Here is a 57,671-nt window from a genome sequence, read left to right as displayed (position 1 = left end):
CGAGACCACCGTCAGGAAGGAATTGCCCATCGCGATGCGGGCGCCGGTGACCATGAAGGGTACGGTCGAGGGCAGGATCACGGTGGTCAGGATCTTCCATTGTCCGGCACCCAGCGAGGCCGCGGCACGCAGGCGCAGCGGGTTCACCGCCTGCACGCCGGCGATGGTGTTGAGCGTGACGATGAAGACCGTGGTGTAGAAGATCAGCGCGATCTTCGACAGTTCGCCGGGGCCAAGCCAGATCACGGCCAGGGTGACGAAGGCGATCGGCGGGATGAAGCGGAAGAACTCGATGTAGGGATCGAGCAATTGCCGCACCAGGTCAAAGCGGCCCATGAAGATGCCCAGCGGCACGCCGATGGCTACGCCCGCACCCCAGCCGGCCAGGATGCGTCCCGAGGAGGCCAGCACCGACTGCTGCAGGGTGCCGTCACTGATCAGTTCCAGTGCGGCGGCCCAGGTCATCGAGACCGAGGGCAGGAACAGCGGCGAGGTGGTCATCGAGACCAGTTGCCACAACACCAGGCCGCCGACGATGGCGACCACCGAGATCAGGAACGGACGGGCTGCTTTCATGCGACGACCCAGGCTGGATGGCATGGCCGACTCTTGTGCCGTCGGGGAGGCTGTCTGTGTGAGCTGGGTCATTGTACGGATTCCTCTTCAATCAAACCTTGTGCGCGCAGCACGCGCGTGACTTCTGCACCGATGTCGTCGCGGATGCGGGCATACAGTGCCATGCAGGCCGGGTCGGCCGGATCGCGCGGATGCGGCAGGTCGACTTCTTCGATGGTCTTGATGTGGGCACGCGGACCTGCCGTCATGGTGACCACGCGGTCGGCCAGGAGGATGGCTTCCCAGATGTCGTGGGTGACGAAGACGATGGTACAGCCGGTGCTTTTCCAGATGCGGTCCAGCTCGCTTTGCAGCACCTCGCGGGTCTGCGCATCAAGGGCGCCGAAGGGCTCGTCCATCAGCACCACTGACGGTTCATTGACCAGCACCCGGGCAATCTGCGCACGCTGGCGCATGCCGCCGGAGAGCTCGGCCGGGAACTTGTCGATGGCGTGCTTCAGGCCGACCAGCGAGACATAGCGCTCGGCAGCGGAACGGCGTTCGGCCGCCGGGATGCCGCGCAGCTTGAGACCGTACTCGACGTTCTCGCGCACCGACAGCCACGGGAACAGCGCCTCGGACGACTGGAACACGACGCCGCGATCCAGCCCCGGTCCCTTGACGCGCTTGCCGGCCACGCTGATCTCGCCGGCCACATCCTGGAAGCCCGCAATCGCATTGAGCAGGGTGGACTTGCCGCACCCCGAGGGGCCCAGCAGGCAAATGAATTCTCCTGCGCGGATATCGAGGTCGATGCCTGCCATGATCTCGTTCTTGCCGATGGTCAGGCCGACGCGCTTGATGGAAACTGAAGATCCATGTCCCATGGCTTACCCCTTGTAGAAACCGCGTTGCAGGATCTTGCTCATGTCCACCGGCGCCTTGATGGCCTGTTTCGACAGCAGGAATTCACCGATGGCATTGGCGGTCTTGAGATCGGTGTCGGTGAAGTCGCGCACGATCGGTTCCATGTCCTTGAGCGAATTGAGCGTCTGCGGCACCGGGATGCGGGTGATGGCCTGCACCGATTGCGCCGCGCGCGGCGGATCCTTGCGGGTGATCTCGGAGGCTTCGGCCAGGGCCTTGAGGATGTTGCCGGCCACTTCCTTGTTGGCGGCCAGCCAGTTGGCATTGGCCGAGAGCCACAGGGTGCTGGTGTAGCCAACGTCGCCGGCGGTCATGAGGATGTGGCCGCCTTGCTGCACGCCCAGCGTGGGCCACGGTTCCCAGACGAAGTAGGCATCGATGTCGCCGCGGGCCAGCAGGGCCGGCAGTTCCGGCGGACCGGAGCGCACCATCTCGACCTTGGCGGCGTCGATGTTGAGGGTCTTGAGGGTCAGGCCGGTGACGTATTCCGAGACCGAGCCGGCGACGATGCCGAATTTCTTGATCTTGTCGGCCGAGGTGATGGCCTTGCGTGCCACCAGCTTGACGTAGGTTTTGGATTGATAGGTCACGGCCAGCGGACGCAGCTCGGCGCGCGAGAGGCGCACGATGTGCGTGGGTTCGCCGGCACAGCCCAGCTGCACCTGGTTGGCCACCAGCGCGTTGAGCGCTTCGCCGCCATCGGTATAGGACTGCACGGTGACGTTGGGGGCGCCATATTTGGCGAACAGTTTTTCGTTGGCGGCGACGTAGAAGGCCGTGAAGACGGGATCAGCGCCGACGCCGATGATGACGGGCGCGCCCTGGGCCAGGGCTGGCAGGGCAGGGGCAGCGCCTGCAGCGAGCATGGAGGCGGCGCCGAGCAGCAGCTTGCGGCGTTGTGGCGAAACGGTGGAGTGGGTCACGGGCTGGGTCCTCTTTGTAAAGTTGGTGAAACGCCAGTGGAGATGGCAGGCACGGCAGTAACAAAGGCAAAACACGGGGAGCGCTTGCGCCTGCAGCGCAGGCATGAGCGCAGGCAATTTTTCAGGAGGGGAGGCGCATCAGCGCTTGATTCCCAGCTTTGCAAAAAGCGCGCCAGCGCTTTCGTAATTCAACTCCGACAGCGCCGCGTGCTGCGTGACCACCATCGCATCGCGCACGATGCGCTGCAGGCGATGGGTGCGCTGGATGGCGGCCATGCCCGCGGCCTGGTAGGCGTCGTTGACGACTTCCATCGAGACCCGTGCGGCATAGGTGGCCGAGAGCTTGAGCATCATGTCGATCTCTTCGGTGACGGGATTGCCCGCCACGATCTGTTCCCAGGCCTGTTCGCAGGCGTCGTAGAAAAACATGCGGGCACTGCGCCACTTGGCTTCGGAGACGCCGAGCTTGATCTTGTAGTACGCGCGGTCGGCCAGGCGCAGCGCGCCCGGCATGATCTTGGCGCCGCCGGCCATGTCGGTGACGATGTCCAGCGCGGCGCGCGCCAGGCCGATGTTGACGGCAGCGTGCACTTCGGCCTGGTAGGCCAGGGCCGGATAGCGATACAGCGGCTCGTCGATGAGGCCGGCCGCGCCCCGGGCACAGGTCCATTCATGGGCCACGAACTTGTCCTTGAGACGGGTATCGTGGCTGCCGGTCCCTTGCATGCCGACCACGTTCCAGTTGTCGATGATCTCGATTTCAGAAGCCGGCATCACGGCCATGAGCGCGGGCTTGGGTGTGCCGTCGTCGGCACCGCTGCTGTCCTTGATGCCCACGCCGATCCAGTCTGCGCCCTTGCAGCCGCTGGCGAAGTGCCAGCGTCCGGTGATTTCCCATCCACCGGGGACGGCCTTGGCTTCCTGCAGCGGATAGAGGCCGCCGGCATAGACCTGGTCGGGGCCGCTTGCGTAGATCTTGCGCTGCGTTTCGATGGGCAGGGCGGCGAGATAGGTATTGGCCGAACCGAAGGCGGCCACCCAGCCGGCCGAGCCATCGGCCTTGGAGATGCGTTCGACCATGGCCAGGAAGGGCGCCGGGGCCAGGGCTTCGCCGCCGAACTTGCGTGGTGTGCCGCTGCGGAAGATGCCGGCCTTCTTCATGGTGGCCACGATGTCGCGCGGCACGTGGCCGAGCTGCTCGAACTCGTCGCGGCGTGCGGTCACTTCCGCAATGAGCGTATCCATTTCGGGAGAGTCCGCATGCGGTGGGGCAGCGGTGACGATTTTTTTCTGGACGGGATAAACATCGAGCGTGATCGAATTCATGGCACACCACTTTGGTTGAAAGGAGGTAGCTGAGTGTCGTCCTGGGTCAAATCAGGGTCAAATTCTATTTAGGAATTGGCCGAATGAATATTAGTAATAATGATTAGGCTGCTCCGGGATGGCACGCAGGCTTGTGCATGGTGCACCCGCATGATGCGCGAAACCCGCATGGGGAGGGCGTTTGGCGCGATCCTGCACCAAACGCGAGAGGGTGGATGCCCTGCTTGGAGAAGTATTTGCAGTATTGATGCGGCTAATCGGTGGTGCGGATTTGCCTGCAGTGGAAGGGACTGACTACCATGGGGGCCGAGATTGAAAGGAAACACTGTTCAGTTTCGTCACAGGCTCCTTCTGGCCTTCATTTCGGGCGGACTTCTTCGGGAGTCCGCCACTTTTCTTTTGCTTTTTCTTTTCTTCTTTCCCTGCAGTCCTTGCGGTGAGGGGATGTCTTCTTTTTTTCTATTGCGTGTTGATTCAATGTGCCCGTGCGGCGTAACGCCTAACGCCAATGCGCATCGGCACAGCCGTGCTGCGCGATGGTCTGCAATTGATCTTGTATGGATTCGCATGGAAGAATGTCAGTGGGCATTCCCCATACATGAATGATTGCATCGCAGCTCGCCGCGAATGAGCCATTCATGTCGAATCATTGGATAAAAAAATCGGCCGCATGAAAGCGGCCGATCTTGAATCACGAGAAGGCGGGACAGGAGATCAGTAACGATACCCCAGCGTCAGCAAGATGGTCCGGTCATCCCCCAAGGCCACTGCACGCGCCAGACCGCCCGCGTAGTAGTGCGTATTGAAGATGTTCTTGACGTTGAGCGCAGCGCGCCAGCGTTCGGCGTTGTAGGCCACGCCGGTATCGGCCAGCACGTAGCCGGGCAGGGTATAGCCGTTGGTGCGCATCATGCTCTGGCCGTGCACGCCGCCGTTCCACTCCCATCCGGCCAGCTGGCCCTTGAAGCGATAGCGGGCGCTGGTGGTGAAGTTGTGGCGCGGGACGTTGTCCAGCCACTGGCCCACGGTGGTGCTGCGCTGGCCGCCGTCATCGGTCACGATGGCCGCCGTATAGGAGTAGCCCGCGTTGAGGCTCAGGCCATTGCGCAAGTCGGAGGTCACGCTGATCTCGCCGCCCTGCGAACGCTGTTCACCCACGGCAATGTTGAAGCCGGTGTTGTTGGGATCGCTCACCAGCACGTTGCGGCGGCGCAGGTCGAACACGGCTACGTTGAGACTGGTGCGGCCTTCGTCGAGGTCGAACTTCACGCCGGCTTCCCATTGCTTGCCGGTCTCGGGCTTGAAGGTGCCGCCGCTCACATCGGTGCCGCTGTTCGGATAGAACGAGGTCGCGTAACTGATGTAGGGACGTACACCACGCAGCAACTCATACATCAATGCAGCCGAGCCGGTCGTGGCGCTGGCCGGAGTGTCGGTATGCGCGCCGGTGCGCAGGTTGGTCGAGTAGGTCGAGACGTTGTCGTAGCGCAGGCCGGTCAGCAATTGCCAGCGTTCGCCGAAACGGATGTTGTCGCGTGCATACAAGCCGGTATCGCGGATGCTGGTTGAGGTATAGGTATTGGGTGTGGTCGGGCAATTCAGGCGTGCGCCATACACCGAGTTGTAGACGTTGAGCGCCGCCACCGTGCAGGTGTAGGAGAGCGTGTCTTCGCGCGAATTGAGATAGTCCGTGCCCAGCGTGATCTCGTGCTTGCCGAAGCCGGTGTTGAAGCTGCGCTGGACATTGGTGTCGATGCTGAAGGTCTGGCCTTCATAGGTCTGGTCGGTACCGGTGCGCGTGAGGCTGCGGCCGGTGCTCGACAGGACGTTGTTGGCTACCAGTTGCCCGCTCATCTCGAACTGCTGGTAACGCACGTTGTTGTTGAGCGTCCAGCCGTCATCGAAGCGGTGCGTCAGCGCATAGCCGACGCGGGTTTCATTGGCGGCATACGGACGCGCGCCCGGCTCGCCGATGAACAGGCTGCGCGGCAGCGCGCCGTTGACGTTGCTGTTGATCGAGCCCGACAGCGGCAGACCTTGCTGGCGCACGTAGCTGCGTTCCTGGTAGCTGGTCAGGATGGTGAAGTCGGTACGCGCACCCAGGTCCAGCGACAGCGAGGGCGCGATGTAGCGGTTCTTGAACCACACGTTGTCGGTGGCGTCGTTCGAATTGGAAATGAGACCGTTGATGCGGAAAGCCTGCTTGCCGTTTTCCGACAGCGATTTGTTCATGTCCACGGTGGTCTGGTAGAAGTCGTGGCTGCCCACGGTGACGTCGACGTTGGCGAAGTCATTGCCTTGCGGACGCTTGCTGACCATGTTGACCAGCCCGCCCGGCAGCACCAGGCCATACAGCAGCGAGCCCGGTCCCTTGAGCACTTCCACCTGCTGCAGGCCGAACAGCTGCTCGGCCACGCGCGAGCTGGCGGTGGTGCGCAGGCCATCCAGATACAGCGAATCGGAAGCGACCTGGCCACGGATGATCAGGTCATCCCAGCCGCGCCGGCCATATTGCTGCGCCACCACGCCGGGCACGTTCTCCAGCGCATCGGCCAGAGAGACGGCCTGCTGGCTGTCCAGCATGGAGCGCGTGACCACCGACACCGATTGCGGGGTTTGCGACAGCGGCGTACTGGATTTGTTGACCTGGCTTTGGGTGGCCTTGAACCTGGTGTCGTTGACGCCATCGGCGACCACATCGACGGTGGGCAATTGGGTTGATGCCGCACTGTTGTCCGTGCTGGCAGTCTGCGCCAGGACGGAAGAAGCGGGCAATACGGAAAAAGCGAGCAGGACGGCGAGAGCGCCGGGGGAGAGCGAGGGCATGAATCAGATAATAATGAGAATAATTACTATTCATGATATCGCATTCTTGTGCTTGGCAACAAATATTTACTGATCGTTTGCATCTTGGCGCCTGGTGCGCGTACAGGGTGTTTGGCGCGTTGCATCAATCAGGAGCCGGGCTTCAGACCTTGAACGGCGGGAATGAAGCAATCGCCGGAAAGGCCCCGTCCCATGCGCTGATCCATTCATATTGCCCTGCGAGAACGTGAGCGCGCCGTTCATGGCATCTGCTCAAATTTTTCATCTGAAATAAGTTTGACCCGCCTGGATCCCGCTGCTATCTTGGAACCGGTTCCAAAAGATTCATATAAATGAGCAGCCCGGAGCCTTCAGACAAATCAACCGACGCAGTTCAACGATTTGGCGGGCAATAGTGAGACAACACACCAAGACCGGCACCGACCGGGTCACCATTGCGCAGGTTGCGCGGGAGGCCGGGGTGTCCAAGACCAGCGTATCGCGTTACCTGGGCGGCGAATTCGACGCGCTCTCGGCACCGCTGCGCGACCAGATCAGCAAGACCATCGAGCGCCTGGGCTATCAGCCCAGCCAGATGGCGCGCGGGCTCAAGGGTGGGCGCACACGCCTCATCGGCATGCTGGTGGCGGACATTCTCAATCCCTATTCGGTGGCCGTGCTGCATGGTGCGGAAGCGGCCTGCCAGAAGCATGGCTACACGCTCATGCTGTGCAACACCGGCAATGACGAGGCGCGCGAGAAGCAGTCGCTGGCCGCCCTGCATTCCTACAGCGTGGAAGGCCTGCTGTTCAACACCCAGGGCCGCAACGTGACGCCGCTGCGCGAGCTGGGGCAGGCGGCCTTTCCGGTGGTGCTGCTGGACCGGCACGTGGAAGGCTGCGACTTCGACCTGGTCGGCCTCGACAACGTCAAGGCCGCGCAACTGGCCACGCATCACCTGCTGGCGCAGGGTTATACGGATATTGCACTGGTGGTGCAGCCGCTGTTCGGCGTGAGTTCGCGGCAGGGGCGGCAGGCGGGATTTTTGCAGGCGATGGCGCAACGTCCCGATTGCCATGGCGAGACGCTGGAAGTGGATGTGGACCAGCCCGGCCATGTGGCCACGGTCGTGCGCGAATATTTTCTACGCCGGGCGGCCGCCGGCAGCTCGGGGCGAGTGGCCCTGCTGGCCGGCAACGGCATGGTCTCGCTGCAGATCGCGCTGGCCTTGCAGAGCATGTCGCTGCGCTTTCCGGATGACGTGGGCCTGCTGTGTTTCGATGAACTGGCATGGTCACCGCTGGTGGGCAGCGGCATCAGCACCATCGAACAACCGACCTATGACATCGGCTTTACGGCCATCGAACGCTTGCTGGTCCGCATCCACGGCGAGCGCTCGGTGCGCATGGAAATGCTGCTCGATCCCCGCCTCATCTGCCGCGGTTCGACCGCCAGTGTGGACGGCCATCCGCAGCGCGCGCTGGCGAGCAGCATCGTGAGCAAGATCCGGCCCGCGCCGATGGCGCCAGCGAGCGGCAGTTAGGCCCATCGCTGGAACCGATACCAAGGTGCAGGCCTTTGATCGTGGCACTGCGCACTACTGGTAAGACCTTGTAACAGGACTGCAGAGCTGTTCAGTAAAGATGGCGCCCGTATTTCAGCAGCACGCAACCGTATTACGGCCTTCCGGCCGCATCACAGACCTGCAAGCGGGAAGCACAAGCAGGCAGCAACAAAGAGGGGCAAGCGAGTCCCTGCGGCCGCGCACCAGCGGGCAGCGGGATTCGGTGCCTGTCGCACTCAACGGACTGCCGTCCACACGGCATTGATTGATCAGGAGACCAGGATGAGCATCAAGAACATTTTCAACGCAAAATTCGTCGCACTGACGCTGGCCGCTGCCTGCGCAGTGGCAACCGCCGCCAGCGCCAGCGCGCAGAGCATCGCCGAGCTGACCAAGAAGGGCAAGATCACCATCGGTGTGGTCAGCGGCACACCGCCCTTCGGTTCGGTCGATGCCAAGGGCGTGCCCATCGGCTATGACGTCGATGTGGCCAACCTGATCGGCAAGTATCTCGGCCTGCCGGTGGAGATCGTGCCGCTGGTGCCGCCGGCCCGTATCCCGGCGCTGGAATCGGGCAAGGTCGACATGCTGGCCGCCACCCTGGCTCCCACGCCTGAACGTGCGAAGTCGGTGCTGTTCACGATTCCCTACAGCGGTTTCGAGCTGTCCATCGTCGGTCCGGTGGGCAGCAACTTCAAGAAGCTCGATGACCTGGTCAAGAAGAAAGTGGGCGTCTCGCGCGGCTCCACCAACGACACCGCACTGACCCGCCTGGCGCCTCCGGGCACGGTGCTGGTGCGTTTCGAGGATGACTCTACGGTGACCCAGGCGCTGCTGTCGAACCAGGTCGATGCCATCTCGATTCCGAACACCATGGCCAATGAAATCGTCAAGAGCCGTGGCCAGGGCAAGATCGAAGTCAAGTTCCCGTACTCGGTGCAACCCAATTCGATGACCGTGCGCAAGGGCTCGTATGAGCTGCAGCAGTGGCTCAACAACTTCATCTACTACGTCAAGCTCAACGGCGAACTCGATGCCATCTCGCGCAAGTGGGCCGGCCCGCTGCCCAACCTGCCGGTGTTCTGATTCCGTCCTGCGGAATCTGTCTTGCAGAAGCGGCTGCGCAGCCATGAACTGCGCAGCCTGAGAAGAACAGATCACGCGCCGTTCAGGGGATGAGCGGACGGCGCGGGTTTGTCGGAGGAGCACACGATGCATTACGATTTTCAGTTCGCGTTCATCTTCCAGCACCTGGATCAGTTGCTGGTCGGCGCACTGCTCACCATACGGTTGAGCGCGCTGTCGATGATCTGCGGTTTGGCCGTCGGCATTTTCGGCGCCATCATTTCCATTCATGGCAGCGCACCGGCGCGGCTGGCAGTTACCTCCTACGTGGAGCTGATCCGCAGTACGCCTTTCCTGGTGCAGCTGTTCATCATCTTTTTCGGCCTGCCTTCCATCGGCGTACAGGTCAATGCCAACATCGCCGCGCTGGTGGCCATGACGGTCAACCTCGGGGCCTACTCCACCGAGATCGTGCGGGCCGGCATGATGGCCATCCACCCCTCGCAAATCGAGGCGGCGCAGGCGCTGGCCATGACGCGCGGGCAGGTGATCCGGCATGTGGTGCTCACACCCGCGCTGGAAAAAGTCTATCCGGCACTGGCCAGCCAGTTCACGCTGATGATGCTGGCCTCCAGCATCGTCTCGGCCATCTCGGCTGAGGAGCTGACGGCCACGGCCAACCTGCTCGATGCCGAGACCTTCCGCAGCTTCGAGATCTACCTGGTGGTGATGGTGCTCTACATCCTGCTGGCATTGCTGTTCCGCCTGGCCTTCTGGCTGATCGGACTGGTGGTCTTCAAACGCCGTCGCCGCCTGGGCGTGGCTCGTCCGAGGAGGATGTGATGCTCGCTGAATTTTCCTTCGATAATTTCATGTTCCTGCTGGAGGCGGCGCGCTGGACGCTGCTGCTCTCGGCGCTGGCCTTCATCGGCGGCGGCATCGCCGGCTTCATCGTGGCCCTGATGCGTACCTCGCATCTGGCCCCGCTGCGACTGCTCTCGGCGGTGTATATACAGATCATCCAGGGCACGCCGGTGCTGATCATCCTGTTCCTGTCGTTCTACGGACTGGCGATCTTCGGCTACAAGCTCCCGCCCATGGTGGCCGCCACCATCGCCATGACGATCTATTCCAGCGCCTATCTGGGCGAGATCTGGCGCGGCTGCATCGAGGCCGTACCGGTGCCGCAGTGGGAAGCGTCAACTGCCCTGGCCATGACGCGCTGGCAGCAGCTGCGCTACGTGATCCTGCCGCAGGCGGTGCGTATTTCGCTGCCGCCGACCGTGGGCTTCCTGGTGCAGATCGTCAAGAATACCTCGATCGCCTCCATCATCGGCCTGGTGGAACTGGCGCAGGCCGGCAAGCTGGTCAGCAATGCGACCTTCCAGCCTTTCCTGGTCTTCCCCATCGTGGCCGGTATCTACTTCGTTTTCTGTTATCCGCTGTCTCGTTTCGCTTTTGCCCTGGAGAGGAAATACCATGCCCATCGTTGAGATTGACAACATCACCAAGCGCTTCGGCAGCAACCAGGTGTTGAACGGCATTTCGCTGTCGGTCGAGCGCGGCCAGGTGGTGGCCATCATCGGCCGTTCGGGCTCCGGCAAGAGCACCATGCTCCGTTGCATCAACGGGCTGGAGACCATCGACGGTGGCAGCATCACCGTGGCCGGCCACAAGCTGACCAACAAGCATGAACACCTGATCGAATTGCGCAAGGATGTGGGCATGGTGTTCCAGCATTACAATCTCTTTCCGCATCTGACCGTGGAGGAGAACATCATGCTGTCACCCCGCATCGTCAAGAAGACCGCCACCGACACTGCCCGCGAGACCGCCATCAAGGTCTTGAAGCAGGTCGGCCTGGACCACAAGCGCGACGCCTATCCCGAGCAGCTCTCCGGCGGCCAGCAGCAACGCGTGGCCATCGCCCGCTCGCTGGCCATGGAGCCGCAGGTGATGCTGTTCGATGAAGTGACCTCGGCACTGGACCCGGAACTGACCGCCGAAGTGCTGAAGGTCATGGAAGAGCTGGCACGCGGCGGCATGACCATGCTGCTGGTGACGCACGAGATGGAGTTCGCGCGCCGGGTGGCGGACCTCACCGTCTTCATGCACCAGGGCAAGGTGTGGGAAGCGCGGCCTTCGGAGGAATTCTTCGCCGATCCGCAGACCCCGGAAGCCAGGCAGTTCATCGGTGCCGGGGCCCTCAAGTGAGTCCGGTCCTGGTCGCCGCCTCGGCCTATGGGGCGGACCTGGTGCGGCGGGTCGGCCATGCCGACCTGGTCCCGATGGTGGCGGCGGCCGGGGCGGCTGGCCTTGAAATACGGCGTGAGCTCTTCGATGGCCCGCAGGACCTGCCGGCCTTGCGCGCCTTGCTGGAGCAGCACAAGCTGTTCTCGGTGTATTCCGCCCCGTTGGAATTGTTCCGTGCCGACGGGCGATTTGATCGTGAGCAGATCGGGCAGGCGATGAACGAGGCCGAGGAGATCGGTGCACGTTTCCTGAAGGTATCACTCGGCCATTTTTCTGCAGGAAGTGATCTGCAATCGCTGCTGCGCTTCCTCTCGCATTCCCCCATCGAAGTGCTGCTGGAAAATGACCAGACCCCGCAGGGCGGACGGCTGGAGCCCATCGTCAGCTTCCTGGCGCTGTGCACCGGCAATGGCTATGCCTTCGGCATGACCTTCGACATGGGCAACTGGCACTGGCAGGGCGTCGATCCCGAGACCGCCGCGCGCTCGCTGGCACCGCATGTGCGCTACGTGCACTGCAAGGGCGTGCAGGAAGACAAGGGCAAGCTCAAGGCCGTGCCGCTGCAGGCGCAGGATACGCACTGGCCGGCCATGCTGGCGCATTTCCCCACGGGCATCCTGCGGGCCATCGAATTCCCGCTGGTGGGCACGGATCTGGAAGAAACGACGCGCCGCCACGTGGCGATGCTGGCGGCCGTCTGAGGACAAGCACAATGACGATGCAACTGGATGTGGTGACCTGGGGCGAAGCCCTGGCCTTGCTGGTGGCCGATGAAGTCGGCCCGTTTGAAGAAGTGGAAAAATACACGCGCCGCCTGGCCGGTGCCGAGACCAATGTGGCCATCGGCCTGGCGCGCCTGGGTTTGAAGGTGGGCTGGGCCAGCCGGGTGGGTAATGATGCCTTCGGCCGCTTCATTCGCAAGCGCGTGGCGCAGGAAGGCGTGGAGGTCAGCCGCGTGCTGACCGACATGGAATTCCGCACGGCCATCCAGCTGAAGGCCAAGGCGGTGGATGGAGCAGACCCCGCCATCGAGTATTACCGCAAGGGCTCGGCGGCCAGCCATCTGTCGCTGGAGGATTTCGATCCGGCGTATTTCGGCGCGGCGCGGCACCTGCACGCCACCGGCATCGCGCCGGCCTTGTCGCCCACGACAATGGCCTTTGCCCATCACGCCATGGAGTTCATGCGGGCGCAGGGCAAGACGATTTCCTTCGATCCCAACCTGCGGCCGATGCTGTGGCCCTCGCGCGAAGTCATGGCGCAGCAGTTGAATGCGCTGGCCTTCAAGGCGGACTGGGTGCTGCCGGGATTGTCGGAAGGGACGCTTCTGACCGGATATGAAGATCCGCACGCCATTGCCGGCTTCTACCTGGAGCGCGGTGTGAAGATGGTGGTCATCAAGCTGGGCGCCGAAGGCGCTTACTGGCGCAACCGTGAAGGCGAGGGCAGGGTGGCTGGCGTGCCGGTGAAGGAAGTGGTCGATACCGTGGGCGCCGGGGATGGCTTCGCAGTAGGTGTCATCAGCGGCATGCTGGAAGGCTTGCCGGTACCCGAGGCCGTCATGCGCGGCAACCGCATCGGGGCGTTCGCCATCCAGGTGGTGGGCGACATGGAAGGCTTGCCCACCCGGGCCGAGCTGGAGGCGGCCTCGGCCTGATTCGACGCTCACAGGAACCGCCATGAAGCCGCACGTAGTCGTCTACAAAAAATTGCCCGAACATCTGCTGCAGCGCCTGCAGGCGGAATGCAACGTGACGCTCTTTGACCGCATTACGCAAGACAACCGTGCGGATTTCCTCGCGGCACTGAAGACTGCCCACGGCATGATCGGTGCCAGCTTGCCCATCACCAACGACATGCTGGAGGGCGCGCCGCAACTCAGGATCGCCTCCACCATCTCGGTGGGCGTGGACAATTTCGACCTGGATTATTTTCGCCGGCGCGGGCTGATGCTGGCGCATACGCCTGGCGTGCTCACCGAAGCCACTGCCGATACCATCTTTGCCCTGATCCTCTCCACTGCGCGCCGCGTGGTGGAGCTGGCCGAATACGTCAAGGCCGGTCGCTGGAAGGGCAGCATCGGCGAGGCCCAGTTCGGCGTGAACGTGCACGGCAAGACGCTGGGCCTGATCGGCATGGGCCGCATCGGCTCTGCGGTGGCGCGGCGGGCGCATCATGGTTTCGGCATGCCGATCCTGTATCACAACCGCCGCCCCGATCCCGAGGCCGAGCGCGAACTCGATGCGCGCTATGTCAGCCAGGACGAATTGCTGGCCCAGGCGGACTTCGTCTGCGTCATGCTGCCCCTGAACGCCGATACCGAACGCCTGATCGGCGCACGCGAATTCGCGCTCATGAAGCGCAGCGCCATCTTCATCAATGCCTCGCGCGGGCGCATCGTCGATGAGGCGGCGCTGATTGCGGCCCTGCAGGACAAGACCATTTACGGGGCCGGCCTGGATGTGTTCGAAGTCGAGCCGCTGCCCGCCGAATCGCCCCTGCTGCAACTCCCCAACGTGGTGGCCTTGCCCCATATCGGTTCGGCCACCCATGAAACCCGGCTGGCCATGGCCGAGCTGGCCGTCTCCAACCTGCTGGCCGGCCTGCGCGGCGAACCGGTCCCCCATCTGGCGGTCTGAACAGCGCGGTGTTGCCTGCGGGCAGGCCGCGCTTCAATTCCGCTGCATGAAGTTTTTTTCAGCTTCTCTTCATTTCCTCTTCCGCTCACGTGAATCTTTGGTGTATGCTGCGAACATTAAAAAGAACGATCGTGCTAAAAACCGGTAGGCACCCCGTTTTGCTTTTATAATCCTGCGGAAGTTTACGTTTACGTCAATTCCTTTTTGCAAGGGCCATGCGATGAAAGTATTAGTACCAGTCAAGCGCGTCGTGGATTACAACGTCAAGGTGCGCGTCAAGAGCGACGGCAGCGGCGTCGATATCGCCAACGTCAAGATGTCGATGAACCCGTTTGACGAAATCGCGGTGGAAGAAGCCGTGCGCCTGAAAGAAGGCGGCAAGGTCACCGAAGTGATCGCCGTCTCCGCCGGCGTGACCCAGTGCCAGGAAACCCTGCGCACCGCCATGGCCATTGGTGCCGATCGCGGAATCCTGGCCGAAGTGGCGGCCGATGTCGAACTGCAACCGCTGGCCGTGGCCAAGATCCTCAAGGCCCTGGCCGAGAAGGAACAGCCGCAGCTGATCATCCTGGGCAAGCAGGCCATCGACGATGACTGCAACCAGACCGGCCAGATGCTGGCAGCGCTCTTGGGCTGGCCGCAAGCCACCTTCGCTTCCAAGGTCGTGCTGGAAGAGGGCAAGGTCACCGTGACCCGTGAAGTGGACGGCGGCCTGGAAACCCTGGCCCTGACCCTGCCGGCCATCATCACCACCGACCTGCGCCTGAACGAGCCGCGTTACGTCACGCTGCCCAACATCATGAAGGCCAAGAAGAAGCAGCTCGATACCGTCAAGCCCGACGAGCTGGGCGTGGACGTGGCCCCGCGCGTGAAGACCCTGAAGGTCACCGAGCCTGCCAAGCGCAGCGCCGGCGTGAAGGTGCCGGATGTCGCGACCCTGGTCGCCAAACTGAAAAATGAAGCCAAGGTGATCTGATCATGACCGCACTCGTTATTGCTGAACACGACAACGCCAGCCTCAAGGGCAGCACTCTCAACACCATCACCGCGGCAGCGCAAGCCGGTGGCGATGTCCACGTCCTGGTCGCAGGTGCCAATGCCAAGGCCGCCGCTGACGCTGCCGCCCAAGTGGCAGGCGTCGTCAAGGTGCTGCTGGCCGATGCCCCGCAATTCGCCGACGGCCTGGCCGAGAACGTGGCCGAGCAAGTCCTGGCCATCGCCAAGGATTACAGCCACATCCTGGCCCCCGCCACCGCCTACGGCAAGAACATCCTGCCGCGCGTGGCTGCGAAGCTGGACGTGGGCCAGATATCCGACATCACCAAGGTGGAGTCGGCTGATACCTTCGAACGTCCGATCTACGCCGGCAACGCCATTGCGACCGTGCAGTCGATCGACCCGATCAAGGTCATCACCGTGCGCACCACCGGTTTCGATCCGGCCGCGCAGGGTGGTTCGGCGGCCGTGGAAAGCATCCCGGCCGTGGCCGATTCGGGCAAGTCCAGCTTCGTGGGCCGTGAAGTGGCCAAGTCGGATCGTCCGGAACTGACCGCTGCCAAGATCATCGTCTCCGGTGGCCGTGGCATGGGTTCGGCGGAAAGCTTCAAGATCCTGGAACCGCTGGCCGACAAGCTCAACGCCGCCATGGGCGCCTCCCGCGCTGCGGTCGACGCAGGCTATGTGCCCAACGACTGGCAGGTCGGCCAGACCGGCAAGATCGTCGCGCCCCAGCTTTATATCGCTGTCGGTATCTCCGGCGCGATCCAGCACCTGGCTGGCATGAAGGACTCCAAGGTCATCGTCGCCATCAACAAGGACGAGGAAGCGCCGATCTTCTCGGTGGCCGATTACGGCCTGGTGGGTGACCTCTTCGAGGTCGTCCCCGAGCTGGTCAAGCAGCTTGGCTGATCTGTCCTGAACCGTAGTATTCGCCCCGGCTCCGGCCGGGGTGTTTTCGTGCAAGCAAGGAACGCCGGCAGAGCGTTCCGCATTGGAGGTTGGAGATGAGTTACACCGCGCCCGTGAAGGATATGTTGTTCGTCATGAACGAACTGGCCGGTCTGGCAGCCGTGAATGCGCTGCCGGGCTGCGAGGATGCCACGCCGGAAACGGCCGAGGCCATTCTCGAAGAAAACGCCCGTTTCTGCAGTGAAGTGATCGCCCCGCTGAACCATTCTGCCGACAAGGCCCCCAGCAGCTGGGCCGACGGCAAGGTCACCACCAGCCCCGGATTCAAGGAAGCCTTCCGCCAGTTTGGTGAAGCCGGCTGGCAAGGCGTGCAGCATCCCGTGGAGTTCGGCGGACAAGGCCTGCCCAAGCTGCTGGCCACGCCCTGCATCGAGATGCTGAACTCGGCCAATCTCTCCTTCGCGCTGTGTCCGCTGTTGACCGATGGCACCATCGAAGCGCTGATGACGGCCGGCACCCAGCAGCAGAAGGAAACCTTCATCGCCAACTTCATCTCCGGCAAGTGGACCGGCACCATGAACCTGACCGAGCCGCAGGCCGGCTCCGACCTGGCACTGGTGCGTACCCGCGCCGTGCCGGAGGGGGACGGGACCTACAAGCTCTTCGGGACCAAGATCTTCATCACCTATGGCGAGCACGACATGGCCGAGAACATCGTCCATCTGGTGCTGGCCCGCACGCCCAATGCGCCCGAAGGCGTGAAGGGCATCTCGCTGTTCATCGTGCCCAAGTTCCTGGTCAATGCCGACGGGTCGCTGGGTGCGCGCAATGACGTGCACTGCGTTTCCATCGAACACAAGCTGGGCATCAAGGCCAGCCCGACCGCCGTGCTGCAGTTCGGTGACCATGGCGGCGCCATCGGCACCCTGGTCGGCGAAGAGAATCGCGGCCTGGAATACATGTTCATCATGATGAATGCGGCGCGCTTTGCCGTGGGCATCCAGGGGCTGTCGGTGTCGGAACGTGCCTATCAGAAGGCAGTGTCCTATGCGCGCGACCGCATCCAGTCGCGCGACCTGGCCGGCTCGCCCGGTCCGGTGGCCATCATCCACCAGCCCGATGTGCGCCGCATGCTGATGTCCATGCGCGCCCAGATCGAGGCGGCGCGGGCCTTGTCCTATGTGGCCGCGGCCACGTCGGATGCGGCGCACTTCAGCGATGACGAAGCCACCCGCAAATCCAACCAGGCCTTCTACGAATACCTGGTGCCCATCGTCAAGGGCTGGATCACCGAGATGTCCATCGATGTGACCTCCACCGGCGTGCAGGTACATGGCGGCATGGGCTTCATCGAGGAAACCGGCGCGGCCCAGCATTACCGCGATGCGCGCATCCTGCCGATCTACGAAGGCACGACCGCCATCCAGGCCAATGACCTGGTGGGCCGCAAGACCGTGCGTGACGGCGGCGCTGTTGCCAAGGGCATCATCGCCCAGGTGCGCCAGACCGTGGCCGAACTGCAGGGCGATGCGCAACTGCAGCCCATCGCGGCGCGCCTGGCCGAAGCCGCCGATGCGCTGGAACAGGTGGTCGGGTATGTGGTGGCCAACGTCAAGAGCGATATCAAGGCGGTCTTCGCGGGCAGCGTCCCGTATCTGAAGATGGCCGGCGTGGTGCTGGGTGGCTGGCAGATGGCGCGTGCAGCGGCCATCGCGGCGGGCAAGCTGAAATCCGGCGAGGGCGACGGCAAGTTCTACGAAGCCAAGCTGGCGACCGCGCGTTTCTATGCCGAGCAGATCCTGCCGCAGGCGCTGGCCTATCGCACGGCCATCGTCGATGGCGGTGCAGCGGTGATGGCGCTGGCCGAAGAGCAGTTCTGATCCCGGCTTCAAACAAAAGCCCGGAACATCGTAGACGATGTTCCGGGCTTGTTCATTGGGATCGTGAGGGCAGGGCAGCAGATCAGCCGAAGGCCCCGCCAGTGAAGAGCAGGTCGAAGCTGCGCGCCAGCAGGGCGATCACGCCCATGGCACCCAATCCCACGGTCAGGACCAGGATCAGTGCCAGGATCCAGTGCGATTCAGAACGCTTGCCGCTGCCGGCGTTGTAGCGCGCATCCCACTTGTCGTCCGGCGTGAGGCCGAGCACCAGCGCTTCCAGGCAGGCAATCAGCGCCGACAGCACGAAGGGCAGTCCGGTGAAGAGCTTGGGCGCGTCCGGCCGTGCTGCCATCAAGGCCAGCGACAGCGGAATGGCCAGGATATGCAGCCAGCCGAAGCGGTCACGGCCGCCGTGGAGATAGAAACGGTGCAGGCCGATGCTGCCGAAAGCGGTGGCCAGGAAAGTCGTCAGGGTCTTGTTCTTGTGGCGGGGTGCGGAAGGCAAGGGCATGCTGCGCGTCTCTTTATTCTGTTGTAAGCCGCCAGAGATGACGCTGGCGGCCGTGTTGTGGTCAGGTCTGGCAGCAGTATAGCCGAGCCCCTGGCGCAGGGTGATTTCCGTCAGGACAAGCTGCGATGCGGCAGTCCTGGCTGGAGGTGGGGCAAAAGTGATGCCAAAAGACGTCACTTTTGCCGTGTTTTGGGGAGTTTGCCGGGCGTTGTGCGTTGGTCTATGGCACAAAAGCGCCAAGCAACTTGCCCGGGTGTGCGGAAGTCCGTTATAATCTGCGGCTTTTCCGTGTCCGTATTCTTACTGGAACCATTATGGTCGTTATTCGTTTAGCTCGTGGCGGCGCCAAGAAGCGCCCCTTCTACAACATCGTTGCAACCGACTCGCGCAATCGTCGCGATGGCCGTTTCATCGAGCGCATCGGCTTCTACAACCCGGTCGCTTCCGGCAAGGAAGAAACCGTGCGTATCGCTGCTGACCGTCTGGCTCACTGGCAAGGCGTTGGCGCACAACTGTCGCCGACCGTTGCTCGCCTGGTCGCTGAAGCCGGTTCCAAGGCTGCTGCTTAATACAGGTTTTCCTGTCTGATTCCGCGCCGGTTCTGCTGGCGCATGGATGAAGAACAGGTCTGGTGTACTCATGACTCATCCAGCCCAAGCGGGGTTCTCCGCACCCGACGATCTCGTGACCGTCGGCCATGTGACCGGAGCCTACGGAATCCAGGGCTGGATTCGCGTGCGTCCTTATTCTTCCGAGGCAGATGCCTTGTTGAATGCCAAGACCTGGTGGCTGGAGAAATCCGGCCAGCCCAAGCAGGATGTCGATGTCATGCAGTCCAAGGGGCACAGCGGCGATGTCGTTGCGCGCCTGACCGGGGTAGCGGACCGCAATGCGGCCGAAGCGATGAAGGGAACGGTGGTCTCCATCTCCCGCAAGCACTTCCCGGCGCTGGATGACAATGAATTCTACTGGGTCGATCTGATCGGCTCGGCAGTGGAAAATCTCCAGGGTGAAGCCTTGGGCGTGGTGTCCGACATGATGGACAACGGCGCCCATCCCATTCTGGTGGTGAAGGCCCCGGTGCAGGAAACTGCGCCCGAGCCGCAACCGCAACCCGCTGCCGACGCAAAGCCGAAGAAGGGTGCCAAGGAGAAATCCGCGGCGGCGCCCGAACTGCTGATTCCGTTTGTCGACCAGTTCGTCAAGACGGTGCAGCAGAGCGAAAAAAAGATCATCGTCGACTGGGACAAGGATTACTGACCTTCAAGGTCAGTTTTTTCTTTTCCGGCTCGCTGATGTGAGCAGATTCAACAGATTCAAACGAGTCAAAAGAACCCAGGAAATGGAGGCGTGATGCAGTTTGATGTCGTCACTCTGTTTCCCGAGATGTTCGCCGCGCTGACGCAGTCCGGCATTACCCGCCGTGCGCTGGAGCAGCAGCGTTGGGGCTTGCAGTTGTGGAATCCGCGTGAATTCACCACTGACAATCACCGCACCGTGGATGACCGGCCCTATGGCGGTGGCCCCGGCATGGTGATGCTGGCCAAGCCGCTGCAGGCTGCCATCGAGGCGGCGCAGCAGCGGCAGCAGGCGCTGGGCCTGGCCCGGCCGCGTGTGATCTATCTTTCACCGCAAGGCGCACCGCTGACGCATGAGCGCGTGGTGCGGCTGTCGCAGGACAGCGGGGCGGTGCTGCTGTGCGGACGCTATGAAGCAATTGACCAGCGTCTGCTCGACAAGTGCGTGGACGAGGAAATCAGCATCGGGGACTTCGTCCTCTCCGGCGGTGAATTGCCGGCGATGGCGCTGATGGATGCAGTGATCCGGCTCTTGCCGGGTGCGCTCAACGACAGCGCCTCGGCAGTGGAAGATAGTTTCGTCAACGGATTGCTGGACTCGCCCCATTACACGCGTCCGGAAGTCTATGAAGGTGAACCGGTGCCGTCCATCCTCTTGGGTGGGCACCATGCCGAGATCCAGAAATGGCGCCGGCAGCGGGCACTGGAAGCCACGCAGAGCAAGCGTCCCGACCTCATTGTCAGGGCCCGCGAGCAGGGCTTGCTGAGCAAGGCCGATGAAAAATTTCTGGGCAGTTTGCCGCAGCAGTAAGCCTGCACGCGAGCAGATCGCCCGAGTGAAGTTTTAGCAGCAAATGCAGTACCGCAGGCCCGGCAACGGACCTGCACCGTGCGGTGGCCGATGTCACCGTGTTTGAAACCCCATCCTCTACCGGGCTTTACAATCCGCCCTCCTGGCAATGGCGCCGGCAAGATGGTTACAGGAGCAAAAAATGGATCTGATCCAGCAACTCGAGCAAGAAGAGATCGCGCGTCTCGCCAAGAACATTCCCGACTTCGCCCCCGGCGACACCGTGATTGTCAACGTGAACGTGGTTGAAGGTACCCGCAAGCGCGCTCAGGCTTACGAAGGCGTCGTTATCGCCCGCCGTAACCGTGGTCTGAACTCCAACTTCATCGTCCGCAAGATTTCTTCGGGCGAAGGCGTTGAGCGTACCTTCCAGCTGTACTCGCCGCTGATCGCCTCGATTGAAGTCAAGCGTCGTGGTGACGTGCGTCGTGCCAAGCTGTACTACCTGCGCGAACGTTCGGGCAAGTCGGCACGTATCAAGGAAAAGCTGCCCAGCCGTGCGGCAAAGGCTGCTGCTGCCGAGTAATCGGTCGCCTGTTGATGCGTCAGGAAAAGGGGTGTCTCGCGACGCCCCTTTTTCGTTTCTGACACCCGATTGAAGTCCTGACAACCTCACGATCAAGCGAGCACAACGTGGCCAGTTTCGATCCCGTCAATCTGCCTGTAGATGCCGTCGCCGGCGAAACTGCGCTGGAGGCCGCGCGCCTGAATGCCGACTGGCTGCGCCAACGCTTCGCCGACCCGCCGCGCTGGGAGCCCGAGCACAGCGGCGACCAGATGGCGCGCCTGGCCGAGTCCAAAGGACGCTTCCGGCTCGCTTCGGTGCTGATCCCGATCGTGCTGAGGGAGGAGGGGATGACGGTACTCTTCACTCAACGTACGGCTGACCTGAAGGATCACGCAGGACAGATCAGTTTCCCCGGTGGCCGCCGCGAAGACTATGACGGCTCGGCCATCGAGACCGCTCTGCGTGAGACCGAAGAGGAAATCGGCTTGGCGCGCCAGCACATCGAAGTCATCGGCTCGCTGCCCGATTACTTCACCGGCACCGGTTATCGGGTCACGCCCGTGGCCGGACTGATACAGCCGCCTTTCGAGGCCGTGGGCGACCCGCGCGAAGTGGCCGAGATCTTCGAAGTGCCACTGGCTTTCCTCATGGATGGATTGAACCATCAGCGCCGCTCGGTCGAGCTGCCGGCACCGGTAGGCCGGCGCAGTTTCTACACCATGCCCTATGACCGTTACTTCATCTGGGGCGCGACTGCGGGCATGCTGCGCAACCTGTACCACTTCCTGCGCAGCTAGTGGCAGCATTTGTCGCCTCGCAGATACGCAATGTCGCTTTTAATGTTCAAATAAGTAAAATCCGTGACATCACGCTCTTGATTGTAATCAACGAATCAATTGTTTGATTCCCCTCTTGCACTGCGCTATCGTACGGGCTACAGAGACACCTAAGGCAGCTTGATGACATTTCTTTCCATTCTCTTTGCGCTGTTAATCGAACAACTCAAACCACTGCGCGCAGACAATCCGGTATACGCGTCGATCAAGTCTTTCGCGGCCACCATTGAAGGCTGGTTCAACGCCGGGCACGCTCATCATGGCCGCCTGGGCTGGGTGGTGATGGTGGGGGCGCTGACGGTGCCGGTGGCGCTGATCTATTGGCTGCTGCTGCATGTGAGCCTGGTGGCGGCCTTTGCCTGGAACGTGCTGGTGGTCTACATGACCCTGGGCTTCCGCCATTACAGCCATTACTTCACCTCCATCCAGCTGGCCCTGAACACGGGCGACGAAATGACCGCCCGCACCCTGCTGGCCGAATGGACCAAGCAGGACACCACGGCGATGGATGTGAGCGAAATTTCACGCATCGCCTCCGAGCGCGCACTCATCACCACGCATCGTCACGTTTTTGGCGTGTTCTTCTGGTTCCTGATGCCGGTCGGCCCGGCGCTGGCGGTGATGTACCGTGTGGCTGAATACCTCTCGCGCGCCTGGAACGAGCCGGATCACATGAAATATGAAGCTTTCGGCCGCTTTGCCGCCCAGGCCTTCTACTGGATCGACTGGATTCCGGCGCGCCTGACGGCCGCTGCCTTCGCCGTGGTCGGGAACTTCGAGGATGCCATCTATGCCTGGCGCAACTTCGCCAGCCGCTGGGACGACGAAGCCGCCGGCATCATCCTGGCCGCCGGTGGCGGGGCCATGGGCGTGCGTTTCGGTACCGAGAAGGAAGCGGCCGCCGGCATCATCCTGCCGGCCGATGCTGCCACGGTCGATTCCATGCCGGAAGAAACCGACGGCCTGCCCGGCGATACCCCCTCGCCGCGCACCCTGCAGAGCACCGTGGGCCTGGTCTGGCGCGCCTTGCTGCTGTGGATGTTCCTGTTGCTGCTGCTGTCAGTGGCAGTGTGGATGGGCTAGGCGACACTGGTCATTCAAGAAGCGGGCTCAGGCCCGCTTTGTTTTTGGGAACGCGATTGCCGCCAACCCGGTATACTTCCGACTTCACTTCAGAAGGCCGCCACGTGCAGGAATGCATGGTTTGTCCGCAGGGCATGAGCGGCACGCAGTAGCCGGGGGAGACCGGTAGAAGCCAAGTCTTCTATAAGATATAATACTCAGTACCGCAGGCACCCAGGCAGTGGATCGCCGAGGCACCGCGGACTCCAGGGCTCCGGTCCCACCAGGACAAGGGCATTCGGTTGCAAGCGCTTTAGAAGAATGCATGTATGGCTGATCCCATCAAACCCGCAAACGCTCCGGCCAAAGAATTCATCATCCTGGGCAAGACCTCGGATGGCCGGCAGTTCCGCCCCAGCGACTGGGCGGAGCGCCTGTGCGGCGTGATGTCGTGCTTCCGTCCCGAAGGCAGTGGCGGTCGCAATGCACACCTGAAATATTCTCCCTACGTGCTGCCCACCCACATCGATGGCGTGCGCTCGGTGGTGGTCAACGAAGCCCTGCGCGAGCTGGAGCCGCTGGCCTATCACTTCGTGGTCAACTTCGCCAAGGACAACGACCTGCAAGTGGTCGAGGCCTGTGTGCTGCCGGATCCGCCCAAGGACAACAAGGCCGGCTGATTGCCTGCCGCGCATTGCCGTACCCTCGCCAGCTTCACGCCGCCGCTTCCTGCGGGCGGTCCCGCCAGCCGTTACACTAGACGTCATCTTGTCGGTCTCGTCGGTGACTCAGCCTTCCGCTTGCGCCAGAGTCTCACGGGATCATCGGGCCGCCTGCGGCCCTCTCATCACGGAGAACCAGCATCATGAACCACCGCATGGAGCGCGATACCTTTGGCCTGATCGAAGTCCCTGCCGATCGCCTGTGGGGCGCGCAGACCGAACGTTCGCTGCACCACTTCCACATCTCCACCGAGCGCATGCCGGCCGAGCTGATCGTAGCCCTGGCCGCCGTCAAGCGTGCCTGTGCCGCCGTCAACCGCGACCTGGGCAAGCTGGACGGCAAGAAGGCCGACGCCATCATCGCGGCGGCCGATGAGGTCATCGCCGGCAAGCATCCGCTGGAGTTTCCGCTGTCGGTCTGGCAGACCGGTTCCGGCACCCAGAGCAACATGAACATGAACGAGGTGCTGGCCAACCGCGCTTCCGAACTGCTGGGCGGCGTGCGCGGCGAGGATCGCCTGATCCACCCGAATGACGACGTCAACCGCGGCCAGTCCTCCAACGACATCTTCCCGACGGCCATGCACGTGGCGGCCTGCATGGCGGTGGCCACGCACCTGATTCCCTCGCTGCACACCCTGCGCGCCACGCTGGCGGACAAGTCCGCGCAGTTTGCCGACATCGTCAAGATCGGCCGCACCCACCTGCAGGACGCCACGCCGCTGACGCTGGGCCAGGAGTTCTCGGGCTACGTGGCCCAGCTGGATCATGCCGAGTCGGCCATCATCGCCACCCTCAATGCCATCTCCGAGCTGGCCGCTGGCGGCACGGCGGTCGGCACTGGTTTGAACGCACATCCCGAATTCGGCGAGCGCGTGGCGGCCGAGCTGGCCAAGTACTTCGGTTTCCCCTTCAAGACCGCGCCCAACAAGTTTGCCGCGCTGGCCGGGCACGATGCCCTGGTGGCCGCGCACGGCGGACTCAAGACCCTGGCGGCAGCCATGATGAAGATCGCCAACGACGTTCGCTGGCTGGCTTCCGGTCCGCGTTCGGGGCTGGGCGAGATCACCATTCCCGAGAATGAGCCGGGCAGTTCCATCATGCCGGGCAAGGTCAATCCGACCCAATGCGAAGCCATGACCATGCTGTGCGCACAGGTGTTCGGCAATGATGTGGCGCTCAACATTGGCGGTGCCAGCGGCAATTTCGAGCTCAATGTGTTCAAGCCGGTGATCATTCACAACTTCCTGCAGAGCGTTCGTTTGCTGGGCGACGGCATGGCCAGCTTCGAGGAGCACTGCGCGCGCGGCATCGAAGCCAACCACAGCCGCATCGGCGAGCTGATGGAAAAGTCGCTCATGCTGGTGACGGCCCTGGCCCCGCACATCGGTTACGACAAGGCTGCCAAGATCGCCAAGCAGGCGCATCACGACGGCACTACCCTGAAGCAGGCAGCGCTGGCGCTCGGTTATGTGACGGAAGAGCAGTTTGCCGAGTGGATCAAGCCGGAGCAGATGACGCGGCCGGGTTGAAGCCGTACACGGGTTTGGCAGATGGGGCATGGCGTAATCGCCATGCCCTTTTTGCTGTTTGGAAACGAGGCGCAAGCCCCTGATTGCAAAGCCTTTTCAACCCCGTGTATATCTCTGTTGATTAGGGTTACGAATTGAAACATCTCAAGATTTCACCGCAGCCCCGGCGTATATTGCTTTCCTGCGCCAGATGCGTCTGCAAGCCGCACCAGGCAAGGATTACAGGCTGATACGGCCGCGTGGGGAACGCGGCCCTGATGCCATCCGGCAAGCATTCCAGACCTTCCAACTATTCTGAGACACCCCCGAGGGCAACAACATGAAAAAACTAGCGGCAATTGGCGTCTGTGGCGTGCTGGCGGTAGCCGGCCTGGTCGCCAGCGCTTCGGCCTATGCGCACGGGCGCTTCTATGGTGGCGTGGTGATCGGCGGACCAGTGTGGGTGCCGCCCCCGGTCTACTATCCGCCGCCGGTGTATTACCCGCCGCCGGTCTACGTGGAGCGGGCCCCCGCACCGGTCTACGTGGAACCGCAGCGCCAGGACTACTGGTACTACTGCGCCGAGTCCAAGTCCTACTATCCCTACGTCCAGAACTGCCCCAGCCCCTGGATGAAGGTCGTGCCCAATACGCCGGGCGTGCCGGGCAGTACGCCGCCGCAATAAGCCTTGCCCAAGCTACGTAATTCGTCGATCCCCGATAAAGGAAACATCGTGAAACCCCTCTACAAGACCGCCGCGACCGTGACCGCCGTCGGCGCCATGCTGGCGCTGGGTGGCTGCGTGAGCGTGCCGACCGGCCCGTCGGTGATGGCCATGCCCGGCAAGGACAAGACCTACGAACAGTTCCGCGCCGACCAGCAGCAATGCCAGCAATACGCCCAGGACGCCATCGGCGGCCAGGCCGCGCAGACCCAGAACAATGCCGCCAACAGCGCCGCAGTCGGCACCGCCGTGGGTGCCGTGGCCGGTGCCCTCATCGGCGCGGCTTCGGGCAATGCCGGTGCGGGCGCGGCCATCGGTGCCGGCGGTGGCCTGCTGGTGGGCAGTGCCGCTGGCAGCAACGCGGCCGCCGGAGGCAATTACTCGATGCAGCAGCGCTACGACATGACCTATACCCAGTGCATGTACAGCAAGGGCAACCAGGTGCAGCAGCCAGTGCAGACCACCACCGTCTATACCTATCGCCCGCGCTACTACGCACCGCCGCCGCCCCCGGGGTATTACGGCCCGCCGCCGGTGTATTACGGTCCGCCACCGGGTGCGTATTGAACCCGCGCACAAGCCGAGCCCAGCGCCTGAACCGCCTCCTTGCAGGCGGTTTTTTCTTATGCAACGCAACATGGCGCGCTGCCGGTGCTATACTCGCCGCCATGCTTTTCCGAAAAGATCAACTTGCGAAAACCCAGCATTGGTGGCGCGCCTGAACGAGGCGGCCCGTTTTCACACAGCTTGACCATGTGACCATGATGCCGCCGGTTCCGGCGGCATTGTTTCTTCAGCTTCGGGACCGGCGGCATTCCAGAGATTAACGATCAGGAATGACCATGTCTTCGAACGCCACGAGCTCCACCCCCACCACCAGCAGCCTGCCCGTCGTCCTCACCGGCGATCGTCCTACCGGTCCACTGCACCTGGGCCACTACATCGGCTCGCTCAAGTCGCGCGTGGCGCTGCAGGAAACCTCGCGCCAGTTCCTGCTGCTGGCCGATACCCAGGCCATGACCGACAACGTCGGCCGCCACCAGAAAGTCACCGACAACGTGCTCGAAGTGGCGCTGGACTATCTGGCCGTGGGCATCGATCCCGAGAAGTCGACCATCTTCATCCAGTCCCAGGTGCGTGAGCTCTACGAGCTGTCGATGGTGCTGCTGAACCTGGTGACGGTCTCGCGCCTGGAACGCAATCCCACCATCAAGGAAGAGATCCGCCTGCGCGGTTTCGAGCGCGACATCCCGGCCGGCTTCCTGACTTATCCGGTCAGCCAGGCCGCCGACATCACCGCCTTCAAGGGCCAACTGGTGCCGGTGGGCAGCGATCAGTTGCCCATGATCGAGCAGACCAATGAACTGGTGCGCAAATTCAACGCCACCGTGGACCGCGAAGTGCTGGTCGAGTGCAAGGAAGTGCTCTCCGAAACCGGCCGCCTGCCCGGCATCGATGGCAAGGCCAAGATGAGCAAGTCGCTGGGCAACTCGATTGCCCTGGGCGCGACCCCGGCCGAGATCAAGCAGGCCGTGCACCGCATGTACACCGACCCCAACCACCTGCGCGTGGATGATCCGGGCCAGGTCGAGGGCAATGTGGTCTTCACCTTCCTGGACGCCTTCGACCCGGACCGCGATGCCGTGGCCGAACTGAAGGCCCACTACACCCGCGGCGGCCTGGGCGACAGCGTGGTCAAGCGTCGCCTGGAAGGGATCCTGCAGGAGATGCTCGAACCCATCCGCACCCGCCGCGAAGAATTCGCCAAGGATCGCGGCGAAGTGCTGGCCATCCTCAAGCGCGGCACCGAACGCGCCAGCGCCGTGGCCGCGCAGACCATGTCGGAAGTCAATGCCGCTCTGGGCCTGAACTACTTCGGGTGACCCGGCTCGGCGCTTTTTGGCCGATAAATGAAAACCGCCGCATCCCAACAGGGTTTGCGGCGGTTTTTTACATGCCTGGGTGAAGTTTTTTACCGATTTTTGGTCGGCGTCATCGGCGGCAACTCCAGCAGCACTTCCAGTCCGCCTTCCGGCAGGTTGCGCAGGCGCAGCTGGCCGTGATGGTTCTCGGCGATATTGAGCGCGATGGTCAGCCCCAGCCCGGTACCGCCGGTATCGCGCGAGCGCGAGGCCTCCAGGCGATAGAAGGGTTCGAACACCGCCTCCAGTTCGGACTCCGGAATGCCCGGGCCCTGGTCGCGGATGCGGATGGCGATCTTCTGCTGTTCCAGCGCGATGGACACCCGCGCCGACTTGCCGTACTTGCAGGCATTGTCGATCAGGTTGGTCAGGCAGCGCCGCAGTGCGCCCGGCTGGGCCAGCACGAAGGCGCGGGTGCTGCCTTGCAGGGCCACATCCTGGCCGGCATCGGCGGCGTCGGCACAGACGCTGTCGAGCAGGGAATCGATATCCAGCGCCTGGATCTTCTCGGAGGAATCCATGCTGCGTGCCAGGTCCAGTCCTTCCCGCACCATGCCGTGCATCACGCCCAGGTCGTCGATGAGCTTCTGCTGCAGCGGGGCATCGGTGACCTTCTCCAGCCGCAGCCGCATGCGCGTCAACGGGGTCTGCAGGTCATGCGTGATGGCCGCCAGCATGTGGGTACGATGCTGGATCTGGCGGCGGATGCGCGCCTGCATGGCATTGAAGGCGTGGGCCGCCTGACGGATCTCGGTCGGTCCCGTCTCGGGCAGCGGTGCATGGTCGATGTCGCTGCCCAGGCGCGAAGCGGCTTGCGCCAGCTGGCGGATCGGGCGCGTGGCCATGCGCGCCACCAGCCAGGCCAGCATGGCGATCAGGACCAGGAACAGCAGAATGTATTGCAGCCCGAACAGCCCGGCCGGCCCGCCCGGCCCACGCCCGCGCAGGGCAGGGGGCTCGCCCGGCTGGTGCAGGCGCAGGCGCATGAGCGCCTGGTCATGCAGGCTGATGTAGATGACGCGGCAGGTATCGCGGCGCGGTCCTCGTCCGTCGTCGGCACGCAGGGGCGGGCACTCGCTCTCGCGCTGCACGGCAATCTTGCGGTCCTCGCCCAGGCGTGCCTGCAGCATCTCTATCAGCGGGCTGGTGCTGGCATTGGGCCCGATGGCGTCATTCATGTCCTCCACCATGCGTGCCTCGAAACCGAAGTTGGTGGCGGCCTGCAGGACGATGGGGCGCTGCGCCGGCGGGATGTCGTCCACTGCCTGCACGATCTGTTCGACGCGGTCGGCCAGGTGCTGGAAGCGCAGCTCGCGCAAGGTATTGCGGCGCTCGTTGCCAGCCAGCCAGTTGGTGGCGAATACCGCCACCACGATGCCGCCCAGAAGCAGGAAGAAGATGCGGTTGCCGATGGAGCCAATGAAATTCTTCATGCCGTCCGGCCCGCGCCTTCGGCTGTCACGGTCGTGGCCAGCACGTAACCCTCGTTGCGCACGGTCTTGATGATGGTCGGCGTGCGCGCGTCATCGCCCAGCTTCTGGCGCAGGCGGCTGATCTGGATATCCACCGAACGGTCGAAGGGATCGGATTCGCGGCCTTGCGTGAGCTCCAGCAACTGGTCGCGATTGAGCACGCGGTTGGGATGGTCGAGGAATACCTTCAGCAACCGGAACTCGGCCCCCGACAAGGCCACCACCACGCCATCCTTGTTGACCAGGTGGCGTGCGGTGAGGTCCAGCGTCCAGCCGGCAAAGCGCATGGTGGCCACATCCGGCTGCGCCATGTTGGGCGGCAGTGCCTGCGTGCGGCGCAGGACGCTGCGGATGCGGGCAAATAGTTCGCGCGGCTCGAAAGGCTTGGCCAGGTAATCATCGGCTCCCATTTCCAGTCCGAGGATGCGGTCCAGCGGCTCGCCGCGTGCAGTCAGCATGATGACCGGCACCGAGGAGGTGGCGCGCAGGTTGCGGCAGAGGGTGAGGCCGTCCTCGCCCGGCAGGGTCAGGTCCAGCACGATCAGGTCTACCCGCGATTCTTCCAGCACGCGGCGCATCTCGCTGCCATTGGTGGCGGTGAGGGTGCGCAGGCCGTTGCTGTCCAGGTATTCGGCCAGCAGGGTGCGGATGTCGCGGTCGTCGTCGACGACGAGGATGTGAGTATTTGTATCCATGGATCGCATTATGCCGAACTTGTCCGCGCCTGCAGGGCGGATTTGTATCGGGTCTTTACAAGGAGCGGGGCAGAAATAAAACGATACCTGGGCGGCTCCCGTATATACAAAGCGATACAAATGACGCCACAGCGGAAAAACCGTTGATACACGCCGCCGGTTTAATGGGAACCATGCCAAGGCAGCACGTCGCTGCCGAACGCATCAGAGCACCATCCCCTGAAAGGAGCAAGCCATGTTGACAATGAAAAACCGTATTCTGGCCGGCATCGCCGCCGTGAGCATCAGCGCCGTGACCCTGTCGGCCTTCGCCCAGATGCCCCCGGGCGGCCAGGATGGCCCCCGCGGCCATGCCCCGAGCCCGGAACAGATCGCCAAGTTCGAGCAGATGCGCGCCAAGCACCAGGCCGAGCTGCACGACAAGCTCAAGATCACGGCCTCGCAGGAAGCCGCCTGGAAGCTCTTCCTTGACAAGACCAAGCCGGCCCCCTTCGACCAGGCCGGCCGTCCCAACAAGGATGAATGGGCCAAGCTGTCCACCCCGGAACGCCTGGACAAGCAGCTGGACATGATGCGCAAGCGTGAGGCCTTCGCCGAGCAACGCATCGCCGCCACCAAGGACTTCTACGCCACCCTGTCGCCGGAACAGCAGAAGATCTTTGATGCCGAACACGCGAAGATGGAACGCCATCGCTGGGAAAAGATGGAGCACATGCGCCATGGCGACCGCAAGGGCCCCCCGCGTGACGGCAAGCCGGCACCGGACGCCCCGCCGGCCAAGTAATCCCGGCCAGGCAGGACTTGCCGCTGCGCCGCAGGTGGGCGGATGCCTGATGGCGGCGCAGCGGGCAGTCCCACCCTTGCAGCCTTGCGTCTCCCCGCAAGGCTGTTCTTGTTGGTAGCCCGTGCAAGCCGGGCAATAGCTGGGTACACTGCGTGCCAGCCCGGACGCGGGGGGCTGTCCGACAATGTTGCACGGCTGTCAGGCTGGTCGGAGAGAATGACGGCGGGCGGCCTTGCTCCGGCAGGAGGGGCCGCCTTCCCCTGTGCTTTCAGCTGGCGTTTGCCTGTCGTGAAAGACAGAAAAATGTACAGAATCCTGCACAGATTCCTGTGCAGAACGTTGTACAGAAAAAAGAGCAGAAGGCAGTACAGAAATCTGTACTGAAAGAAATACATAAAAAAGCGCAGATAAATGCCGGCGGGCTGCCATGGTGGCGGCCCGCTGACGTGATTACTTGATGACGTGATCGGTTCACTGGTTTTCCTGACATGACAAATACTCCCAATTCCAAGCAGCCGTCTCCCTCCAACGCTTCGTCTCGCGGCAGCATCCTGCGCCGCTGGTGGTTCTGGGTCCTGGTGGCGGCGCTGGCGGCCGGTGGCAGCTACAAGTGGTGGTCCAAGAAGAAGGCCGATCAGGAGCAGATGGCTGCCATGGGCGGCCCGGGCGGACGCCCTGGCGCAGGCGGCCCCGGTGGACCGGGCGCACGCCGTCCGGGTGGTCCCGGTGCCTTCGCTGGCCAGACCATGCCGGTCGGCGTGGCCAAGGCCCAAGTACAGAATGTCGATGTCTTCCTCAATGGCCTGGGGGCCGTGACCCCGACCGCCACGGCCACCGTGCGGGCCCGCGTGGATGGCCAGCTGATGAAGCTGCATTACAAGGAAGGCCAGGTAGTCAAGGCCGGCGACCTGCTGGCCGAGATCGATCCGCGCTCGCTGCAGGCCGCGCTGACCCAGGCTGAAGGACAACTGGCGCGCGACCGCGCCTTGCTGGCCTCGGCACGCCTGGACCTGAAGCGTTACCAGACCCTGCTGTCGCAGGACTCGATTGCCAGCCAGCAGGTCGATACCCAGGCCGCGCTGGTCAAGCAATACGAAGGCACGGTCAAGGCCGATGAGGGCAGTGTCGCCAGTGCCCGCCTGCAACTGTCGTTCACCCGTGTGACCGCGCCGATCAGCGGCCGCCTCGGCCTGCGCCAGGCCGATGTGGGCAACAACGTCACCACCAGCGATACCAACGGGCTGGTCATCATCACGCAACTGCAGCCGATCACGGCCATCTTCAGCATCCCCGAAGACAATATCCCCAAGGTCTTGCAGCAACTGCAGAGCGGACGCAAGCTGCCGGCCCAGGCCTGGGACCGCGAGCAGAAGAAGAAACTGGCCGACGGCGTGCTGCTGACCATCGACAACGTGGTGGATTCGACTACCGGCACCGTCAAGCTCAAGGCCCAGTTCCCCAATACCGATTACGCGCTCTTCCCCAGCCAGTTCGTCAACATCCGCCTGCAGCTCAAGACCGAGGAGGGGGCCATCGTGATCCCGACGGCGGCCATCCAGCGCGGTTCGAAGGGCCTGTTCGTCTACGTGGTCAAGGAAGACAACACCGTCACCGTGCGTCCGGTCAAGACCGGTCCGGTGCAGGATGACCAGACCGTCATCACCGATGGCATCGCTGCCGGTGAAACCGTGGTCATCGACGGTATCGACCGCCTGCGCGAAGGTGCCAAAGTGGAAGCGGTGGCACGCGGCGGCGCGGATGATCCGGCCAACAAGCTCACCACCGAGAATCCGGAACGCCGCCATGGCAAGCGCGGCCAGGGCGGTGAGGCAGGACAGGGCGGGCAGGGTGGCCAAGGCAACCTGAGTCCGGAAGAACGCCAGAAACGCTGGGCCGAAATCAACAAGCGCATCGACGCCGGTGAATTCGGCGAAGAGATCAAGAAGCTGCCCGAAGACCAGCGCCGCCAGAAGATGATGGAGCTGCGCCGCCAGCGTGAAGCGGCTGCCGGTGGCGGCAACGGCAACAGCGCCCCCGCCAGCAACGCAGGCAACGCCAACGGCGCCAAGTAAGCACAAGGCTCACGCATGAATCCCTCGCGCCAGTTCATCCTGCGGCCGGTCGCCACATCCTTGCTGATGCTGGCGATCCTGCTGGTGGGCATCGTGGCCTACCGGCTCCTGCCGCTGTCGGCCCTGCCCGAAGTCGATTACCCGACCATCCAGGTGGTCACGCTCTATCCCGGTGCCAGTCCGGACGTGATGACCTCCTCGGTCACCGCGCCGCTGGAACGCCAGTTCGGCCAGATGCCGGGCTTGAAGCAGATGTCTTCCACCAGCTCCGGCGGGGCGTCGGTGATCACGCTGCAATTCAATCTGGATCTCAGCCTGGACGTGGCCGAGCAGGAAGTGCAGGCCGCCATCAACGCCGGCAGCAACCTGCTGCCCTCGGACCTGCCGATGCCGCCGGTCTACAGCAAGGTCAATCCGGCCGATACGCCCATCATCACGCTGGCGGTCACCTCCAAGACCATTCCCTTGCCCAAGGTGCAGGACCTGATCGATACCCGCCTGGCGCAAAAGATTTCGCAATTGTCCGGCGTCGGTCTGGTGAGCCTGTCGGGCGGCCAGCGTCCGGCCGTGCGCATGCAGTTGAATCCGCGTGCGGTTGCCGCCCTCGGTCTCAACCTGGATGACGTGCGCACCGCCATTGGCAACGCCAACGTCAACCAGGCCAAGGGCAGTTTCGACGGCCCCACGCGCGCCTCCACCATCGATGCCAACGATCAGCTGCGTTCGGCCGATGAATACCGCAACCTCATCATCGCCTACAAGAACGGTGCGCCCATCCGCGTCTCGGATGTGGCCGATGTGATCGATGGTGCAGAAAACGTCCGCCTGGGCGCCTGGGCCAACCAGCAGCCGGCGGTGATCGTGAACATCCAGCGCCAGCCGGGTGCCAACGTGATCGCCGTGGTCGACAGCATCAAGAAGATCCTGCCGCAGCTGCAGGCCAGCCTGCCGGGTGCCATCGATGTCCACATCCTGACCGACCGCACCACCACCATCCGTGCCTCGGTGGCGGATGTGAAGTTCGAACTGCTGCTCTCGGTGGCGCTGGTGGTGATGGTGATCTTCGTCTTCCTGCGCAATGTGCCGGCCACCATCATTCCCAGCGTGGCAGTGCCGCTGTCGCTGGTGGGCACCTTTGCGGTGATGTACCTGGCGGGCTTTTCGATCAACAACCTCACCCTCATGGCGCTGACCATTGCCACCGGCTTCGTGGTCGATGATGCCATCGTGATGATCGAGAACATCTCGCGCTACATCGAAGAGGGCATGAAGCCCATGCAGGCCGCCCTGAAGGGCGCGGAGCAGATCGGCTTCACCATCATCTCGCTGACCTTCTCGCTGATCGCGGTGCTGATCCCGCTGCTCTTCATGGGCGATGTGGTCGGCCGCCTGTTCCACGAATTCGCGGTCACGCTGGCGGTCTCCATCCTGATCTCGGCGGTGGTCTCGCTGACCCTCACCCCGATGATGTGCGCGCGCCTGCTGCGCCACCAGCCGGAAGAACAACAGGGCTGGTTCTATCACAAGAGCCAGGCCTTCTTCGACCGCATCATCGCGCGCTATGGCGTGATGCTGGAATGGGTGCTGGAACGCCAGAAACTGACGCTCCTGGTCGCCGTCGCCACCCTGGGCCTGACCGTGCTGCTGTACGTGTTCGTGCCCAAGGGCTTCTTCCCGTTGCAGGATACGGGCGTCATCCAGGGCATCTCGGAGGCCACGCAATCGATCTCCTTCGGTGCCATGGGCGAGAAGCAGCAGCAACTGGCCAAGGTGGTGCTGGAAGATCCGGCGGTGGAAAGCTTGTCCTCCTTCATCGGTGTGGATGGCACCAACGCCACGCTCAACAGCGGCCGCATGCTCATCAACCTGAAGCCGCATGAGGAGCGCGATGTCTCGGCCTCGGACGTGATCCGCCGCCTGCAACCCAAGCTCACGCAGGCGGTGCCAGGCGTGACGCTCTACATGCAGCCGGTACAGGACCTGACCATCGAGGACAGCGTCTCGCGCACGCAGTACCAGTTCACGCTGGAAGATGCCGATCCGGGCACGCTGAGTACCTGGGTGCCCAAGCTGATCGCACGTCTGCAGCAGGTACCGCAACTGGCCGACGTCGCCACCAACCTGCAGGACCAGGGCCTGCAGGCCTACATCGAGATCGACCGCAATGCCGCATCACGCCTGGGTATCACCACGGCCGCCATCGACAATGCGCTCTACAACGCCTTCGGCCAGCGATTGATTTCCACCATCTACACGCAATCGAACCTGTATCGCGTGGTCATGGAAGTCAAGCCGGAATTCCAGCGCGGCCCCGAGGCACTGGACAGCATCTTCCTGGTCACCTCGGCGGGCGGCAAGGTCCCGCTGTCCTCAATTGCCACCGTCACCGAACGCACGGCCCCGCTGGTGGTGAACCACATCGGCCAGTTCCCGGCGGCCACCGTCTCCTTCAACCTCGCCAAGGGCGCATCGCTGGGCGAGGCGGTCAAGGCCATCAAGGCGGCCGAAGACGAGATCGGCATGCCCGACTCCACCATCACCAACTTCCAGGGCGCGGCACTCGCCTTCCAGGCCTCGCTGTCCAATACGCTGTGGCTGATCCTGGCGGCCATCATCACCATGTACATCGTGCTGGGCGTGCTCTATGAGAGCTACATCCATCCCATCACCATCCTCTCCACTTTGCCCTCGGCGGGCGTGGGCGCGCTGCTGTCGCTGATGATCTCGGGCACCGATCTCGGCATCATCGGCATCATCGGCATCATCCTCTTGATCGGCATCGTCAAGAAGAACGCCATCATGATGATCGACTTCGCGCTGGAAGCCGAACGGCACCAGGGCAAGAGTCCGCGCGAGGCGATCTACCAGGCTTGCCTGCTGCGCTTCCGTCCCATCCTAATGACGACCATGGCCGCGCTCCTCGGTGCGCTGCCGCTGATGCTGGGCACCGGTGTCGGTTCCGAGCTGCGCCAGCCGCTGGGCATCACCATGGTCGGCGGCCTGCTGGTATCGCAGGTGCTGACCTTGTTCACCACACCGGTGATCTATCTCGGCTTCGACAGCCTGGGTCGCCGTCTGCGTGCGCGCTTCGGGCAGCGCGCGCCGGGCCATGGCGGCGAGGATGATGATGACGGCAAGCCGGCCACGCCGCCGCCGGCGGTGTAAGCGGATGCGCGCATGAATATCTCGCTTCCCTTCATCAAGCGTCCCATCGCGACCACGCTCCTGACCATCGGCATTGCGCTGGCGGGCATGGTGGCCTTCCGCCTGCTGCCGGTCTCGCCGCTGCCGCAGGTGGATTACCCGACCATCTCGATCTCGGCCTCGCTGCCGGGGGCCAGTCCGGAGACCATGGCGGCGACCGTCGCTACCCCGCTGGAACGCGCCATGGGCGCGATTGCGGGCGTGACCGAGATGACCTCGACCAGCTCGCAGAACTCGACCCGCATCACCCTGCAGTTCGACCTGAACCGCGACATCGACGGTGCCGCCCGTGACGTGCAGGCCGCGCTCAATGCCGCGCGCAACCTGCTGCCTACCGGTATGCCGAGCAATCCGACCTATCGCAAGGTCAACCCGGCCGATGCGCCCATCCTGATCCTGGCCATGACCTCCGACACCATGACCCAGGGCCAGATGTATGACGCTGCCGACAGCATCGTGGCTCAGAAACTGTCGCAGGTGCGCGGGGTGGGGCAGGTGAGCGTGGGCGGCAGTTCGCAGCCGGCGGTACGTATCGAGCTCAACCCCACGGCCCTGAACAAATACGGCATCGGCAGCGCCGACGTGCGCACGGCCGTGGCCGCCACCAATGCCAATCGCCCCAAGGGTTTGCTGGAGGATGATGGCCGCAACTGGCAGATCTACGCCAACGACCAGGCCAAGACCGCCGCCGAATATGCGCCGCTGATCGTCTCCTACCGCAACGGTACGCCGGTGCGGGTGCAGGATGTGGCCGAGGTGCGCGACTCGGTGGCCGATGTGCGCAATGCCGGTTCTTCCAACGGCAAGCCCTCGGTGCTCATCATCATCAACCGCCAGCCGGGCGCCAACATCATCGAGACGGTCGACAACGTGCGCGCCTTGCTGCCGCAGTTGCAGGCCTCGATCCCGTCGGCGATCGACATGAAGGTGGTGCTGGACCGCACCCCGACCATCCGCGCCTCGCTCAAGGAAACCGAGTTCACCCTGATGCTGTCGGTGGCGCTGGTGATCATGGTGGTGTTCCTGTTCCTGCGCAATGCGCGGGCCACGCTGATTCCGGCGGTGGCAGTGCCCGTCTCGCTGATCGGGACCTTCGGCATCATGTACCTGGCCGGATTCAGCCTCGACAATCTTTCGCTCATGGCGCTGACCATTGCCACCGGCTTCGTGGTCGATGATGCCATCGTGGTGCTGGAAAACATTTCGCGCCACATCGAAGCCGGCATGAAGCCTTACAAGGCTGCCTTGCTGGGTGCACGCGAAGTGGGCTTCACGGTGCTGTCGATGAGCATTTCGCTGATCGCCGTCTTCATTCCCATCCTGATGATGGAGGGCATCGTCGGGCGGCTCTTCCGCGAGTTCGCCATCACCTTGTCGGTGGCCATCCTGGTCTCGCTGGTGGTGTCGCTGACGACCACGCCCATGATGTGCGCGCAGCTGCTGCGCCATGATCCCGAGGGCGATGCAGCGCGCCGCCAGCGCCGCCATCCGTGGCTGCAGAAAATCGCCGACCAGAGCGCGGCCATCTTCGAGGACATGCTGCTGGCCTACGAGCGCACGCTGGCCTGGGCCCTGCGCGCTGCGCCGCTGATGATGCTGATCCTGCTGGGCACGATTGCATTGAACGTTTACTTGTACAAGGCGATTCCCAAGGGCTTCTTCCCGCAGCAGGATACCGGCCGCCTGGTCGGCGGCATTCGGGGCGACCAGGCCATTTCCTTCCAGGCCATGCGCACCAAGCTCAACGAGTTCATCGACATCGTCAAGGCCGATCCGGCCGTCTCCGATGTGGTGGCCTTCACCGGCGGACAACGGCGCAACGGCGGCTTCATGTACGTGACGCTCAAACCGCTCTCTGAACGAAAAGACAGTGCCGACAAGATCGTGGCGCGTCTGCGCATCAAGACCGCCAAGGTGGCCGGTGCGCGGGTGTTCCTGGTGCCGGTGCAGGACATCCGCATCGGCGCGCGGCAGAGCGATTCGCAGTATGAGTATTCACTCAAGTCGGACGATGTGGGCCTCTTGCGCATCTGGGAGCCCAAGATCCGCCTGGCGCTGTCCAACCTGAAGGAACTGGAAGACATCAGCACCGACCAGCAGGACAACGGCCTGCAGACCACGCTGACCATCGACCGCGAGACCGCCATGCGTGCAGGGGTGACACCGCAGCTGATCGACTCCACCCTGTCGGACCTGTTCGGCCAGCGCCAGATCTCCACGATCTACAGCGGCATGAACCAGTACCACGTGGTGATGGAAGCGGCCCCGCAATACTGGCAGAGTCCGGAAACCCTGCGCGATACCTATGTCAGCCTGGCCGGCTCGTCCAATCTTTCGCCGACCACTTCCAGCCTCTCGACACCGCCGGCGCTGTCGGCGGCAGGCAAGTTGAATGCCAACACGGGACTGGCGCAAACCATCTCGACGGCGGCATCGACACAGATCCCGCTGGCGGCCTTCGCGCGCTTCGAGCCCACCACCACGGCGCTGTCGGTCAGCCATGAGGGCCAGTTCGTGGCCTCCACGCTGTCCTTCAACCTGGCCGAGGGCGTGTCGCTGTCGCAGGCCACCGCCGCCATCGACCGCGCCATGGCGCAACTGGGAGTACCGACCAGCGTGCTGGGCACCTTCGCGGGCACGGCCAATGCCTTCCAGGCCTCCACCTCCAGCCAGCCCATCCTGATCCTCACGGCCTTGCTGGCGGTGTACATCGTGCTGGGCATCCTGTACGAGAGCCTGATCCATCCCATCACCATCATCTCCACGCTGCCCTCGGCGGGGGTGGGCGCGCTGCTGGCGCTGATGGTGACCGGCACCGACTTCAGCCTCATTGCCCTGATCGGCGTGATCCTGCTGATCGGCATCGTCAAGAAGAACGCCATCATGATGGTGGACTTCGCCATTGATGCCGAACGCAATCGCGGGATGTCGCCGCGCGATGCCATCTTCGAGGCCTGCAAGCTGCGCTTCCGTCCCATCATGATGACCACCATGGCGGCGCTGCTGGGTGCGATTCCGCTGGCCATCGGCCACGGCGATGGTGCGGAGTTGCGCCAGCCGCTGGGCATCTCGATCGTGGGCGGGCTGGTGGTGAGCCAGCTGCTCACGCTCTACACGACCCCGGTGGTGTACCTGTACATGGAACGCCTGAGCGCCTGGAGCCGCCGCCGCTTCGGCCGCAAGAACAAGACAGAAACCTCGGCGGCCTGAGGCTGCCGCCATGGAGAAACGCATGACGCATCAAGACCTGTTCAAACTCAAGCCCCTGCTGACCGTGCTGGCGGCCAGCTTCGCGCTGGCGGCCTGCTCGGTCGGGCCCGACTACGTGCGCCCGCAGATGGACATCGGCCCCGCCGTCTTCAAGGAAGGCCAGAACTGGAAGCCGGCCCAGCCGCGCGACCTCGCTGCCGATGGCAAGTGGTGGGAAATGTTCGGTGATCCGCAATTGAATGCGCTGGCCGAGCAGGTCGATATCTCCAACCAAAACCTGGCGCTGGCCGAAGCCAATTTCCGCAACGCCGTGGCGCTGGTGCAAAGCTCGCGCTCGGCCTATTCGCCGACGCTGGCGGCTTCGGCCGGTGCGTCGCGCGGACGCTCGGGTTCGGCGGGTTCGTCTTCCAGCACGTCCACTTCGTCGAATTCATCGTCCGGCAGTTCCAGTTCGGGCAGCGTGCGCAATTCCTACACCTTCTCGCTGACGGCCTCGTGGGAAGCCGACATCTGGGGCAAGGTGCGGCGCGATGTGGAATCCAGCCAGGCCAGCGCCCAGGCCAGCGCGGCCGATCTGGCCGGTGCGCGCCTGTCAGCGCAGGCACAGCTGGCGCAGAACTATCTGCAACTGCGCGTGCTCGACGCCCAGCAGCAATTGCTGGAAGACACGGTGCAGGCCTACCAGCGTTCGCTGCAGGTCACGCAGAATCAGTATGCCGCAGGGCTGGTGGCCAAGTCCGATGTGATCCAGGCGCAGACGCAATTGAAGTCTGCACAGGCCTCCGCGCTGGACAATGGCGTCACGCGGGCACAAGTGGAGCATGCCATCGCACTGCTGGTGGGCAAGACGCCTGCTGAATTCTCGCTGCCGCGCGCACCGCTCACGGCCGTGGCCCCGCCGGTGCCGCAGGGCGTGCCGTCGATGCTGCTGGAGCGCCGTCCCGATGTGGCCGCCGCCGAGCGCCGCGTGGCCTCGGCCAATGCCAAGATCGGCGTGGCCAAGGCGGCGTATTTTCCCAGCCTGACCTTGTCGGCCTCGGGCGGGTATCAAAGCTCGACCTTCGCCGACTGGTTCACGCTGCCGGGACGCGTCTGGTCGCTCGGTCCGCAACTGGCGCAAACGATTTTCGATGGCGGTGCGCGCGCAGCGGCCACCGACCAGGCCATTGCCACCTATGACGGCACGGTCGCCACCTACAAGCAGACGGTGCTGACCGCCTTCCAGGATGTGGAAGACAACCTGGCCGCGCTGCGCATCCTGGAGCAGGAAGCGGCGGTGCAAGGCGAAGCGCTGCAGGCGGCACGCCAGGCCGTCACGCTGGTGACCAATCAGTACAAGGCGGGGACGGTGAGCTACGTCAACGTCATCACGGCACAGGCCACCGCGCTGTCGGCCGAGCTGACTTCATTGAGCATCCTCAACCGCCGCATGGCCGCCAGCGTGCTGCTGGCCAAGGCGCTGGGCGGGGGCTGGGACGGGCATAGCCTGGATGACCTCGGCCCGCTGCAACAGCAGGTGGCCGACAAGGCCAAGGGATTGAAGGACAACGCAGCGCTGCGTTGAGTTGAATTGGGTGTGTAGTCGGGTCAGGCGGTGACCAGCACCGCCGGCACGGCACCGCGCAAGGCGTTGCAGACCACGATGTCCTCTGCCGCCAGCAGGTCGGCGCGGGTGATGACGGCTTCCACCGCATCCCATTGCCGGTCGTCCAGCAGCACGCGCCGCATCACGCCCGGCAGGACGCCGCAAGCCAGCGGCGGCGTGCACCAGCGGCCGCCGATCCTGACGAAGACATTGCTGCGGCCGCCTTCGGTCAGTTCATCCCGTTCATTGAAGAAGAGCTGGTCAAAGCCGCCGCGTCGTTCGGCCTCTTGCCAGGCGGCGTCGTAGCGGGCGCGCTGGCTGCTCTTGTGACGCAGGAAGAGGTCGCTGCTGTCGGTGGCGTTGTCGGCCAGGAAGACCTTGACCGGAGCGGTCAGCGGGTTCAAGGGCGCATGCTGGACCGTGATGCCGCCCTGGGCATCCAGCGCCAGCCGCAGGCGATAGGCTGTTTGGTCAGAAAGTTCAGCACAGGCCGCATCGAGCCGCAGTGCGATCGCCGCCGCATCGCAGGGATAGCCCAGCTGTGAAGCAGAATTCTTCAGGCGCGCCAGATGCAGCGCCAGATGGCGGCAGCCAGCGCGCGTGGCGTGGATGGTTTCAAACAAGCTGACGCTTTGTGCCAATTCGGTAAGGAAGCCTGACTTCAACTGGCATTCTGCAAATTCGGACGCAGCCTCGCTGTCGTAGACGATGCCTGCACCAACCCCCATCACACCCTGGCGCACACCGTCCTGGGCTGCCTGCAATTCCAGCGTGCGGATCGGTACCGAGAGGCAGAAGTCACCGATGGGCGGACCCTCCGCACGCGGCGGCGCGAACCAGCCGATGGCACCGGTATAGAGTTCGCGCGGCGCGGTCTCCAGTTCATCGATGATCTGCATGGTGCGGCGTTTGGGCGCACCGGTGATCGAGCCGCAAGGGTAGAGCGCAGCCATCGTGTCGGCCAGCGTGGCGTTTTCGCGCAGGCGGGCGCGGATGGTCGAGGTCATCTGCAGCACCTGTCCGTAGCGGCGCACGTCGAACAGATGCGGCACCTGCACCGAGCCCGGTACCGCCACGCGGCCCAGGTCATTGCGCAGCAGGTCGACGATCATGAGGTTTTCGGCACGGTTCTTTTCATCGTTGGCCAGGGCCAGGGCGCGCTGGGCATTGAGCGTGTCAGCACCTTCCTGTTCGGCCGGTACGGCGCGCGCCGTGCCTTTCATGGGCTTGGCCTTGAGCGTACCTTGCTGATGGGCGACGAACAATTCCGGCGAACACGACAGCACCATCCCACCCGCCTCATCGCGCACCAGTGCGCCATACGGCACCGGCTGGCGCGCACGCAGGCGACGGTACAGGGTGATGGGATCACCCAGCACATCGAAGTGCAGGCGATAGGTGTAGTTGACCTGGTAGGTATCACCGGCCGCGATGTACTCGCGGATACGGTCGATGGCTGCAGTGAAGGCGGCCTCATCGACGTTGCTACGCAGACGTGTAATGCCCGCGTTGTCGGATTGCACTTGCGCAGACAGCCATGCATCCACTTCGGCGGCCGACAAATGCGCGCAATGCGCAAACAAGAGCACGCGCGCCAAAGGGCCAGAGAGCGCACGATGCGGCAAGCCCTGCAGCGCCGCGCCCAGTTCATAGCTCCACAAGGCCACGGCGTGCTGCCCCTTGGACAAGGCCGCCTGCATCGCTCCCAGCATCGCCGGGAAGCCCGCCGCATCCGCGCAGGCCAGCGTGCGCACATGCCCGCTGTAGAGGCGCGAGCGCGGTTCGGCCGGGCTGGCCTGGTGGTCGTCGAGGAGGGCGAAGCAATCGTTCATGAAGGGCAGTGCAAACAGAAGGGCAGGGAAGGCCGCCGGGGCAGGGATGCCTTGGGGCAAGCCCTCGCGGCGCGCCGGTGGGGCGCGGTCGGCAGCATGATAGCGTAAAAGGTATACTTGAAGGCTTGCCGGGCGGCACGCAACGTCGGTCAATTGCCGGTCAATCGCGCTGCACGCTGCCTTCGCACTCTTACTCCTCACCCTTGACGATGCCCATACCCCGCACCTTCATCATTCCCCTGATCGTCGCCTGTGCGCTGTTCATGGAACAGATGGATTCCACCGTCATCTCGACTTCCCTGCCGGCGCTGGCGCTGGACATGAAGGTCGATCCGATTTCGCTCAAGCTGGCGCTGACCTCCTACCTGGTCTCGCTGGCGGTCTTCATTCCGATTTCCGGCTGGATGGCCGACCGCTTCGGCTCGCTCACCATCTTCCGTACGGCCATCTGCGTGTTCATGCTGGGCTCCATTCTCTGCGGGGCGTCTTCGACCTTGCCGCAATTCGTCGCCGCGCGTTTCCTGCAGGGCATAGGCGGGGCCATGATGGTGCCGGTCGGGCGGCTGGTGATCCTGCGCAGCGTGGAGAAGGTCAACCTGGTCAAGGCGCTGTCCTACCTCACCATTCCGGCCTTGTTCGGTCCCGTGCTGGGGCCGCCGCTGGGGGGCTTCATCACCACCTATTTCCATTGGCGCTGGATCTTCTTCATCAACATTCCCATCAGCATCCTGGGTCTGTATCTGGCCACGCGCTTCATTCCGGATCTGAAGGCGGAACAGGTTTCACGGCTGGACATCGTCGGCTTCATCCTCTCGGCGCTGGGCTGCTCGCTACTGATGATGGGGCTGGCGACGTCCGGCCGTCACCTGGTCTCGGGCGATATCTCGCTGGCCTGCGTGGTAGCGGGTGTGCTGTTCCTGTGCGCCTACGTATGGCACGCGCGCCGCGCCACGGCACCGCTGATCGACCTGGCGCTGCTGAAGATCCCCACGCTGCGGGCCGGCGTCTTCGGCGGCTCGCTGTATCGCGTGGGCATCGGTGCCATTCCCTTCCTGCTGCCGCTGATGCTGCAGCTGGGCTTTGGCTATACGCCTTTCCATTCCGGCCTGCTGACCTGCGCTTCGGCTGCGGGTGCGATGTTCATGAAGACCATCGCCGCACGTTTCCTGCGCCGCTACGGTTTTCGCCGGGTGCTGCTGGTCAATGGCGCGCTGGGCGTGCTGGGCTTGTGGGCGCTGGCTACCTTCACGCCGCAGACGCCTTATCTGGTGATGCTCATCATCCTGCTGGTCGGCGGCTGCTTCCGCTCGCTGCAGTTCACCAGCCTCAATGCGATTTCCTATGCCGATGTCGACAAGGTCCGCCTGAGCCAGGCCACCAGCATGGCCAGCGTGGCGCAGCAGTTGTCGATCGGCATGGGCGTGGTGCTGGCCGGTTTTGCGCTGCAGATGTCCAACGAGATCCAGGGCCATGCCACGCTGGTGGCGCAGGATTTCTGGCCGGCCTTTCTGGTGGTGGGGGCGGTGTCTGCGCTGGCCTTGCTGATGCTGCGCCAGCTGCCACCCAACGCCGGGGCCGAGATGGCCGGGCAGCAAGAAAACAAGCCGGCCTGATGCAGCGTCATCAGGCCCACGCATAACGAGGAGAACCATGCAGCCCATGACGTACAAGTCCCTGTGGTTTCCGCTGGGCGCGGTCCTGATCTGGGCCGGCAATACCGTCATCAGCAAGATGTCTGCGGGCGTGATTGCGCCGGAGGATATTTCCTTCTATCGCTGGGTGCTGGCGGCGCTGCTGATGTCGCCTTTCCTGGCACGCCCGACCTGGGCGGCGCGCGCGCAGATTCGTCCTCATCTGGGCAAGATCCTGGTGCTGGCCTTGCTGGGCATGGTGCTGTTCCAGAGCCTGGCGTATTTCGCGGCGGCTACGGCGTCGGCCACCAGCATGGGCATCATCGCTTCGCTCATGCCGCTGCTCACGCTGGTACTGAGCATCAAGCTGCTCTCTGAACCACCGACGGTCGGCACCCTGGCCGGCGGCATCCTCTCGCTCTTCGGACTGGCCGTGCTGATCGGGCGCGGCCATCCGCTGGCGCTGTTCGACCAGGGCGTGGTCACGGGCGACCTGCTGATGCTGCTGGCGACCATCGCCTATGGCCTCTATGGCGTCATGCTGCGCCGCTGGGCACTGCCGCTGCGTACCTGGCAACTTCTGTACATGCAGGTGTTGATGGCGGTGGTGCTGCTGTTTCCCGGCTATGTGCTGGGCCATCATTCGCCGCTCACGCGCGAGAACCTGCCGATCCTGCTCTATGCGGGCATTGCCGCCTCCATCCTGTCGCAGTTCCTGTGGATGCGCGGGGTGCAGTATCTGGGGGCGAGCCGCTGTGCCATTTTCGTGAACCTGATGCCGGTCTTCACTGTCATCATTGCGGTGGTGGCGCTGGGCGAGCAATTGCACGGCTATCACGCCATCGGTGGGCTCATCACGCTGGCCGGCGTGATCATGGCCCAGGTCTTCAAGCAGCGACTGCGCTGGCGCACCGGCTGATCTCATAAAAAACAGGAACAGGAAAGAGACATGATCGATCCCGCCATGATCGTCAACTGCACGGTCTACAAGAAGGGCAAGAAGCTGCGCGACATCAGCCTCGATGAAATCAGCGACGTGCTCGAAGAAGAGGGCACCTTCGTCTGGCTGGGCTTGCTGGAGCCCAACGTCGAGCTGATGAACAAGATCAAGGAAGAATTCTGCCTGCACGAACTGGCCGTGGAAGATGCCTACGCCGCCCACCAGCGGCCCAAGATCGAGGAGTACGGCGACACCCTCTTCGTGGTGCTGCACACGGCCCAGCTGGCCGGCGGCGAAGTGCTGTTCGGCGAGACCCACATCCTGACCGGTCCGCGTTTCGTGGTCACGGTGCGACATGGTGCCTCGCGCAGCTATGCCAAGGTGCGCGAGCACTGCGAGATGCTGCCCGAGCGCCTGGTGCGCGGACCCAGTTTCGTGCTGTATTCCATCATGGACTTCGTGGTCGACAACTATCGTCCCATCATGGACGACCTCGAAACCAAGTTCAGCCAGTACGAGGAACAGCTCTTCAATCCCGGTGCGCTCAGCGGCAAGGCCTACTTGCAGGAGCTGTACCAGCTGAAGCGCCAGCTGATCCGCCTGCGCTCGGCCGCCACGCCGCTGCTGGACGTGTGTACCCAGCTGCTGCGCTTCCATGAAGGGCTCATCACCAAGGAAGGCAAGGCCTACTTCCGCGACATCTACGATCACGTGGTGCGCTTCATCGATACCGGCGACCGCCTGCGTGAAATGGTGGAGTCGGCCGTGCAGATCAACCTGGCCCAGGTCACCATCCACCAGAACGAGATCGTGCAGACCCTGGCCGGCTGGGGTGCCATCCTGGCCATCCCGACCATGATCTTCAGCCTCTACGGCATGAACTTCGCGCACATGCCGGGCCTGTCCTGGCAATGGAGCTTCCCGCTGGTGCTGGGCGGCATCATCACCGCCTGCACGCTGCTGTGGCGGCGTTTGCGCAAGGCGGGCTGGCTCTAGCGCGCTTTTTCTGAAACCTGTGTAAAGACCTCCGGCGGGTGCGGCAATATGTCGCACCCGTCGGCTCGTTTGCATCGCTAGACTATGCGCGGCGTCTTCTGCAGGTCACATTTCGTCCCCCGAATCCGGACTCGCGTCCTGAATGCGATTCATTCTTCTTGATAATTGCAACAAAGTTGCATTAGAATCCCGCCCTGACCGCGCACGACGGTCACTCCTCCGCGGTCAGGCAGCCACGTACCCAGCCGCAGCACAACGACATCACAAGGGAAAAGATGAAAATGACCGCACTGCGGGCGGCCGTGCTGGGCGCGCTCGCCATGGGCCAGAGCCAGCAACTGGCCTGGAGCGCCGATAACGATGCCAGCGCCGACAAGGGCCTGGGGCAGGTAGTGGTCACCGGCGCCGGTGAACGCCAGCAATACCGCCAGAGCGCCACCTCCAGCGCCACTCGCACCGAGACCCCGCTGCAGGAACTGCCGCAGTCGGTGCAGGTGGTGTCGCGCCAACTGATGGATGATTTGGCCGCTACTCGCCTGGATGACGTGCTGCTTTACGTGAGCGGCGTGGCCAAGCAGAACAACTTCGGCGGGCTGTGGGACAACTATTCGATCCGCGGATTTTCCGGCAGCGAGAATGGCGGCATGAACATTCTCTGGAATGGTTTCGCCTCCAATCGCGGCTACGCGCCCCCGCGCGATACCGCCAATGTCGAGAGCATCGATTTCCTCAAGGGGCCGGCCGCAGCGCTGTATGGCAACAGCGAGCCGGGCGGCACCATCAACGTGGTCACCAAGAAGCCGCAGTTCAAGGCTGCGAATTCGCTGGATCTGTCGGTGGACAGCCGCGGCGGCTACCGCAGCGCGGTCGACTCCACCGGCGCGCTCAACAGCGAAGTGGCATACCGGCTCAATGCGGCCTTCGAGCACAAAAACAGCTTCCGCGACAACGTCAGCAGCGACCGCGAATTCCTGGCACCGGCCTTTGCCTGGGTGCTCAGCGACCGGACCATCCTGAACTATGAAGGTGAATACCTGCGCCAGAAGGCCCCGCTGGATCGCGGCATCGTGGCCGTCAACGGCAATCTGGGCGTGCTGCCGGTCTCGCGCTTCCTGGGCGAGCCGCGCGATGGCGACATCAAGATGCAGAACACCAACCACCTGCTGACGCTGGAGCATCGCCTGGACGACAACTGGCATCTGCGCACCGGCGTGTTCCACAAGGATGGCACGCTGGATGGCTACTCCACCGAAGCCTCGGCCCTGCAGGCCGACAACGCCACCCTGCGCCGCCAGCGCCGCTACCGCGATTACAGCTGGCACGACACGTCGCTGCAGGCGGAACTGGGCGGCAAGCTGCAGACCGGGGGCATGCAGCATGAAGTGCTGGTGGGCACGGAAGTGGACTGGCTCACGCTGGACCAGCGCATGCTGCGCGTGAACCCGACCGCTGCCGCGCCCTACGCGCTCAACATCTACAACCCGGTCTATGGCCAGCCGCAGCCCACACCCGCGCCCAACACCGATACCAGCGAACGCCAGATCAGCACCGCGCTCTATCTGCAGGACCAGGTGAGTCTCGGCGATCGCTGGAAATTGCTGGCCGGCCTGCGTGCCGACGGCTTCCGCTCCACGCTCAACAACCTGCGCACCGGTACCACCACTCGCCAGGACAAGACCGCCTATTCCCCGCGCCTGGGCCTGACCTATCTGTTCACGCCTGCGTGGTCAGCTTACGTCAGCGCCAGCAAATCCTTCCGTCCCAACAGCGGCAGCGATGTCAGCGGCAATGCCTTCAGCCCCGAGACTTCGCGCGCCGCCGAAATCGGCCTGAAGTTCCAGAGCGAAGACCAGCGCAGCGGCGCGACGCTGGCCGTGTTTGACATCACCAAGCAGAATGTGCTGACCACCGACCCGGCCAATCCCTCCTTCTCGATTGCCGCCGGCGAAGTGCGCAGCAAGGGCGTGGAGCTGGATGCCAACGCACGCCTGGGCCACCACTGGCGCCTGACCGGCAACCTGGCCTATACCGACGCGTACGTCAGCAAGGACAACACCCTGACGGTGGGCTCGCGGCTGATCAATGTGCCGCGTGTATCGGGAAGTGTACTGGCGGTGTTTGAAGATGCGTCCGCAAGTGGCTCGCCCTACGGTATCGGTGGTGGCCTGAACTACGTGGGCAACCGTACCGGTGACCAGGCTGGCAGTTTCAAGCTGCCCGCCTACGTGACGGCGCGTGCCCTGGCTTACTGGCAGTTCACGCCCAAGATGAAGCTGTCGCTGGACGTGAACAACCTCTTCAACAAGCGTTATTACAGCAGCTCCTACAGCAACGTATGGATCATGCCGGGCGATGAGCGTACCGCCACGCTGGCGCTCAACGTCAAGTTCTGAAGGAGCGCCACTTGGCTTGTCCACCCCCCGCGCCGCGCCGGCGCGCCTTGCTGGCGCTGCTGGCAGCGAGCCCCTGGCCGCTGGCATGGGCGCATGGCGATGAGGCCGGACCCCATTCCCACGCCATCACGCAAACCGGCAGCGATGTCCTGACCGTGGTCGGTCCGTGGGAACTGACCGGGCTCGACCCTTCGCGCTCCGGCTACATGTTCGCCCGCATGGAGGTGCTGCAGACCCTGCTGGAAGTCGATGATGCCGGCCAGTTGCGGCCGGGACTGGCCACGGGCTGGCAGGTCAGTGCCGATGGCCTGCAATGGCGCTTTGCCCTGCCACGTGCACGGCGCTACCACGATGGCAGCGACGTCACGCCCGCCAGTATCCTGGCCTGTCTGCAGCGCGCCGCTGTCCGGCCAGGTGTACTGCAACTGGCAGGGATCACCGGGATGGCTGTACAGCAAAGTGAACTGGTACTGTCCCTGCGCCAGCCCTTTGGTCCGCTGCCTTATCTGCTCACGCATTACTCCACGCAGATCCTGGCCCCGGCCAGTTTCGATGCGCAGGGCAATGTGGTGGCCATTCTTGGTACGGGGCCGTTTCGCATCAAGTCGATCAGCCTGCCGCAGCAGTTCGATGTCGAACGGGCGGAGGCCGCGCCGGGGAGGGCGGTGCAGCGGGCCCGCTACATCAGCGTCTCGCGTGCGGAAACGCGCACGCTGCTGGTCCAGAGCGGGCAGGCCGACCTGGCCTTCTCGCTGGATCCGCCCAGCATCCGCGCCTTGCAGGACAGTCCGCGTGCCGTGCTGCTGTCGGCCATGCTGCCGCGTACCACCCTCCTGAAGCTCAATGCCGGCCATCCCTTCCTGGCCGATGTACGCGTGCGCCGCGCCATTGCCCTGTGCATCGAGCGCGAGGGCATCGCACGTGCCTTGCTGCGCGATGCCGACCTCGGGGCCACGCAACTGCTGCCGCCTTCGCTGGCACGCTGGCATGACACTCGCCTGCCGCCCCTGCATACCGATCTGAAGCAGGCCCGCCGCCTGCTGGAAGAGGCTGGCTGGCGTCTCGGTGCCGATGGCACACGCTGGAAGGAAGGCCAGAAGTTGCAATTGACGTTGACCACCTTTGTGGACCGTCCCGAGTTGCCGCTGATCGCCACCGCCTTGCAGGAAGAGATGCGCCAGATCGGCATCGCCGTGCGCGTGACCATCGGCAATTCCAGCGACATTCCCGCCGGCCATCGCAGCGGCCAATTGCAGATGGCGCTGGCCGCTCGCAATTACGGCAACCTGCCCGACCCGGTGGCCAGTCTCCTGCAGGACTTCGGCCCGCAGGGCGGTGACTGGGGCGCCATGGGCTGGCACAACCAGGAAGTGCCGGCCCTGCTGGCCAAACTGGCTGCCACTCCGGCCGGTGAGGCCGACAGCGGCCGCGCCGAACGCGCGCGCATCGTGGCGGTACTGCAGGAGCAGTTGCCGGTGATCCCGGTGGTCTGGTATCGCCAGACCTGCGCCGTCAGCCGCCGCCTGCGCGGTGCCAGCATCGATCCCTTTGAACGCAGTTACCGCATCGCTTCCCTGCAATGGACCTGACCCGCCTCCTGACCTTACCTCCGGCCACGCGCCGGCAGCTGGCCAGCGCCCTGGGCCAGCGCTTGCTGCAAGCGGCGCTGGTGGCGCTGCTGGTCGGCACGCTGTGCTTCTTCATGACGCGCCTGCTGCCCGGCGACATGGCCTATCGCATCGCCGCCGGCCGCTACGGCTACGACATGGTGACCACCGAAGCGGCCCTGGCCGTGCGCGCCGAACTGGGCCTGGACCAACCCTGGTTCATGGCCTTGAGCGAGTGGTGGAGCCGCCTGCTGCATCTGGACCTGGGCGTGTCGCAAGTGACGGCACTGCCGGTGCTGGTGGAAATCACGCATCAGCTGGGCCCGACGCTGCGTCTGTCTTTCCTGGCGATGGTGCTGTCGCTGCTGATCGGTCCGACCCTGGGTGTGCTGGCGGGACTGCATCCCGGTGGCTGGCTGGACCGCGCCACGCTGGCGGTGTCGGTGTTGTTGCGGGCCTTGCCGTCCTTCCTGCTGGGACTGGTGCTGGTGTTGCTGTTCTCGGTGCAATTGGGCGCCTTGCCGGCGGCCGGGCACACCGACCACGGCGGCATCCTGCTGCCGGCACTGACGCTGGCCCTGGGGCTGGCGGCGGTGTCCTGCCGGGTGGCGCGCGATGCCATGGTGCAGGTGCGGGGCTCCGAGTATTTCGCCTTCGCGCTGACCAAGGGCCTCACTCCCGCGCAGGCATTGTTGCGCCATGGCGTGCGCAATGTCGCTGCGCCGGTCACGGCCTATCTGGGCGTGCAGCTGGTGATGCTGGTCGAAGGTGTCGTGCTGGTGGAAACCATCTTCGCCTGGCCGGGCATCGGCCACGCGCTGGTGCATGCCATTTTCGGACGCGATGTGCCGATGATCCAGGGCACGGCGCTGGTGCTGGGTTTGCTCTTCGTTCTCTTCAACGCGCTGGTGGATGCCGCCTGCGCCTTCATCGATCCGCGTCGCCGACCATGAGCCTGTCTTCCGAATATTTGCTAGAGCCCGAGGCACGGCGCTGGACCTCCGCACAGATCGCGGGCGTGCTGCTGCTGGTGCTGATCGTGCTGTTCGCCTGGCTGGGACCCTTGCTGATCGATGCCGATCCGGCGCGCCAGCAACTGGCGCGCTTTCTGGAAGCGCCCAGCCTGGCCCATCCGCTGGGCTATGACCAGCTCGGCCGCGACATGCTGGCGCGACTGGTGCATGGCACGCGGCTGTCGTTGTCGCTGGCGGTGGTGAGCGTGCTGTCGGCGGCCATTCCCGGTGTGCTCATTGGCTTGCTGGCGGCCTGGTGCGGCGGCTGGATCGAGCGCGTGCTGGCGGCCTTCGCGGACGCCGTGCTGGCCTTGCCGGGCCTGCTGCTGGTGCTGTTGCTGGCGGCGTTTGCGCCGGGCGGGTTCTGGCCGCTCTATGTCGGCATCTCGCTGGCCTTGTGGGTCGAATATTTCCGCGTAGTGCGTGCGGCCAGCCGCATCTTGCTGGCGAGTCCGCAGGTGGAAGCCTCGCGCTTGCTGGGATTTGGTCCCGGCTACATCGTGCGGCGCCACCTGCTGCCGGCGCTGCTGCCGCGCCTGTTCACGCTGATGCGCTTCGGGCTGGCGGGGGCGGTGCTGGCGATGTCGGCACTTGGTTTCGTTGGCGTCGGCTTGCAGCCGCCCACGCCGGAACTGGGCGTGATGATGATCGAACTGCTGCCGTATTACCGCGGGGCGCCGTGGCTGCTGGGTGCGCCGGTAGGGGTACTGTTCCTCACCTTGCTGGGTTTGCTGTTGTTGTCACCACAGAAGGGACAGGCATGAACACACTTTCCCCGGATGCGGCTTTGCGGGTGCAGGACCTGTCCGTCTGGCACGGCCAGAGCGCGCTGGTGCAGGGCATCGATTTTTCCATTGCGCGCGGCGGGGTGATGACCCTGCTGGGCGAGAGCGGTTCGGGCAAGTCGCTGCTGGCCCAGGCCATCATGGGCAATCTGCCGGGCAGCCTGCGCTGCAGCGGGCAGATCGAGATCGATGGCCAGCGTAGTGATGCGGCCGATAGCGCCGTGCGCCAGCGCGGCTGGGGTCGGCGCATTGCGCTCTTGCCGCAGGAACCCTGGCTGGCGCTGGACCCGACCATGACGGTCGCGCGCCAGGTGGCCGAAACCTATGAACTGGTCAGCCATCCCGCCGCCGATACCCAGGACGACAGCCTGCGCGCTGCACGCAAAGAAGCGCGCACCCTGGCCGGGCAGGCACTGGCCAGCCTGGGATTGGAGGACGCGGCCGACAAGTATCCTTTCATGATCTCGGGCGGCATGGCCCAGCGGGTAGCCTTCCTGGCCACGCACGCGGCGGGCGCGCCGCTGCTGATCATCGATGAGCCGACCAAGGGGCTGGATGCGGACCGGCGCGGCGAGGTGCTGGCCTTGCTGCAGGCGGCGCAGCAGCAGGGCATGAGCCTGCTGTGCATCACCCATGATGTATGGCTGGCGCGAGCGCTGGGCGGCGAACTGGCGGTGATGCTCAACGGATGCCTGGTGGAACGCGGTCCGGCCGACGCGCTGCTGGCCCGACCACAGCATGCTTATACGCGCCGCCTGCTGGCGGCGGATCCGGCCTGCTGGACGCCACCGGTAGCAGCTGGGGCGAGCGCCGGCCCTTCATCACCGGTGATCGTCGAGGTCAGCAAGGTGGCCAAGCGCTTCGGCCAGCAGGCGCTGTTCAGCGATGTCAGTGCCCGTATCCATGCCGGCGAAATCGTCGCCATCAGCGGACCCAGCGGGGCCGGCAAAACCACCTTCGGCAACATCGTGCTGGGCCTGTTGCCGCCGGATGCGGGGCAGGTCACGCGCGCCCCCGGCCTGGCGCTTACCGCCTTCCAGAAGATCTATCAGGATCCGGCGGCAGCGTTCGCGCCCGCCGTCACGCTGCGTCAGTCACTGCGCGATCTGGTGCGCCTGCACGGCCTCGACTGGCAGCGCCTGGAAGCGCTGCTGGCGCGCATGCGTGTCTCGCCCGCGCTGCTGGAGCGTCTGCCGCGCCAGGTGTCGGGCGGCGAGCTGCAGCGCATCGCGCTGGCGCGCGTGCTGTTGCTGCAGCCGGCACTGATCTTTGCGGATGAACCGACCTCGCGCCTGGATCCGCTGACCCAACAGGAAGTCATTGCCTTGCTGGTGGAAGAAGCCAGGCAGGCGGGCAGTGCCGTGCTGCTGGTGACGCACGATGCCGATATCGTGCGTTGTGTGGCGGATCGCCGCTTGCACCTGGGGCCGGCGGCGCAGCCTGCCTGAGTGGCGCAATACAGCCTGAGCCCGGCGTAATACAGCGGGGCGCTGACCGCCGGCCGCTCAGGCGCTGTTTTCGTCGCGGCCTTCCGGGTGCAGTGATCCGGAGGCCATCTGGCCGCTCAACAGCACGCTGTTCCACTTGCCTTGGGCCGAGGTCGCGCCCTCGGGCAGAAGCATGTAGGACAGGCTCTGCAAGCCGCAATACTGTTCCAGATAATCGCGCGCATGCGCCATGCGCGCACGCAGCTGGGTGATGCTGTCCTTGCCGCCCGGCTGCATGGGCAGAAATTCAAACACCACCTCCGGATGCAGGAATTCGGTCAGGTGCCGGATCACCTGTTCGGCATCGGATGCTTCGGTGATGAATTCGTGATGGGCCGGACTGGCTTCATCACGCAACTGGTAGCGGATCAGGCAGCGCATCGTTCACCTCAGGCCAGGATAGTCGGAGATCACGGACAGGCGGGGATAGTCATGCTGGATGGCGCGGTCGCGGCCTTGTTCCTTGGCGCGATAGAGGGCGGCATCTGCGGTGTCGATCAGTTCGCGTGCATCGACCTGCGCACCCTTGCCGCTGGCCAGGCTGGCGGCGCCCACGCTGATGGTGACATGGCCGACCGAGCTGCCTTCGTGCGGGATGTTCAGGGCGCGCACTGCCTGCACCAGGCGGCTGGAAATGGCGCTGGCACTGGCGGCATTGCAATTGGGCAGGATCAGCGCGAATTCCTCGCCGCCGTAACGCGCCACGATGTCGCCCTGGCGGCGCGCCACGCTGTTGAGGGCGGCGGCCACCTGCTTGAGACAGATGTCGCCCGCAGCGTGGCCGTAGGTATCGTTGTAGCGCTTGAAGTGGTCCACATCCACCATGATCAGCGAGAGCGATTCGCCGGAGCGGTTCAGGCGCGCCAGTTCGGCCGTCAGGGCGGCATCGAAGTAGCGGCGGTTGAAGACGTCGGTCAGGCCATCCTTCTGCGACTGCGCTTCCAGGGTGCGATACAGGCGTTCCAGTTCGGTCCGCGCGGTGATGGCTTCCAGTTCCGCATTCTCGCGTCCGGCCACTTGTGCCACCAGACGGTTGCCGCCATAGGCGATGATGATGAGCAACAGCATCACGGCGATGCCGCGGATCCACACACGCCGCGTCCAGTCTTCCAGCACGTCGTCCTTGGCCAGCGCCACCGCCACGAACAAGGGATACAGGCTGCAATGCTGGAAGCTGGTCAGGCGCACGATGTCGTCGCGCGGCGAGCGCAACTCAAAGCTGCCTTGTTCGGCCTTGCTCAGGTAATTGGTCACCAGCGTGGACTTGGAGATGTCCAGCCCGATCGAATAGCTCAGCAGCGGCTGGCGGTAGATCACGGTACCTTCCTTGAGTCCGAACAGGATGGCGCCATCGCGGCCGATGGCAAACTGTTCGTAATAGCGCTGGAAGTGGGAAAGATCGACATCGGCCACCACCACCCCGGCAAAGCTGCCGTCTGCATGGTTGATGCGGCGGCTCATGGTCACGATCCACTGGCCGTTGGTACGGCTGCGCATGGGCTTGCCAATGTAGGCTTGGTCGGTGCGCAGGCGCTGGTGATGCAGGAAATAATCATCCTGGATGTAGCGGTGTTCCAGGGTGGCTTGCGAGGTGCCGATGGCCAGACCCGTTTCGTCATACACCATCAGCCCGGCCAGTTGCGGCACGGCGGCCACCGAGGCCACCATGAACTCGTGGGTGCGGCGACGGCCGGCTACGCCGGGGCCGTCATATTCCATGTGCTCCTGGATGCCCAGCAGCACCACGTCGATTTCCTTGAAGGACTGGTCGGCATGCTGGGTCAGGGCCAGCGCCATGTTGGAGGCATTGCGGATGGCCTCGTCGGTGGCCACTTCATAGGCTCGCCAGGCCGACCAGGCCTCCAGTACCACGATGATGAGACAGACCACGACCACGAACAGCTTGGCCGTCTTGGATGCGCGCTGAATTCTTTGTTCTGGCATGTTGTCGCTTTCCCCCGGAAACGGCGTTTCCCCCCCGGCACCTTTCTTGCCCGATTGCATTGTTGTTGAAGCTGTTGGGCACGTCTATCAGGGATGTCCTGAACTTGTACGGAGATTAACAGATTCCCCCCTCGCAAGGGCAAGCCTCCACGTGCTGCAAGTGCGGCAGCGGGGCCCCTGTGGCCCGCTGCCGTGGTGTGCCCGCCTCAGTCGTAACGGCGGCTGAAGAGGATGTTCAGGCCATTGATGGTGCCGGCGCGCGCCACTACCGACCAGCGCCGCGAGATCTGCCAGGTGGCCTTGGCCACGCTGGCGGCCCCCTGCAGGCTCTGCTCGTAGCCCAGCGTGATCTTCTCGGTGATGGCCTTGCCCAGGTTGACCACTTGTTCGTCCGTCAGTCCCGATTCGCTGGAGCCGATGCTGAACTGGTCCAGCCCGATATCCTTGGCGATGCGCTTGCCGCCCATGTTGCCCACCAGCGCCAGCGCCTGGCTGCTGGCGGTACGCTGGCCGATGCTGGAGCTGTCGGTGCCGTGGCCGAACATCATCCAGGACAGTTTTTCGTCATCCGGCACATTGGGTTCGGACACCAGCTGCACGCGCGGCTGGTTGGCATTGCCGGTCACCGAGACCCCGGCTTCGACATCCTGGTTGCGGCGCATGGCCAGGATGTTGATGTTGGGATTGGCGATCGGCCCCTGGAAGTTGATGATGCCGCGCTCGATATTGAGTTTTGTGCCAAAAGCTTCATAACTGCCCTCGGCCACGTTGATGGTGCCCGTGGCACGCAGCGGCAAGAGCGGTTCGCTGCGAACATTCATATCGCCCCGCAAGCGCAGGTCTGCGCCGCTGCCGCGGAAGCGGAAGTCGTTGCCCAGGTCGACCGCCAGGTTGATGACCGGGGCGAACTTGCTGGCCGGTTTTTCGGTGGCCGCTTCCAGTTTCTGTTGCGAGGAGGCCGCCGCACCGACGCGGTTCTTGCCGCTGCGGCTGACGATGACCACATCATCGCCCAGCTTGGGGGCGCTGCTCTTGGGCAGGTCGAACAGGGCACGGTCCACGGTGAACTTGCCATCCACCCGCAACTGTTCGTTGACGTTGCTGATCTTGCCTTCGCCGGAGAGCATCAGCTGGCGGTCCGGGCTGGCGAACAGTTCCAGGTGGTCGGCGGTGAGGGTGGCGTTGAGGTCGGGATTGTCGGCCCCCAGCTGGATCTTGCCGCCGGCGCGCAGGGTGCCGCGTCCACCGTGGAATTCGATCTGGCGCAGTTCGATCACGTTGCTGTCCATGACGATGCGCACGATGCCATCCTTGAGCTGGATGCCCTGGTCGAATTCGGTCACGGCCAGGTTGTCGCCATTGATGGCCCCGGACAGGCGCGGCTGCGCCAGCGTGCCGCCGGCATTGAGGCTGGCGGCCAGCTTGCCGTTGAGGCTCACTTGCGGACCGATCAGGTCGCCCACGCGCTTGAGTTCCGGTACATCGAGACTGGCCTTCAGGTTGAGCGGCGATTCGGGGGCCAGCGCCAGCAGCGACTCTACCCGGCGCAGGCCGACATCTCCGCCGAGGTCCAGCGTGCCGATGCGGGCGGCGTTGACGCGGCCGGTCACGTTCATGCGCTCGCCCTGGAACTGGCTGCGCAGCTGCAGTTCGGACAGGCCCATGGCCGCTTCGCCGACGCTGGTGGTCACCCGCACATCGCCTGACTTGCGCGCGATCTGCAGATAGCCGCTGGCGGTCTCGGCCAGGTTGAAGTCCCAGTCGCTGTCCAGCACCAGGTCGGTCTTGACCGGTGGCGGCGTGCCGGTGAACTGCTGTACCAGTTCCAGCACCCGGCCCACATCCAGCGCGCGTACCTGTCCGGCGGAAGCCAGACGGCCCTGGCGGTAGGACAGGCGCTTGAGATCCAGCGCGGTACGGTCGATCTCGATGCGGGTGCTGCCGGCCTCGATGCCCTCGGCCGAGGCGTCCAGCGTGAGCGGGCTGGTCATGGCGATGCGCGGCAAGCCCTGGTTGCTGAACTGGTCGAGACTGCCGGCCCAGCCATAGTTGCCACGGGTCTTTTCAGTGACTTTCCCGTGCGCGGCCAGGTTCAGGTCCAGCACCTGATCAGCTAGCTTGCCCTTGGCTTGCAGGGCCAGCGTGTGGCTGGCGTAGGTACCATCGAGCTTGAGCGACAGGCGCGCCAGTTCGGCTTGCGGGCCGCTGTAACCATCGCCTTCCAGGCTCAGG

47 protein-coding genes (2 of these 47 cut by a window edge) are annotated in these 57,671 nt (G+C 63.9%); 35 read left to right on the top strand and 12 right to left on the bottom strand.

Annotated features, from left to right (window positions below; all coding sequences use genetic code 11):
- The 5 genes from MKD49_RS16735 to MKD49_RS16715 form a co-directional block, all read right to left on the bottom strand.
- Window positions 1-648 carry the 5' portion of an ABC transporter permease gene (locus tag MKD49_RS16735; protein ID WP_034331325.1) on the bottom strand. 171 nt of this gene lie to the left of the window's left edge, so 648 of the gene's 819 nt are visible here — the first part of the coding sequence; the start codon lies at window positions 646-648; its stop codon lies off the left edge, out of view.
- Window positions 645-1,442, bottom strand: coding sequence for an ABC transporter ATP-binding protein (locus MKD49_RS16730; RefSeq protein ID WP_088756766.1), 798 nt, complete (start codon window positions 1,440-1,442; stop codon window positions 645-647). Before MKD49_RS16730 ends, MKD49_RS16735 begins: the two co-directional genes overlap by 4 nt.
- A 3-nt stretch (window positions 1,443-1,445) precedes the next feature.
- Complete coding sequence (locus tag MKD49_RS16725; RefSeq protein ID WP_121038542.1) at window positions 1,446-2,405, bottom strand: ABC transporter substrate-binding protein; 960 nt, start codon at window positions 2,403-2,405, stop codon at window positions 1,446-1,448.
- Between the two features lie 138 nt (window positions 2,406-2,543).
- Window positions 2,544-3,731 (bottom strand): acyl-CoA dehydrogenase family protein, encoded by a 1,188-nt coding sequence (locus tag MKD49_RS16720; protein ID WP_252696863.1) that lies wholly within the window; start codon window positions 3,729-3,731, stop codon window positions 2,544-2,546.
- Window positions 3,732-4,445: 714 nt separating this feature from the next.
- Window positions 4,446-6,557 (bottom strand): TonB-dependent siderophore receptor, encoded by a 2,112-nt coding sequence (locus MKD49_RS16715; RefSeq protein ID WP_252696862.1) that lies wholly within the window; start codon window positions 6,555-6,557, stop codon window positions 4,446-4,448.
- A 394-nt stretch (window positions 6,558-6,951) separates the two neighbouring features.
- On the opposite strand from MKD49_RS16715, the gene MKD49_RS16710 reads away from it, so the two are divergent.
- The 11 genes from MKD49_RS16710 (at window position 6,952) to MKD49_RS16660 (ending at window position 17,845) form a co-directional block, all read left to right on the top strand.
- Window positions 6,952-8,079 carry a substrate-binding domain-containing protein gene (locus MKD49_RS16710; protein ID WP_252696861.1) on the top strand — a complete coding sequence of 376 codons (1,128 nt, stop codon included), beginning with the start codon at window positions 6,952-6,954 and terminating at the stop codon, window positions 8,077-8,079.
- A gap of 303 nt (window positions 8,080-8,382) precedes the next feature.
- Complete coding sequence (locus tag MKD49_RS16705; protein ID WP_121038551.1) at window positions 8,383-9,186, top strand: transporter substrate-binding domain-containing protein; 804 nt, start codon at window positions 8,383-8,385, stop codon at window positions 9,184-9,186.
- Window positions 9,187-9,312: 126 nt separating this feature from the next.
- The gene (locus MKD49_RS16700) at window positions 9,313-10,008 is read left to right on the top strand and encodes an amino acid ABC transporter permease (RefSeq protein ID WP_121038554.1); all 696 of its coding nucleotides are present in this window, start codon (window positions 9,313-9,315) and stop codon (window positions 10,006-10,008) included.
- The gene (locus MKD49_RS16695) at window positions 10,008-10,658 is read left to right on the top strand and encodes an amino acid ABC transporter permease (protein WP_121038556.1); all 651 of its coding nucleotides are present in this window, start codon (window positions 10,008-10,010) and stop codon (window positions 10,656-10,658) included. The genes MKD49_RS16700 and MKD49_RS16695 overlap by 1 nt, the downstream gene beginning before the upstream one ends.
- Window positions 10,645-11,379 (top strand): amino acid ABC transporter ATP-binding protein, encoded by a 735-nt coding sequence (locus tag MKD49_RS16690; protein ID WP_088756750.1) that lies wholly within the window; start codon window positions 10,645-10,647, stop codon window positions 11,377-11,379. The genes MKD49_RS16695 and MKD49_RS16690 overlap by 14 nt, the downstream gene beginning before the upstream one ends.
- A complete protein-coding gene (locus MKD49_RS16685; RefSeq protein WP_252696860.1) occupies window positions 11,376-12,119 on the top strand; it encodes a sugar phosphate isomerase/epimerase in 744 nt (247 codons plus the stop codon). Before MKD49_RS16690 ends, MKD49_RS16685 begins: the two co-directional genes overlap by 4 nt.
- A gap of 11 nt (window positions 12,120-12,130) precedes the next feature.
- Entirely contained in the window at window positions 12,131-13,075 is a 945-nt protein-coding gene (locus MKD49_RS16680; RefSeq protein ID WP_305882130.1) for a sugar kinase, read from the top strand.
- Between the two features lie 22 nt (window positions 13,076-13,097).
- On the top strand, window positions 13,098-14,057 hold the full coding sequence (locus MKD49_RS16675) for a D-glycerate dehydrogenase (RefSeq protein WP_204725179.1): 960 nt from the start codon (window positions 13,098-13,100) through the stop codon (window positions 14,055-14,057).
- Window positions 14,058-14,277: 220 nt separating this feature from the next.
- The gene (locus MKD49_RS16670) at window positions 14,278-15,033 is read left to right on the top strand and encodes an electron transfer flavoprotein subunit beta/FixA family protein (RefSeq protein WP_034332360.1); all 756 of its coding nucleotides are present in this window, start codon (window positions 14,278-14,280) and stop codon (window positions 15,031-15,033) included.
- A gap of 2 nt (window positions 15,034-15,035) precedes the next feature.
- On the top strand, window positions 15,036-15,965 hold the full coding sequence (locus MKD49_RS16665) for an electron transfer flavoprotein subunit alpha/FixB family protein (protein ID WP_121038569.1): 930 nt from the start codon (window positions 15,036-15,038) through the stop codon (window positions 15,963-15,965).
- A gap of 95 nt (window positions 15,966-16,060) precedes the next feature.
- Complete coding sequence (locus MKD49_RS16660) at window positions 16,061-17,845, top strand: acyl-CoA dehydrogenase (RefSeq protein WP_121038572.1); 1,785 nt, start codon at window positions 16,061-16,063, stop codon at window positions 17,843-17,845.
- A gap of 82 nt (window positions 17,846-17,927) precedes the next feature.
- Here the strand turns inward: MKD49_RS16660 and MKD49_RS16655 are convergent, their stop codons facing one another.
- A complete protein-coding gene (locus MKD49_RS16655; RefSeq protein WP_134134839.1) occupies window positions 17,928-18,356 on the bottom strand; it encodes an NINE protein in 429 nt (142 codons plus the stop codon).
- 314 nt (window positions 18,357-18,670) lie between these two features.
- On the opposite strand from MKD49_RS16655, the gene rpsP reads away from it, so the two are divergent.
- The 11 genes from rpsP (at window position 18,671) to trpS (ending at window position 27,750) form a co-directional block, all read left to right on the top strand.
- Window positions 18,671-18,925 carry a 30S ribosomal protein S16 gene (gene rpsP, locus MKD49_RS16650; protein WP_008327198.1) on the top strand — a complete coding sequence of 85 codons (255 nt, stop codon included), beginning with the start codon at window positions 18,671-18,673 and terminating at the stop codon, window positions 18,923-18,925.
- 70 nt (window positions 18,926-18,995) lie between these two features.
- Window positions 18,996-19,616 carry a ribosome maturation factor RimM gene (gene rimM, locus MKD49_RS16645; RefSeq protein ID WP_134134842.1) on the top strand — a complete coding sequence of 207 codons (621 nt, stop codon included), beginning with the start codon at window positions 18,996-18,998 and terminating at the stop codon, window positions 19,614-19,616.
- Window positions 19,617-19,709: 93 nt separating this feature from the next.
- Window positions 19,710-20,465: a tRNA (guanosine(37)-N1)-methyltransferase TrmD gene (trmD, locus tag MKD49_RS16640; protein WP_121038584.1), complete on the top strand. Its 756-nt coding sequence runs from the start codon at window positions 19,710-19,712 to the stop codon at window positions 20,463-20,465.
- A gap of 181 nt (window positions 20,466-20,646) precedes the next feature.
- Window positions 20,647-21,030 (top strand): 50S ribosomal protein L19, encoded by a 384-nt coding sequence (rplS, locus tag MKD49_RS16635; protein WP_008327243.1) that lies wholly within the window; start codon window positions 20,647-20,649, stop codon window positions 21,028-21,030.
- A gap of 107 nt (window positions 21,031-21,137) precedes the next feature.
- On the top strand, window positions 21,138-21,809 hold the full coding sequence (locus MKD49_RS16630; RefSeq protein WP_121038587.1) for a CoA pyrophosphatase: 672 nt from the start codon (window positions 21,138-21,140) through the stop codon (window positions 21,807-21,809).
- Window positions 21,810-21,971: 162 nt separating this feature from the next.
- Window positions 21,972-22,931: a CobD/CbiB family protein gene (locus MKD49_RS16625; RefSeq protein WP_121038589.1), complete on the top strand. Its 960-nt coding sequence runs from the start codon at window positions 21,972-21,974 to the stop codon at window positions 22,929-22,931.
- A 308-nt stretch (window positions 22,932-23,239) separates the two neighbouring features.
- Entirely contained in the window at window positions 23,240-23,590 is a 351-nt protein-coding gene (locus MKD49_RS16620; RefSeq protein WP_008327247.1) for a DUF3579 domain-containing protein, read from the top strand.
- A 185-nt stretch (window positions 23,591-23,775) separates the two neighbouring features.
- Complete coding sequence (fumC, locus tag MKD49_RS16615) at window positions 23,776-25,164, top strand: class II fumarate hydratase (protein WP_121038592.1); 1,389 nt, start codon at window positions 23,776-23,778, stop codon at window positions 25,162-25,164.
- Window positions 25,165-25,483: 319 nt separating this feature from the next.
- Window positions 25,484-25,828, top strand: a complete 345-nt coding sequence (locus MKD49_RS16610) for a hypothetical protein (protein WP_034332345.1) — start codon at window positions 25,484-25,486, stop codon at window positions 25,826-25,828.
- A 48-nt stretch (window positions 25,829-25,876) separates the two neighbouring features.
- A complete protein-coding gene (locus MKD49_RS16605) occupies window positions 25,877-26,434 on the top strand; it encodes a glycine zipper family protein (RefSeq protein ID WP_034332343.1) in 558 nt (185 codons plus the stop codon).
- A 275-nt stretch (window positions 26,435-26,709) separates the two neighbouring features.
- Window positions 26,710-27,750: a tryptophan--tRNA ligase gene (trpS, locus tag MKD49_RS16600; RefSeq protein ID WP_034338894.1), complete on the top strand. Its 1,041-nt coding sequence runs from the start codon at window positions 26,710-26,712 to the stop codon at window positions 27,748-27,750.
- 89 nt (window positions 27,751-27,839) lie between these two features.
- Here the strand turns inward: trpS and MKD49_RS16595 are convergent, their stop codons facing one another.
- Together MKD49_RS16595 and MKD49_RS16590 are read right to left on the bottom strand one after the other, a co-directional pair.
- On the bottom strand, window positions 27,840-29,222 hold the full coding sequence (locus MKD49_RS16595) for an ATP-binding protein (RefSeq protein ID WP_252696859.1): 1,383 nt from the start codon (window positions 29,220-29,222) through the stop codon (window positions 27,840-27,842).
- Window positions 29,219-29,956 (bottom strand): response regulator, encoded by a 738-nt coding sequence (locus MKD49_RS16590; RefSeq protein ID WP_199725008.1) that lies wholly within the window; start codon window positions 29,954-29,956, stop codon window positions 29,219-29,221. Before MKD49_RS16590 ends, MKD49_RS16595 begins: the two co-directional genes overlap by 4 nt.
- A gap of 235 nt (window positions 29,957-30,191) precedes the next feature.
- Between MKD49_RS16590 and MKD49_RS16585 the strand changes: the two genes are divergently transcribed.
- The 5 genes from MKD49_RS16585 (at window position 30,192) to MKD49_RS16565 (ending at window position 40,790) form a co-directional block, all read left to right on the top strand.
- Window positions 30,192-30,740 carry a Spy/CpxP family protein refolding chaperone gene (locus MKD49_RS16585; protein WP_252696858.1) on the top strand — a complete coding sequence of 183 codons (549 nt, stop codon included), beginning with the start codon at window positions 30,192-30,194 and terminating at the stop codon, window positions 30,738-30,740.
- A 488-nt stretch (window positions 30,741-31,228) separates the two neighbouring features.
- Window positions 31,229-32,812, top strand: a complete 1,584-nt coding sequence (locus MKD49_RS16580) for an MdtA/MuxA family multidrug efflux RND transporter periplasmic adaptor subunit (RefSeq protein WP_252696857.1) — start codon at window positions 31,229-31,231, stop codon at window positions 32,810-32,812.
- Window positions 32,813-32,827: 15 nt separating this feature from the next.
- The gene (locus MKD49_RS16575) at window positions 32,828-35,977 is read left to right on the top strand and encodes an MdtB/MuxB family multidrug efflux RND transporter permease subunit (RefSeq protein WP_252696856.1); all 3,150 of its coding nucleotides are present in this window, start codon (window positions 32,828-32,830) and stop codon (window positions 35,975-35,977) included.
- Between the two features lie 12 nt (window positions 35,978-35,989).
- Window positions 35,990-39,226, top strand: coding sequence for an efflux RND transporter permease subunit (locus tag MKD49_RS16570; protein ID WP_121038616.1), 3,237 nt, complete (start codon window positions 35,990-35,992; stop codon window positions 39,224-39,226).
- Window positions 39,227-39,248: 22 nt separating this feature from the next.
- Entirely contained in the window at window positions 39,249-40,790 is a 1,542-nt protein-coding gene (locus MKD49_RS16565; protein ID WP_134134856.1) for an efflux transporter outer membrane subunit, read from the top strand.
- A 23-nt stretch (window positions 40,791-40,813) separates the two neighbouring features.
- On the opposite strand, the gene pabB is transcribed toward MKD49_RS16565, so the two are convergent.
- A complete protein-coding gene (pabB, locus tag MKD49_RS16560; protein ID WP_252696855.1) occupies window positions 40,814-42,643 on the bottom strand; it encodes an aminodeoxychorismate synthase component I in 1,830 nt (609 codons plus the stop codon).
- Window positions 42,644-42,795: 152 nt separating this feature from the next.
- Here pabB and MKD49_RS16555 point away from each other — a divergent pair, with 152 nt between their 5' ends.
- From MKD49_RS16555 to MKD49_RS16520, 8 genes are all read left to right on the top strand, one after another.
- Window positions 42,796-44,256 carry a DHA2 family efflux MFS transporter permease subunit gene (locus MKD49_RS16555; RefSeq protein ID WP_371925489.1) on the top strand — a complete coding sequence of 487 codons (1,461 nt, stop codon included), beginning with the start codon at window positions 42,796-42,798 and terminating at the stop codon, window positions 44,254-44,256.
- 46 nt (window positions 44,257-44,302) lie between these two features.
- Window positions 44,303-45,193: a DMT family transporter gene (locus MKD49_RS16550; protein WP_088756778.1), complete on the top strand. Its 891-nt coding sequence runs from the start codon at window positions 44,303-44,305 to the stop codon at window positions 45,191-45,193.
- A 30-nt stretch (window positions 45,194-45,223) separates the two neighbouring features.
- Window positions 45,224-46,210 (top strand): magnesium and cobalt transport protein CorA, encoded by a 987-nt coding sequence (locus MKD49_RS16545; protein ID WP_121038628.1) that lies wholly within the window; start codon window positions 45,224-45,226, stop codon window positions 46,208-46,210.
- A 275-nt stretch (window positions 46,211-46,485) separates the two neighbouring features.
- On the top strand, window positions 46,486-48,603 hold the full coding sequence (locus tag MKD49_RS16540; protein WP_252696854.1) for a TonB-dependent siderophore receptor: 2,118 nt from the start codon (window positions 46,486-46,488) through the stop codon (window positions 48,601-48,603).
- A gap of 11 nt (window positions 48,604-48,614) precedes the next feature.
- Window positions 48,615-50,192 carry an ABC transporter substrate-binding protein gene (locus MKD49_RS16535; RefSeq protein WP_252696853.1) on the top strand — a complete coding sequence of 526 codons (1,578 nt, stop codon included), beginning with the start codon at window positions 48,615-48,617 and terminating at the stop codon, window positions 50,190-50,192.
- Window positions 50,183-51,163 (top strand): ABC transporter permease, encoded by a 981-nt coding sequence (locus tag MKD49_RS16530; protein ID WP_121038636.1) that lies wholly within the window; start codon window positions 50,183-50,185, stop codon window positions 51,161-51,163. The genes MKD49_RS16535 and MKD49_RS16530 overlap by 10 nt, the downstream gene beginning before the upstream one ends.
- Window positions 51,160-51,987, top strand: coding sequence for an ABC transporter permease (locus tag MKD49_RS16525; RefSeq protein WP_252696852.1), 828 nt, complete (start codon window positions 51,160-51,162; stop codon window positions 51,985-51,987). The genes MKD49_RS16530 and MKD49_RS16525 overlap by 4 nt, the downstream gene beginning before the upstream one ends.
- The gene (locus MKD49_RS16520; protein WP_252696851.1) at window positions 51,984-53,456 is read left to right on the top strand and encodes an ABC transporter ATP-binding protein; all 1,473 of its coding nucleotides are present in this window, start codon (window positions 51,984-51,986) and stop codon (window positions 53,454-53,456) included. The genes MKD49_RS16525 and MKD49_RS16520 overlap by 4 nt, the downstream gene beginning before the upstream one ends.
- A 57-nt stretch (window positions 53,457-53,513) precedes the next feature.
- Here the strand turns inward: MKD49_RS16520 and MKD49_RS16515 are convergent, their stop codons facing one another.
- The 3 genes from MKD49_RS16515 to MKD49_RS16505 form a co-directional block, all read right to left on the bottom strand.
- On the bottom strand, window positions 53,514-53,876 hold the full coding sequence (locus tag MKD49_RS16515) for a hypothetical protein (protein ID WP_252696850.1): 363 nt from the start codon (window positions 53,874-53,876) through the stop codon (window positions 53,514-53,516).
- Window positions 53,877-53,879: 3 nt separating this feature from the next.
- Entirely contained in the window at window positions 53,880-55,439 is a 1,560-nt protein-coding gene (locus MKD49_RS16510) for a sensor domain-containing diguanylate cyclase (RefSeq protein ID WP_134221869.1), read from the bottom strand.
- A gap of 206 nt (window positions 55,440-55,645) precedes the next feature.
- Window positions 55,646-57,671 carry the 3' portion of a translocation/assembly module TamB domain-containing protein gene (locus tag MKD49_RS16505; protein WP_252696849.1) on the bottom strand. It continues 2,000 nt past the right edge of the window, so the window shows 2,026 of its 4,026 coding nt (coding positions 2,001-4,026); the start codon falls outside the window, past its right edge; it ends in the stop codon at window positions 55,646-55,648.

Source organism: Herbaspirillum sp. WGmk3 (assembly GCF_023952535.1).
Lineage (GTDB): Bacteria > Pseudomonadota > Gammaproteobacteria > Burkholderiales > Burkholderiaceae_D > Herbaspirillum > Herbaspirillum huttiense.
The sequence above is the reverse complement of the archived record's forward strand: the minus strand, read 5'-3'. Positions and strand labels throughout refer to the sequence as shown.

Excerpts from the sequence above, each read along its gene's own strand:
- MKD49_RS16665 (WP_121038569.1), top strand. The coding sequence starts at position 15,036 with ATGACCGCACTCGTTATTGCTGAACACGACAACGCCAGCCTCAAGGGC.
- MKD49_RS16610 (WP_034332345.1), top strand. The coding sequence starts at position 25,484 with ATGAAAAAACTAGCGGCAATTGGCGTCTGTGGCGTGCTGGCGGTAGCC.
- MKD49_RS16510 (WP_134221869.1), bottom strand. The coding sequence starts at position 55,439 with ATGCCAGAACAAAGAATTCAGCGCGCATCCAAGACGGCCAAGCTGTTC.
- MKD49_RS16720 (WP_252696863.1), bottom strand. The coding sequence starts at position 3,731 with ATGAATTCGATCACGCTCGATGTTTATCCCGTCCAGAAAAAAATCGTC.
- MKD49_RS16625 (WP_121038589.1), top strand. The coding sequence starts at position 21,972 with ATGACATTTCTTTCCATTCTCTTTGCGCTGTTAATCGAACAACTCAAA.
- MKD49_RS16545 (WP_121038628.1), top strand. The coding sequence starts at position 45,224 with ATGATCGATCCCGCCATGATCGTCAACTGCACGGTCTACAAGAAGGGC.
- MKD49_RS16580 (WP_252696857.1), top strand. The coding sequence starts at position 31,229 with ATGACAAATACTCCCAATTCCAAGCAGCCGTCTCCCTCCAACGCTTCG.
- MKD49_RS16705 (WP_121038551.1), top strand. The coding sequence starts at position 8,383 with ATGAGCATCAAGAACATTTTCAACGCAAAATTCGTCGCACTGACGCTG.
- trmD (WP_121038584.1), top strand. The coding sequence starts at position 19,710 with ATGCAGTTTGATGTCGTCACTCTGTTTCCCGAGATGTTCGCCGCGCTG.
- pabB (WP_252696855.1), bottom strand. The coding sequence starts at position 42,643 with ATGAACGATTGCTTCGCCCTCCTCGACGACCACCAGGCCAGCCCGGCC.
- MKD49_RS16540 (WP_252696854.1), top strand. The coding sequence starts at position 46,486 with ATGAAAATGACCGCACTGCGGGCGGCCGTGCTGGGCGCGCTCGCCATG.
- MKD49_RS16675 (WP_204725179.1), top strand. The coding sequence starts at position 13,098 with ATGAAGCCGCACGTAGTCGTCTACAAAAAATTGCCCGAACATCTGCTG.
- MKD49_RS16530 (WP_121038636.1), top strand. The coding sequence starts at position 50,183 with ATGGACCTGACCCGCCTCCTGACCTTACCTCCGGCCACGCGCCGGCAG.
- MKD49_RS16565 (WP_134134856.1), top strand. The coding sequence starts at position 39,249 with ATGACGCATCAAGACCTGTTCAAACTCAAGCCCCTGCTGACCGTGCTG.
- MKD49_RS16655 (WP_134134839.1), bottom strand. The coding sequence starts at position 18,356 with ATGCCCTTGCCTTCCGCACCCCGCCACAAGAACAAGACCCTGACGACT.
- rplS (WP_008327243.1), top strand. The coding sequence starts at position 20,647 with ATGGATCTGATCCAGCAACTCGAGCAAGAAGAGATCGCGCGTCTCGCC.
- MKD49_RS16520 (WP_252696851.1), top strand. The coding sequence starts at position 51,984 with ATGAACACACTTTCCCCGGATGCGGCTTTGCGGGTGCAGGACCTGTCC.
- MKD49_RS16550 (WP_088756778.1), top strand. The coding sequence starts at position 44,303 with ATGACGTACAAGTCCCTGTGGTTTCCGCTGGGCGCGGTCCTGATCTGG.
- MKD49_RS16690 (WP_088756750.1), top strand. The coding sequence starts at position 10,645 with ATGCCCATCGTTGAGATTGACAACATCACCAAGCGCTTCGGCAGCAAC.
- MKD49_RS16695 (WP_121038556.1), top strand. The coding sequence starts at position 10,008 with ATGCTCGCTGAATTTTCCTTCGATAATTTCATGTTCCTGCTGGAGGCG.
- MKD49_RS16715 (WP_252696862.1), bottom strand. The coding sequence starts at position 6,557 with ATGCCCTCGCTCTCCCCCGGCGCTCTCGCCGTCCTGCTCGCTTTTTCC.
- MKD49_RS16660 (WP_121038572.1), top strand. The coding sequence starts at position 16,061 with ATGAGTTACACCGCGCCCGTGAAGGATATGTTGTTCGTCATGAACGAA.
- MKD49_RS16575 (WP_252696856.1), top strand. The coding sequence starts at position 32,828 with ATGAATCCCTCGCGCCAGTTCATCCTGCGGCCGGTCGCCACATCCTTG.
- MKD49_RS16700 (WP_121038554.1), top strand. The coding sequence starts at position 9,313 with ATGCATTACGATTTTCAGTTCGCGTTCATCTTCCAGCACCTGGATCAG.
- MKD49_RS16525 (WP_252696852.1), top strand. The coding sequence starts at position 51,160 with ATGAGCCTGTCTTCCGAATATTTGCTAGAGCCCGAGGCACGGCGCTGG.
- fumC (WP_121038592.1), top strand. The coding sequence starts at position 23,776 with ATGAACCACCGCATGGAGCGCGATACCTTTGGCCTGATCGAAGTCCCT.
- MKD49_RS16585 (WP_252696858.1), top strand. The coding sequence starts at position 30,192 with ATGTTGACAATGAAAAACCGTATTCTGGCCGGCATCGCCGCCGTGAGC.
- MKD49_RS16595 (WP_252696859.1), bottom strand. The coding sequence starts at position 29,222 with ATGAAGAATTTCATTGGCTCCATCGGCAACCGCATCTTCTTCCTGCTT.
- MKD49_RS16590 (WP_199725008.1), bottom strand. The coding sequence starts at position 29,956 with ATGGATACAAATACTCACATCCTCGTCGTCGACGACGACCGCGACATC.
- trpS (WP_034338894.1), top strand. The coding sequence starts at position 26,710 with ATGTCTTCGAACGCCACGAGCTCCACCCCCACCACCAGCAGCCTGCCC.
- MKD49_RS16730 (WP_088756766.1), bottom strand. The coding sequence starts at position 1,442 with ATGGGACATGGATCTTCAGTTTCCATCAAGCGCGTCGGCCTGACCATC.
- rpsP (WP_008327198.1), top strand. The coding sequence starts at position 18,671 with ATGGTCGTTATTCGTTTAGCTCGTGGCGGCGCCAAGAAGCGCCCCTTC.
- MKD49_RS16670 (WP_034332360.1), top strand. The coding sequence starts at position 14,278 with ATGAAAGTATTAGTACCAGTCAAGCGCGTCGTGGATTACAACGTCAAG.
- rimM (WP_134134842.1), top strand. The coding sequence starts at position 18,996 with ATGACTCATCCAGCCCAAGCGGGGTTCTCCGCACCCGACGATCTCGTG.
- MKD49_RS16515 (WP_252696850.1), bottom strand. The coding sequence starts at position 53,876 with ATGCGCTGCCTGATCCGCTACCAGTTGCGTGATGAAGCCAGTCCGGCC.
- MKD49_RS16680 (WP_305882130.1), top strand. The coding sequence starts at position 12,131 with ATGACGATGCAACTGGATGTGGTGACCTGGGGCGAAGCCCTGGCCTTG.
- MKD49_RS16620 (WP_008327247.1), top strand. The coding sequence starts at position 23,240 with ATGGCTGATCCCATCAAACCCGCAAACGCTCCGGCCAAAGAATTCATC.
- MKD49_RS16570 (WP_121038616.1), top strand. The coding sequence starts at position 35,990 with ATGAATATCTCGCTTCCCTTCATCAAGCGTCCCATCGCGACCACGCTC.